We start from the raw sequence: 57,671 nt of genomic DNA, 5'->3' as shown, positions 1-57,671 counted from the left end.
CGCTCTCCAGCCATTGCCGGGTGGCGGCGGTGTCACCGCGATGATTGGCCAGCGCCGCCATCCCCAACAGCGCGGCCGCATTGCCCGCCTCCCGCGATAGAATCTCCTGGTATTCCGCCTCTGCCCCGGCTGCGTCGCCCGACTGCGCCTTCAGGGCCGCCAGGTTGGCACGGGCCTCGTTGAAGCCGGGCTCGATCGCAAGGCCCCTCTCGAAGGCCGTCCGCGCCTTGTCCAACGCGCCCATGGCCGCGTAGGCACCGCCCTCCAGGTTCGCGGCGATGGCGCTCTGCGGAAAACGGCGGCTGAGATCCTGCGCCACCGTCAGGGCGGCCGCGAAGTCTCCGGCCTGAAGATGGGAGAATGCAAGCGCATAGCCGATCGCGCTGGCATCGGCGCCCAGATCGAAGGTGGCGTTCAGTGTCGCCAGCGCTTCGTCGCGCTCCCCCGTCGCCAATTGGGTCACCGCCAGCTGGCTCAGCACGCGCGGATCCTGCGGCGCCAGTTCGGCGGCCCTGCCCAGCATCGCAGAGGCTTCTGCCATGCGGCCGCTGCCGAGATAGGCATTGCCAAGCAGCAGCAGCACCTGGGGGTCGTCCGGCGCCTGCTCAGCGGCCGGCTCCAGCACCGCGAGGGCCTCGTCGATAGCCTTCAGGCGCAGCAGGGTTGCGGCGAGCAGCTTGCGAGCCTGCAGGTTCTGCGGGACGGCCCGCAGGTGGCGCGCCAGCCAGGAGCGGGCCGTCTCCAGTTCCTCCGCCTGGTAATAGACGGCGCCGAAGAGAAACTGCGCCGGGGGAAATCCCTCGAGAGCGGGAGCCGCGGCCTCCAGAGCCTTGCGCGCGGCCGCGTAGTCCTGACCCCTCACCTGGATCAAAGCCTGCAGGTAGGCGGCCAGCGGCAGTTGCGGCGCGATGTCCAGCACGCCTGAGACCTCGCGCTGCGCCTCGGCGTCCCGATTGAGGGCGAGAAGCGCGCCGGCCAGACCGAGCCGCGCGCGGATCGCGATGCCGGGCGACACACCGGGCTTTGCCAGGATCGCCTCGAAGGGCGCCACGGCACCTTCCGGATCGCCGCCTACCCGGCGCGCCTCGGCCTGCAGCAGCAGGGCCTCCGACATGCCCGCGTCGAGGGCCAGGGCTGCGGTCGCTTCAGCTTCCGCTACCGCCAGATCGCCCTGAGCCAGCGCGATCCGTCCTCTGCCGTACGGTATCCGGGCATCCCCAGGCGCCTTGGCGGCCGCGGTATCATAACTGTCTCGCGCGGCCTCCCATCGTCCGAGGCCGGACTCCGCTTCGGCGCGCAGCAGCAGGACTTCCAGGTCGAGCGCCGGATCGTCGCTCTCCGCCGGCAGTTCCTCCAGCAGCTGCTCGAAGCGGCCTTGCAGCGCCAGCGCGCGCCCCAGCGGCACGATCAGCCGCGCCCGCTCGATGCCCAGGCGCTCGGCAGCGCGCAGCTCCTTTTCGGCAGCCGCGCCATTGCCCCCCCGCGCGTAGACATCGCCGAGCAGCAGGCGCGCCTCCGCGTTCTCGGGATCGCGCTGCAGGGCGTTCTTCAGCTCGATCACCGCGGCACGCAGTTCGCCCCGGGCGGCATATTCCGCCGCGGCCGCGTAGTGGGCGCGGGACGCCTCGGGCTCAACCTTTGCGGCGGCGGGCTGTCCCGCGAGCAGCCAGCAGGCCCCCACCGCCAGCAGCAGGGCGCGGATCAGACTGCGCCCGCTCGGCGGTTCTGGATGTATCGGGCGCCTGGCGCATGCGCCCAGCGTCGACCTGTTGCATCTGCCCATCGCTACCTCCGCACCAAGCCTGTCACCTGGGGCCCTGATTGTTCGAAGCAGGGGCGCTGCCGAGCAGCTCCATGAAAAACCGCTCGAGGCGGGCGTACTGTTCGTCACGCGAAAAGCCCGCGCGGCCGCTCTCCGGCACCGGCGGCAGCAGCCCCTTCTCCCCCTTGATCTCCAGCCAGCGGGTCAGCTGGCGGGCGATCTCCTCCGGATCGTTCGAGAAGAAGCCCGCTTCACGCTCCTTCACGATCGTCGCAGGGACGCCGTCATGCAGGCCCAGCACCAGGATCGGCCGGCGCGCGCCAAGGTACTCGAAGAACTTGCCCGGCACGTTTCCCTGCTCCTTGGGGTCGTTCCACTGCAGCAGGACCAGGATATCGGACTCGCGCTGGCGCCGCAGCGCCTCCTCGTGGGCCAGCACCTCGCGAATGTCCACCAGGTGGGTGACACCCTGGGCTTCCGCCAGCGGCGTGACGGTGGCCGGCCGCACGCCATGGAAGATCATCCGGCATTGCAGCCCGCGGTCTTCCAGCAGCTTCATGGCGGCGAACAGCGGCGAGGGATCGCGATAGCCGGGGTAGATACCGCCGGTATAGACGATCTCCAAGGCCGGCCGGCCGGCTGCGCCGTCGAAGGGCCCCTCGCCGCAGAACTCGGCATCGTAGCCGTTGTAGACCACCTCGACCGGCTTGCCGAAGCGCGCCCGGTAGGCCTTCGCCCAGGGTTGCGACACCGTCACCAGCGCCCGCGCCTGGGCGATCAGCTCGTTCTCCGCCAGGCGGTTGCGCCACCGACGCCAGAAGAAAGGAGGCGCATAGGGGTCTTCAGACCAGCGGTCGCGAAACTCCAGCACCAGAGGCAGATCGAACCGACGGCTGAGGTCACGGCCGACGAACAGGGTGGTAAACGGCGGGCCGCTGGCGAAGACCAGATCGGGCCGCCAGCCGTCCAGCAGCGCACCGCCGGCCTCGACCGCGAAAGGCTGCCAGCTCACCCGCCCGTCGGGGAAGTCGGAGAAGCTGGCGTGCAGACGCCATAGGGTGCGCTTCAGCCAGGAAGGATTGCTGACCCCGCCCTCGGGCACGCTGCCCACCGTGGCCGGCGGCGGGCGGCGCGGCCCCGCGGCATCGTCTGCCTGCGGGTCGCGCCATGCGGTGCGCGTGACACGCTCCTCGGGGAAATCGACCGAGAGGTCCTGCGGCAGGGGCGGTTCTTTCGGTGTCAGGACACGCACGTCGTGTCCCTGGCTCAGCAGGTAGCGCGCCAGCTTGCCGAGCCGTACCGCCGCGATGGTCCGGGTCGGCGGAAAATACCAGGTGACCAGGAGGATCTTCACGGCTGCCGCCCGTCTCGCAGGCTGCCGCCCAGAAAGCGGCGGCCGATCTCCGAGTGGCTGACCACGCGCTCGATCCTGGCGATCTGTTCGCCGCTCAACTGCTCGCGCCACTTGTCCAGCGAGGTGAGCGGCGGTCGCAGAACGTTGAAATAGCCGGCGTCGCGCCGGTCGCTGGTCTCAAGATCGTCGATGAACTTCTGAGTCTGCGGCGACCAGGCAAGGTCGACCCCCTCGAACAGGCGGCGCGTGGTCGCCTCCAGGTCGCGGCAGAGATCCTCGTAAACGACCATGCTGTATCTTCCCAGGTTCTCCAGCTCGTCGTGGATCCGCTGATTGCAGATCATCCAGAGGAATGCCGTCTTCTCCTCAAAGCTCGCGGCCTCCAGCTCTTCCAGCGTGAAGGGATAACCCTCCGCCATGCCGGCTTCGAACGGCGGGCGCAGGTAGGTGTCGGACCCCATCAGCTTGCTCTCGATGCCGCGCAGCCGCGAGTTCACCACGGCACAAGGATGGCGCACGATGTGGACCACGCGCAGGTTTTGCATCGCCTTGGCAAAGAGCGGCGTGCGCCAGGGCGAGTCGACGGATTTCATGACGCAGCGAACGCGCTCGTCCGCGCCGTTGATGAAATCCGCGACGGGCAGCGGCTTGCGCCGCAGCGGGCCGCACAGGCGCTCCGCCGCCTTAGCCAGGTAGAGATTGGCAAGAAGGCATTTCCTCCGCAGGCCCGAACGGTAGGACTTGTCGAAGAACGGCGCCTGGCCGGAGACTTTCGTCGCGCTGACGTGGCACAGGGCCTCGAGATAGCGCCGCGCCGGCTCGGCAAAGCGCTCGATCTCGTCGGCACGCGGCACGAAGGGAATCTGCGTGTTGACCAGAACAGAGTCGGGCTCGTGGCGGTACAGCACATCGGGGTGGCTGTCGAAAAGCTTCGCCAGGAAGGTGGTACCGGAACGGGCTCCGCCTACGATGAAAACCGGGTCTGTGGACCCCATGCTACCGTCTTCCCCCGGACTCCTCATGCCCACCCCGTTCGCCCGGCACAGGCTGGCTGAGCCCCGTTTGCCCGGCATGGCGCCGCGGTCGGCTTATGCACTTTCGCCGCCGGTCCGCTTGCCGGACCGTGGAGCGACTGCGCTGCTTCCCGCCTGATAATGCACGGCTTCGGGCGCCCCGGCGATTGGTGGGGTCTATGTTGCAAATGCGCTTCCCCCTGTCCAGCCGTTTCGGCCTGAACCTGGTTGGCCCCTCGGCGTCCAAGCGCAGATCGCACCGCGCCTACTCAGCGCCCGAGCCCCGCCAGGAAGGACTGCAGCCGTGCCCGGTCGGCGGCCAGGTCATCCCCGGCGGCGGTGAGCAGCGCGAAGGCAGTAGCCTCGCGTGGGCCGCCGCTCAGCGCGTGCCAGAGTTCCAACAGCTTCGCTCTGACCGAAGAGGCGGTCGTGCTGCCGCCCACCTCGTACCAGGACCAGATGAGATACGGCCCGTCGGTGAACAGAACCACCGTCTCTTGCACGGTCAGTTCACCGGCGTGCCCGCTGACCTCGACGTCTTCGAAACGGGTCACCTGCCGTTCCTGGCCATGACCAATGAAACTGTTGCCGACCGCGATGATCTCGTGGCCGTCCCGCTGATAGAGATAGTGCGCGGCAAAGAAGGCGACCGTGCCATCCGTCCCCTTGTAGCTCTCCAGCACCTGGCGATCTGCCCCCGGAAAGGCCGGTTTCCACTCGGGCAATCCGGCCTCGGCGGGCTGCCAGCCATCATCGGGCTGCAGCGCTTGCGGGTCGGTCGCACCAGCCATCTCGGGCGGCGCGGCAACCTGCAGGGCCCAGGCCTGGCCGCCTGCGAGCAGAACCGCTCCCAGGACGAAGGCCGCAAGGCTGGAGACGGCGCGCGTTGCGGGCTGCGCCGGCGCGTGCCTCGGCGCCTCGTCCTGGCCCCAGCGCTCGCGAAACAGCGAGCCGATGCCGGTCAGGATGAGCAGCACGATAGACAGGAAGATGAAGCCGTAGAGGATGTGGTCGACCGTAACCGCCAGAGCGTGGTCCGTGAGATGTGCCAGCAGAACGATGCCATAGGCGCGCAGGCCGTTGGCGAGGATCGGCACCACCAGGCATGCCAGCATGAACACGGCGCGGCGGCGCCAGGAGAGGAAGAAGAGGTTCGACGCCAGGGCGCCGAGCACCAGCGTCGTGATCAGGAAACGCGCGCCGGAGCAGACATCGGCGACGACGAAGTTGCCCGAAGGAATCTCGATGAGCACGCCGCTGTGAAAGGTGGGAATCCCCGAAGCGCGCAGCAGGAACACCGCGATCTCAGCCGTGATGGTCTGCAGAAAGGGGACCACCTCCTCCCCCATCGGCACCGCAAAGATCAGGAAGAACAGGGGAAAGAGCGCCCGCTTCACCGCCCCCCAGCCGAACAGCAGCGCGAAGAGCCCCTGCCACAAGCCGATGAAGGCCAACTGCTTCAACAGCGTGACGCTGCCGACCGTGCCGATCAGATTCACCAGCAACGCACCCGCGAGCCACGCCAGCGCCCAGAAGCACGGCTGCGGCGCGACTGCGGCAAGGTTGCGGCGCCGCTGGTACAGCAGGAACAGCACGATGGGGAGAATGAGAAATCCGTAGCCGAAGGTATCCGACGTCGTCCAGGTGCGCACCAGCGTGGCCACGGTCTGATGCATCAGGCCGAACAGCAACGCCGTCGCCGCGGCGAACAGCAGCAGGGCACGCAGCCAGGCGCGCCGCTGCGCCGGCCCGGTTGTCGCCATCTCGGCCTCCGCTCTCGACGTCGCGCTCATCGATTCTGCCCCCGCGGTCCCGGTACCACCTGCATGCCCAGGGTCAGCGCGGCGATCGCAGCGATCTGCAGCACGAACCAGCGTCCCATGAGCACCGAGTCCGGCAACAGCTCCTCACGATCCGGGCCGAGCAGAAAGTCGACGCCAGAGAACACATTGCCATATTTGGTTACCACGGGACTGAGGCCATTCTTGAACAGGAGCCACCCAAGCGGCAGGGAAACCGCGACAACGCCGACCGCTGCCAGCACGGGTCCGGCCTTGGGGTGTCGAATTGCATGCAGCACGACAAGCGCATTTGCGGGCAGCAAGATCAAGAGCCAATAAAGGATATGCCCATGGCCGTCGATCAGTTCGTTGAGATTGTCGGTGGAGGAGAATTTGAAGGCGATGAGGTTGAACGCCACCAGCAAGGGCAGCGCCGCCAGCCCGCAGAGCAACGCCGTCGAGAGCCCCAGCTTCACGCTTGACCGGCGATCGAGCCGCGGAGATCCCAGCAGGCGGAAGTAGACCGCGCTCAGGATCGCGATCCACAGGGTCGCCTGCCCGAACAGGGCCGTGAAGCGCACGAAGCGCTCGACCCCCTGGATCAGGGCCTTCGACCCGATGGCTTCGTAGAACCACACCCCGGCATCGCCCCACATGTGACGGTTCATGACGAACCAGTGGGTATTGGCGGAGCCGGTGATGTCCCATAGGCTCTCCGCGCTCACACTGGAAACCATCAGCAGGTATGTTGCCAGGCAGGCGAGCAGCGTGCCCAGCGGCAGCACCGTGAAAACGCGGCCACTGCGCGCGGCGACGCGGCCGACCAGGGCACCGCCCAGACCGACCGACACTCCAGCGAGGGAAAACAGGAACAGCCGCCACCAGGCATCCTCGCCGCCGAACAGCTCGCGCACGTTGTAGGGCACCTGCGGCAGCCCCAGCACGACGTTGAGGGTCAGCGTCGCCGAGAGGCAGGCGAGCAATGCAACGATGACCGCGCCGCGCGCCGGGTAGAGAGTATCCTGCCCGGGCGTTGCCGGGGGCGGTGCAGGCGCCGTGCGCGGCGGTGCCGCCGGCGGCCGTGGTGCCGGTTGCGGCCGGGCGAGCGCGGTGCCGCCGACGGCGGACATCAGTGCGCCGAGCGCCAGGGCGAGCAGCGGGTCGGTGATCACCGGCGTGTGGCTGCCGATCCACAGCTGGGCAACTTCCAGGACCGCCGCCAGCAGAAATACCAGGGTCGTCGCAATGCTCAGCCGCAGGCCGACCACGCCCATCAGATAGATCAGCGTGCCCATCAGGAAGGCCTTGAACGCCATGGCCTTCACGTTGATCAGCATCGAGCCGCTGAGGCCGCCGGAAAACGGTATCCAGGAGAACGATCGCGCCACGGGCTGGAAGTCGAAAGGGGCAAGCGACCTCACAATCATGAACAGCGCGACCCCGGCCAGGAGGTACGCGGCCGCGCGGGGTTGGCGCCGCAGGACCGGCCACAGCATCAGCGCCAGCACGATCCCCAGCACCTCGCTGGCGCTGATGCTGTTCTGCACGATGACAGTCCTCGCCAGGACCGTAGCCAGCGCGGCGCAGGCCAGCCACAGGCCTGCGGCCCACTGCGACCAATGGCGGTCCACCAGCCAGGCGAGCACCAGCCAGGTGACGCAGCCGCGCAGGAACGGCACCGAGAAGACGCTTGGCAGCGCGAAAAGCGGTTTCACGCTTTCCTTGTAGGCCTGCAGGTCGATCGAGGGGACGAAGGGCGCCAGGGTGCCCACCGCCCAGCAGGCCAGCAGCAGCAGCGGGAACAGCGGCAGGGCGGCGTCCACCTGCACCAGCAGGCGGGAGCGCACGGCGGCGGGCGCGACGGCCGCGACGCCCAGGGCGCAGCCGGCGAGGTTCCAGAGGATGTCTCCCAGGGCGGCATCCCGGCTGGGCAGGAACAGTTGCAGAACCTGCGCCGCCGCGGCGACGAAGAACCCTGCCAGGATCAGCAGGACGACGCGGGCTGCGGTGGACCGCGCCGGCCCCAGGGCCAGCATGCCGACGGCCCCGAAGGGCACGAACAGCCCGATATTGCCCAGTACGTCGCCGCGCCGGGTCACCACCCGGTCGCCGCCCAGCAGTTCCGAGGCGTCGAAATAGTAAAGGTTCGAAAAATCGAAATCGAATGGATAGAGGGAACCGTAGAAAATCAGTGCAATGATCAAGTAAAAGAGAATTTTATACAGCCGCCTGGACCGAATATCGCCATAGCGTCCGCGGCCACCGCCCGCAAAGGCAGTCCCCGGGAACGAAGGACGATTGTCGCTTCTGGCCACCTGGCTCATGGGCCTAGGTTGCCACTACCCGAAGCCCTTGAACAAGCCGTCCCGACCCCCGCGCGGTCATCTCGCCGCCGCCCGCCGCCAATGATCACAGCGGGTTGGACGGGATGATCGGTTATGATATTGCGGATTCATGAGGTGGGAACCTTCCGGCGCCTGAACAGATTTGGCCCCGGAGCGCCGGATGCCGTCCGCTGACGGCGGCGCCCAGATCGGCGCAGAGGGCGGTATTAAGACCACCTTCCCCGCCGGAGCGAGTGAAAGACCTGGTATGCGACAGCTTCTGACCACCGCCCTCTGCATTTTCCTGCTCTGCGGCACAGCCTCCGCGCAGGAAGGCGGGCGGGCCGGCGACGGCAAAGAGGATCGCCTGGACATCCCGGAGATCGCCGCCATGCCGGCCGGCTCCTGGCTGCCGTTCGGCCGGCCCTGGCGGGACGTCGACCCGGGGCGCGGCGACAACTGCGGGGTCGACTTCGGTTCCCTTCTGGGGGCCTGGAACGGCGTGCTGTGGGATGGCCGCTACGCCTGGGTGTGGGCCGCCGGCGGCCACGGCGACGGCTGCTTCAACGGGATCGTGCGCTACGACCTGCAGGCCGGCAAGCCGGAGATGGTGGTGCCGCACCTGGCCCTCAACGTGCCGCTGTGCCGCTCCTTCGTGAAGGCCGGCGGGACCAAGGACTGCTTCTGGGAGCCCTATGTCTCGGACAAGCCCTATCCCGGCGGCATGGACCAGCGGATCGACTCCTGGGACGGGGCCTTCCTGCGCCCGCGCTCGAGCCACACCTACAACAACATGGTCAAGCTCGGCGACTGGTTCTACCTGGTCACCGGGCACATCTACGGCTCCAGCAAACCGGACGCGCAGGTCTGGCGCTTCAACCTGCGCGCCGACGACATCGCCCAGACCATCGAGCGCCTGCCGGACCGCTTCGCTTCCGAGGCCGGGCCGGATCGCGACGACGACGGCGAACCGGATGGAAAAATGGTCGGCAACTACGCCGTCAACTGGATCACCCGTCCGGGCAAGCCGCCTCTGCTGTTTAGCGGCGCCATCGTGTGCCAGCCCGACTTTCAGGCCGGACGCTACGACTGCACCGCGCGGTCCGGGGCCGCCTTCTCCGGCGCGGCCACGCTTGCGTGGGACGAGAGGCTGCAAGGCATCTGGGCCGTGGACGCGAATCACAACCGCCTGACTTTCCTGCGCGAGATCGACGGCGCATGGCAGGAAGACAAGGCCCTCACGGTGACCGACCCGGCGCTCAACAAGGAGACGCTCGGATCCGCCGGGCTCTGCCTCGTGCCGAACGGCCAAGGCACCAGTCCGGTGATCTGGGGCCAGGACGGCGCCCTCATCCGCTGGGACGGCGAGACCCTGTCGACGATCGACGCCCCAGGCGGCCCCGGCCCGGCGCAGCGGCGGATTCTCAACAAGTGGACCTGGAACGAAGACCTCGGCGTCTGCCTCGGCACCTGGACGGTGGACGAAGGCTTCTGGGCCTACAAGCCGGACTTCAGCGGCGCTGTGCAGCGGGCGGCTGCCAATACACCCCCTGCCGACACTCCGACAGCCAAAGCGCCCGCCCCTGCGGCACCCTCCGGCCCGCCTGCCGCACCGGTCGCCAAGGCCGCTGCGCCGGTAGGCCTGCCGCCGGCACCGGCCCTCAACCCCGCGCTGAAGGACAATCCGCTGCAGCCCAAGGAGACCGGAAAGCGGCAGGCAAAAGCCGGCAACCGGCAGGAAAACGCCGCGCGGCAGCAGGGGCAAGCGGCTGCCGCCGAGGAAGCAGCGGACGAGCAAACCGCGGGCGAGCGCAAGAAGAAGGCCAAGCCCGCCGGGCCTCCCCTCAGCACCTATTGGCCCGATCCTGACCACTATCCGACCTTCGCAGGCCACCAGGTGCGCCCCGAGCCCTGGACGCCGGCGGCCTGGAACGAGCCCATCGAACGGCAGCCCGAGGCGCCCGACTACGAGGCGCTCTGCCCGGGCCCCTGGACGGTGCTCGACTATCGCACCGAAGCGGACCTGGCCGGCAGCGCGGCCCAGACCCGCAGCCTCTCCCCCGGGACGGCAAACGTCCGCATCTACCTGCATCCCCGGGAAGATGCGGAGGCTCCCTATGAATCGAACCTTGTGCTCGACCGGGTCCAATGCGGCGAGGTGATCGGCGTGCCCGCCGGCGGCCGGCGGCCGGCCCTGACGGAAGATATCGGTCTGCCGAAGACCGGCACAGGTTTCATCGTGCGCGGCATCGACTTCCTGGGCGGCAACGTCGGCTGGGCCTGTCATCAGCCGAGCGAGTCCTGCCCGGCTTTCGTTGTGCTGCAGGACAACCGCATAGGCGGCGCCGGGTTGATGGGCGATTCCGATCCCTCCCTGCCCAGCACCTACCTGGAACTGCGCGGCAACGTCATGGGGCCGAACCTGGATTGGCATGGCCTCTATCTGGAGCGTTCCATCGGCAAGCTGGTGGCCCTCAGCAACGTCTTCTTCGCTTCCGGCAACGCCGGGCACGCGCTGAAGAACCTGGCGAACTATTCCCGCATCGAAGGCAACGTGCTTTCCAACGTCGGGATCGACGGCCAGCCCCTCACCCGCAACGGCCGCGAAGTCATCGGCCTCTTCGCGCTGGATCACTATGCCTGCACCGATTCCATCGTTCGCAACAACAAGGTCGTCTTCCGCACATCGGGGAACGTCGCCACGCTGCTGACGCTGCGCGGACGCAACGCCTGGGGCAACTGCGACAAGGGTCGCCGCGTCCCGGGAAGCTTCGCCGAAGGCAGCCGCGAACTCTTCCCTCCGGAGAACCCGGAGTACCAGGATCCGGCACGCTGGGCCGAGATCGCGACGGCCGTGCAGGACTTCGAGGCCGGCTACGAGAAGGCCAAGGCCAATCCCCTGCTCTTCACGCACCTGATCGAAGACAACACGTTCTTCGTCTTCGAGGGCAAGACGGGCGTCACGCCGCGGTCGATCACGGTGCACAGCATGCGCCCCATTGCCGACAACCCGCGCGAGGCGGACCTGAAGGACCAGATGGCCGCGCTGATCGAACTGTGCGGCGACAAACCCGACGACGCGGCCTACGAAGCGTGCTGGTTCGCCAGCGCCAGCCCGGAGGTGCGCTATGTCCACGACCACATCGACCCGGCGCGCCGCTTTGTCATGGTCCACGGCAACGGCAACGGCCGGGTCGAGGTGCCCAACAGCCTGCCGATGCGCGCGCCCGACGCCTGGGCGGAGCGTACCGCCGTCTATTGGGACCCGGACCAGACCTACGTAGCCTGCAACGCCGACGGCTCGCAGTGCGCCGAGCGCGGCCCCTACCCGATCGATGCGGATCCGCAGCCTTGGGACGCGGTCGAGGTAGCGTCTCCACCCAGGTTGATCAACCTAAAGTAGAGTCTTCAGGGCATCGGGGGAGTTCCGACCGCCAGCCTTGACGGGCCCGGGCGTTCTGGTGCAAGCCTGTTCGCGGTGACATCATTCGCTGCTGTGCAGCATGTTGGACGGCACGGCGCGCGAGCCCCGTGCTGTCCCCTTATCGAGTGGGCGGGAATGTTCGAGGCTCTGCATGACCTGATCGCGTACCAGGCGATGCAGCGGCCCGACCATGTCGCGCTGGTCGACAAGACCGAGCAGCTTTCCTACGCCGACGCCTGGCAGCAGACCCGCCGCCTCGCCGCCGGCCTCAAGGCCCTCGGACTTCAGCGCAACGACCGCGTGGCCGTCTTCCTGGAAAAGCGCTTCGAGACGGTGCTGGCCTTCTTTGCCGCCAGCGCCGCCGGCGGCGTTTTCGTCCCCGTCAATCCCGTGCTGCGGCCCGCCCAGGTGGCCCACATCGCCAACGACTGCGCGGTGAAGGTCCTCGTCACCTCGCCGGAGCGCCTGGAGGCGCTGGCTACGGTGCTCGCCGACTGCCCCTTCTTGCACACGGTGGTCCTGGTGGGCGATCCGCCCCCCGCCGCAAGACCCGGTCCGCGGATCGTGGCGTGGCGGGAGATCGCAGAGGAGCCCGCCGAGGCCGCCAGTCTCGCCCGTCCGGTGGACTGCGATATGGCCGCCATCCTCTACACCTCCGGCAGCACCGGGCAGCCCAAGGGCGTCGTGGTCTCCCACCGCAACCTGCTGGTCGGCGCCGAGAGCGTCAGCCGCTACCTGGAGAACACCGACGCGGACCGCATTCTCTCCGTCCTGCCGCTCAGCTTCGATGCCGGCCTCAGCCAGGTGCTGACCGCCTTTCGCGCCGGAGCCCGCTGCATCCTGCTGAACTACCTGCTGCCGCGCGAGGTCCCGCGCGTCTGCTTGCGCGAGGGCGTCACCGGCATCACCGGCGTCCCACCGCTGTGGTTCCAGCTCGTCACGCTCGATTGGCCGCGCGAGGCCTCGGAGCGCCTGCGCTACTTCGCCAACACCGGCGGCCACCTGCCGCGACCGGCGCTCATGCAGTTGCGCGGGATCTTCCCGCAGGCCTCGCCCTATCTCATGTACGGCCTGACCGAGGCGTTCCGCTCCACCTACCTCGACCCGCGCGAGGTCGACCGCCGGCCGGACTCGATGGGCAAGGCGATCCCCAACGTGGAAATCCTGGTGGTGCGCGAGGACGGCAGCACGACGGCGCCCGATGAGGCGGGCGAACTGGTCCACCGCGGCCCGCTCGTCTCGCTCGGCTATTGGAACGACCCCGAGCGCACGGCCGAACGCTTCCGCCCCGCGCCGGGCCAGCCCGAAGGCTTGACCATGCCGGAAATCGCCGTGTGGTCCGGCGATCTCGTGCGCCGCGACAAGGACGGCTTCCTCTACTTCGTCGGTCGGCGCGACGATATGATCAAGACCTCGGGCTACCGCGTGAGCCCGACGGAGATCGAGGAGGTCATCTTCGCCTCCGGACTGGTCGACGAAGCTGCGGCCGTGGGCCTGCCGCACCCGACACTCGGCCAGTCGATCACTCTCTTGGTGAAGCCGAAGAACGGCGCTGAGCTCGACACCGAGGCGTTGCTCGCGGTCTGCCGCCAGCAGCTGCCGACCTTCATGGTGCCGCAACGCATCGAGGCGCGGAGCGAGCTCTACCGCAATCCCAACGGCAAGATCGACCGCAAGCGCCACGCCCAGGAACTCATCGCAGGCCAGCAGGAAGACGCGCATGACTGAAGCAGCCATCCATCCGGCGGTGCAAGCCTGGCAGACGGCAGAAGGAGATCTGCTGATCGGCGGCGTGCCGCTGGCGCGCCTGGCCCAGCGCGTCGGACAGACCCCCTTCTTCGCCTATGACCGCGCGCGCATATCCGCGCGCGTCGGTGAACTGCGCCGTCGGCTGCCCGATACGCTGGACCTGCATTTCGCCGTCAAGGCCAATCCCATGGCAGCACTGGTCTGTTTCCTGGCGCCGCTGGTCGACGGCTTCGACGTCGCCTCGGCCGGCGAACTCGCCAAGGCCCTCGACGCCGGCATGCCGGCCCGACATATCGGCTTTGCCGGCCCGGGCAAGACCGACCGGGAGCTCCGCCAGGCCATTGCGGCCGGCATCCTGGTCGAAGCGGAATCCGCCGGCGAGGTGACCCGCATCAAGTCGATCGCCGAGGATCTCGGGACCGCGCCGCGCATTGCCCTGCGCATCAATCCGGACTTCCATTTGAAGGGCTCCGGCATGCGCATGGGCGGTGGGCCGCAGCAGTTCGGCATCGACGCTGAGGACGTCCCCGATCTCATCGCCGCGGCCCGCGCCGCCGGCGTCGTGATCGAAGGCTTTCACATTTTCGCCGGCTCGCAGAACCTCAGCGCGGAGACCATAGCCGAGGTGCAGGCCAAGACCCTGGACCTCGCGCTGCGCCTCGCCGACCGGCTGGCAGCGCCGCTGCGCTATCTCAACCTGGGCGGCGGCTTCGGCATCCCCTACTTCCCGAACGACAAACCACTCGACCTCGCGCCGATCGGAGACAATCTCGCCGAGGTCGTCGCCAAGCTCGCCACGGCGCAGCCGGAGGCCCGTGCGGTCCTGGAACTCGGCCGCTATATCGTCGGCGAAGCCGGTCTCTACGTGACGCGGGTGATCGACCGCAAGATGTCGCGCGGCGAAGTCTTCCTGGTAACCGACGGCGGCCTGCACCACCATCTGGCCGCCTCGGGAAATTTCGGGCAGGTGATCCGGCGCAACTTTCCCGTCGCGATCGACGGCCGCATGAACGAAGCAGCGCAGGAGAAGGCCTCCGTCGTCGGCTGCCTCTGCACGCCGCTGGACCTGCTGGCGGACAAGGCGTCCCTGCCTCGTGCGGAGATCGGCGACCTCGTGGTGATCTTTCAATCAGGCGCCTACGGGCTCACCGCCAGCCCGACGGCCTTTCTCGGCCATCCGCCGCCGGCGGAAGTCCTGGTCTGATCGCCGCGGTCACCAGCGGTTCATCACCGTCAGGTAGATCTTTTTCAGCTTGGTAAAGACCGAGCGCTTGAGCGGCGGACGCTCGTATCCGAAGTAATCCAGCGTGGGGCCCGCGATCTCTTCGAAGATGATCCGTTCGCTCTCGGGCATGGCATTCTTCCAGGCGAAGACCTTGGACGCATCGGGTGCCCGCACCGAGTTTCGGTGCCATTTCAGGCTGTCGCCCGGCACGACATTCTTGGCCGTTTCGTGATAGTGCAGCATCTGCGCATCGAAAGGCTCGCCCAGGAAATCGCAAACCTGGCGCAACACCGGCTCGGGGTCGCGCACCAGCTCTTCGTAGCGCAGTTCCAGGTATTGGTCCGGGCCCAGCACGCGCCCGACCTTGTGGCAGAGGGTGGTCTTGTGCGCCCAGTCCTCGGCCAGCCGGAAGCTGTTGGATGAGCACCACGAGATCTGGCGCTGCGACATCGCCACGTCGCGGCCGTCACGCACGATCTGGATGAATTTGGCATGCGGAAAGATGCTGTGCAGCACATCGATGTCGAGGGTGTAGTACGGGGTCTTGTCACCCCAGCGCGCTTTTCCCTGCGCCTGCGCGTAGCAGGTCATGATGGCATCGATCAGCTCAGCATAAGTCGCCGGATCGTGCGCAAGAACCGCCTCTTTGTCGTCGATCAGCCCGCCCTTGACGACCTGCGGATGCGCGGCAATGTCGTCCAGCAGTCTCCGCATGTTCGCGTGCTGCGCCAAATCGCCGTAGCGCTGCAGGTTTCGATAGAACTGGGTGACGTAGACCGTCTCGTGCGGCACCGCCAGCCGGGGATGATTGTTGAGCATCAGACGCAGCATCGTCGTTCCCGAGCGCTGGGCACCCAAGACAAAGAACGGCTCCACACTCCGGGCAGCCCCGCTGACGAGGCCTTCAATCCCTGCGCCGCTGTGCCGTTCGGCCCCGATGATTTCCATAGCGCGCACCCGACACCCCTACATCTCAGACCGCCCCACCGGCGCGGACACACTCCGGCCGAGAGGAAGTCGCTTCCCACGCCATTATCGAACATGGGCGTGAAGAAAACGCGACGGAATGGTGTACGTTCCGTGACGGTGTGGGTCAGGCGCAGCGAACCGCTACCGCGGGACGTCTTCGGCGAGCAGCAGGCGCACGACTTGGTGGATGTAATACGCCTGACCGCGCGGATCGTAGTTCAGCCAGTACGGCAACAGATGATCGATCTGGCGAAGCCAGCGCAGGTAGGTCAGTGCCCTATGGTGGCCGCGCTCAATTCCCAGACGCTCGTACTGGGCGAATAGGAATCGCTCCTCGGCCATGGAGGGGAGCTCCAGGCGGGCGAGTGCGTAAAAGCTCTCGGCGAGCGAACGCCGTGCACCCAGAGGCCGCAACACGGATTCGAGGAATCCGATCGCATCGAGGATGGGCAGATCGTCGAAATCAGCGGCTTCCCAGTCAACAATGCCGGCGTTGTCACCGTCGAGATAGATGTTGCTGCGGCTGAAATCACCGTGGACCAAGCCGAATGCCAGGCTCACGCCTGAGAGCCGGTCGCGGAAGAACGCGCGCAGCCGGACCTGCTGGTCTCGCTCCCGCACGAGCCGGAACAGCCGCTCCAGGCGAGCCTCGACGAGCCGCTCATAGGCGGCGCCTGCCAAGGGAGCCAGAACCAGCGAAGCGGCGGGGTTCATCACGTCGAGCAGATTGGCCGCGCGGTGCAGCACCGCTTCCGAGCCGACCCTGCGTCTGACCGTACTCAGAGCGGCGCCCGGCAAGGCGGTTTCGACGCGGTAGTCGAATCCATCGATCTGCCCGGCCGCCAGGGGTCTGGGGGCCAGCCCCGGATGGCTGTCGGCCAGTCGCACGAGCGCGGCGGCGTGACGCGCTTCGGCCGCCGACGCGGCACGGCTGAACGGAATTCGAACGATGACCGGTTCGGCGTTCCGCATCGCCTGCACGATCATCTTGTCCTTGCGCGTCAAAATGTGGCGCAGGGCCAGCAGCGGCGGGGCGTCCTGGCCGCCTCCAATCTGACGGGCCGCCGCGGCGTAGATGCGCTCGTAGGAAGTCGGCTGGCGCTCTCCGCCTGCCCAGGCGGTCACGCAATGGGCCGGCAGGAACAGGCCGTGCTGCTTCAGCCGCTGCCGCCAGGACGGCGGCTTGCCCGGCAGGGCCGCCGGGCGCTGACCGTAAAGCGGAATGACATCGTCGAACTGGCGGCGCGACGGCCACAGGCCGTAGGTACGGACACCGGTAAAGCCCAGCTCGGAGAGGCGCCGGCAGAGCGTCGGCAACGCCTCTGGGCCGTTCTGCCGCCGCGCCCAGGCGAGCAGCAGTCCGAAGGCCTGGGCCAGCAGGGGCAGCGGCTGGGGAGCCGCTTTCCACCGGTCCCACCAGCCCGACGGCAGGGCGAGGCTGAAGCGATTGTCGGCGATCACCAGCACCTGCCCGCCATCGCGCAACACGCGCCGCGCCTCGCCCAGCAATCGCGCCGGTCCGCGCGGCCCGACGGAGTCTGCCATGACGACGGCATCGAAGCTGCCGGATGCGAAGGGCAGCGGCGACCCGGCGGCGGCCCGCACCAGCACAACGTCATCTTCCGCGTTGAAGATGGCGACCCGCTGGCCGACGAAACGCAGCCGGGCCGGGTCCGGCTCCAGGACGACGACCTGCCGACAGTGGGGAGCCAGGCTCTCCACGACGGCGCCATAGCCGGCGCCGAGGCACAGCACGCGGCCGCCCGGCGGCAACGCGAGATAGCCGCGCCAGGACCCGTGTCGGCCGGCGAGCAAGGCATCGAGCTTCGCCAAGTCGTCGTCACGGCCCGTGAGGAAGCGTCGTACCGCCTCAAGCCACCCTTCAGGCGTAAGCGCATCGAGCGTCGGCAGGTCGTCCCCGGCCGCGCGGCCGGCATCAGCCCCCATCGCCGAAACCTTCCACCCTCAACGCCGCGCAGGCGCCCCGCGGCCATTGCGGGCCGTCGCGGCCGAGCCGCAGTTCGAAGTCGACGGGTGTCTCAGCCGAGAACGCCGGCGCAAGCGACGGGGCGCGCAGACGAAGCAGACCCAGAGCGCGCACGGTCAGGCCACCGCCGCGCCGCCACAGGCAGACCAGCCGCCCCTCGAAATCGACGTCCTGCCATCGCACGCTGCCGCCTTGCTCACCGGTACTCAGCAGGATCAGCAGCTCCTCGTCCGCCGCCGTCATACGGAAGACCAGGCCGTCCTCCGCGTCCGACAGCTGTTCCAGCCGCGCATCCCGGCGCGAGTCGAGAGAGAGGAAGGTGGCGGCGCCGCGGCTGCGTTGCGGCAAGGCGAACCTCAGGTTCGCGGCCGCTTCCAGCCGCCCGTAAGACGGCGAGACCCAGCCCCTGAAGGGCTGGAATCCGCCGCTTACGACATCCGCCTCGCCGACGCCGTCGGCCAGCATCTGCAGTTCCGTGGCTGGCGCCGCTCCGTGCAGCGCGGCACGCCGCGCAGTCTCCAGCCGGCAGTCGATGCCGGGGGCCAACTGCCAGCCGATAAAGGCGCGGCCTTCCGGCGTCGGCGGCGGCCTGTCATAGACCAGCCAGCCGCCTTCCCAGAGGTGGACGACCCCGCGGCGCTGTCCGACGTAAGGTCCCTCTCCGACAACCGCTCCCTCGATCCAGGACAGGCCCGCAGCTGACGCGCTGGCGCGCCATGCCTCGACCTGGCAGGGCAGCGTCCAATTCCTGAAGTCGCCCCTCAGGGCGCCGTAGGGCTCGCGCCCCTCGATGTAGAAGCCGCTGCGGCTCGCGGCGCTGGCGAAGTGGGCGCGCAGGTTCGGCTCGCCCGGCAGGTCTTCCTGCGCCCTGAAGCGGTAGCGCCCGGTCCCCGGCGCCGCCAGCACGGGCGCGCCGCCGGCGCTGAGGCAAAGGCTCAGCAGGTCGCCGTGGCTGTGGCCGCCGATACCCGGTGCCGTTGGCGTCGGGCCCAGGCGAAACACCAGGCGCGCCTGCCGCTCCGGCTCGGCAAGGACGCTAAAGCCGCTGTCCGGAAAGTCCTGGAAGGGTGCCTCCTCCGGTATCGCCACTCCTACCGGCGCCAGTGCTCCCTCCAGCAGCCAGTAGGCCGCCTCACGCGTGGGATCGTCATCCGGCACGGCGGGTCCGCCCGGCACGAAGCAGGCACGCTGCACCTCACGCAACAAGCCACATTGCCAGCCCTCGCCGACCCCGAGCGGCAGCAGCGGATCCTCCGTCGTGTTGCCGATCGCCAGCGGCAGCAGGTCGGGCCCGGCCATGGCCAGCTGGAAGCGCAGCATCTTCTCGATGCGTTCGCGCGATGCCGGCGGCACCGGCCAGCCGTTGCGCCGCGACAGCAGCAGGTAGATGACGGCCAGTTCGCAGCCATGCTCGTGGTAGTGCACCGAGTGCTCGAAGGAACCGCCGTCGTCGTAGGTCTGGCGGTGCAGCTCCGCCAGCCAGAGGCTCTCCGCCGCCTGGCGGTCCGGCGCATGATCGAACTCCGGCAGCAGCGCCGCGGTCAGCCAGTCGGCCAGCCGTTCCGCCAGCCGGTGATTGTTGCCGACGCCGCTGGCATCCACCCGCCGCATGTAGAGGCTGCATTCGTAGAGGCTCTGCAGCACCCGCCGCTTCAGGGAAGGCAGCGCGCCGTCGCCTGCCTCGTCGTCCAGGCCGGCCAGGAACGGCCAGGCCAGCAGGCAGGCGATGAGCTGGTAGACCACCACGTGGCTCGAGCGAAATCCGGGATGACCGCCGGGCAGGTCCGCTGCGGCCATCCAGCCTGTGAGCACCTGGTCCAACTCGGCTACGACGCTGCGGTCGTAGTGGCACGCCATGGCCCAGCGCGGCAGGAAGCCCAGGCGATGCGGGCGGGCCTCGTAGAGGCGGTCCTCCAGGCCAGGGCCGCAGGGCGCGCGCCAGTCGAAACTCTGCGACAGCGGCGCGGCGCGGCGCTCGTAGACGGCCAGCCCCTCCTCACGGTCCTCGCGCACTTTCTCCAGCAGCCGCCCGCGCCAGGCCGAGAACCGCCGCTGCGCTTCGTCGAACAGCACGGGTACCGTCTCGGGCGCGACAAAACCCAGCGGGGGGACGCGCCGTTCGAAGTGTTCGGTCAGCGCCGCCCAGGCGGCCTCGCGTCGTCCCGCCTGCCAGGCCGCGGCGGCCGCGGCCGGTTCCCTCAGGTGGGCGAAAAGCGCCGCCTCGTCGAAGGCCGGCGGCGGCGGTGCGGCGCGGCGCTGACCGCGGCGGTCGCCGAACAGGCGGCCGATCAGCTTTTTCATGTCATGAAGCATCGCGGGCGGCGTATGGATGGGACTCACGCCAGCGCGCGCCGAACCTTCTGCCGCAAGCGGTTCAGCAGATAGTGGCGGTCCAGCGTCGGGATGCCGTCACGGCACACACGGTCGTGGTCGGCCAGGATCTTGTCGTCGAAATGGTTCTGCCAGTCTCCCGACTCGCCCTTGCGGAAGAAGTCGCCCTCGGCAGAGCGGTGCGACGGCGCATCCTGGTACTTGTCGCGCAGCGCGCCGATGCTGTTCGCCTGGCGGATGCGGTCGATGTCATCGGCACCCGCCGGAACTTCCAGCACCGCGGCGATGCGCGCCACCTCGCCGGCGAAGTCGCTCTTCAGGGCCTCAAAGCTGGTCGAGGCCACCTGCGGATGGGGCTCCGCCCAGGTCGCGCGATAGCGCATCAGCCGCGGCAGCAGTTCGCGCCCCTCTTCCCAATAGTACTTCGCAAAGGAGCCCTCGAAGCGCTTCTTGCGCAGGTCGTGGTAGTACGCGGAGACCATCACGTCGCGGGTGTCGCGGGTCATGCAGAAGACGCGCACGTTCTCCTTGGCGAGCAGCAGCGCCCGGTGCTCCGGCTTGGCGAGATGGTTCTTGGTGATGACGTCGCGGCTATTGAACTCGCCACCGGCAAGGTAGGCCTCGAGACGCGGCACGGCGACCGACGGATGCTTGGCGTTGCCCTTGGTGAGGAACGCCTCGTCCGGCGTCTCCAGCTTGCGCAGGCTGGTGAGGATATTGAACAGCCAGGTCGAACCGGACTTGAAGGCACCGTTGGAGACTACCAGCATGGATCCACTCTCGGGTCTGGATGGTGCAAAGACGGCGGCATGGCGTTACGCCTCGCCGGGCGAGGATGACCAAGCCGCTTCGTGCCCGGCTCGCTCGACGATCAGCGCGCGCTTGACCTGGTCCTGCCGCACCCGGATCGTCGCCTGCCACCCGTCGGCGGCCAGCCGCTGCCTGAATCGCTCCAGCGGCGGATAGGCCGCATTGCAGTAATAGCGGGGCACCAGCTTCAGACCGAGATAGCGCGTCAGGAACTTGCGGCGCGCCATGCGCCGACCGAACTTCGAGCGGCTATCGTTATCGAAGATCAGGCCGGCGCCGCCCGGCGCCAGGCCGCTCACCATCAGCGCGCAGGTGTCGAACTGCTGCCGGCGCGGCAGCTGCTGGATGGCGTCATAGGTGAAGATCACGTCGAAACCGGAGCCGATCCCGTCAAAGGCATAGCTCGATGCTTCCAGCAGGTTGCCGCAGCGCAGGTCTTCCGGCGCCGCCAGGCCGGCCAGCCGCCGGCGCGCCACCTCGACCATGTTGCCGGAGAGGTCGAAGCCGCACAGCCGGCCCGCCGGGATACCCGCCTCGTCGAGCGTGGCGGCGATAAAAGCCAGCCAGGCACCGGTCCCGCAGCCGCAGTCCAGCACGCTGACGGGGCGGCCCACCGGCAGCCGCGCGGCCACCTGCGACAGCACCTCGGCGACGAAGGCCTTGGCCGCCGGCGGATGGTCGAAGTCGTCGGAATAGACCCCTTCCTCAACCAGCCGATCGAAGCTTCGGCGCTGCTTTTCGACAACCGACGCGGTCATGTGTGATCCCTATGCTACCGGCGCCCGGCCCGGTTCTACCGGGTCTTGCCCTGCGCGGCCCTGCGCTCCAGCAGGGAGCGGCGCGTCAGCCCCAGACGGCGCCCCAGACGGCGCAGGCGCCCCCCCTGGGTCACAAAGTACCACAGCGACAGCAGGTAGGCGCATAGCGACTTCGGGCGCCGCTCGAAAGTCTCGTAGTCCCAATCCCGCAGCATTCTACCGGCGATGTCCTCAAAGACGATCCGCCGGCTGCGGCTCATGGCGTGGCGCCACAGGCCGACCTTGGAGGTCTGCGGCGGCTGGTTGAGCGACGGCCACAGCCAGCGCCGGTCCTCCGGGATCTTCTCGTCCACCATCTCGGCGTAACGCAGCATGGCGGCGTCGAAGGGCACCCCCAGGAAGGCGCAGAGCCGCCGCAGGGTATTCTCGCTGTCGCCGACCAGATCCTCGAAGCGCAGCGCGCAGTAGCGCTGCGGCCCCAGGATGCGGCCCATCTTGGCGTTGACGCCGATCCGCGCCACCCAGGCGTGGGCGCAGTCGGCGATGTTGCCGGACCCGTAGGGCATGGTCTGGTGCGACAGCGCCACGTCGCGCCCGTCACGCACGATGTGCACGAAACGCGCGCCCGGCAGCCAGTCGTTCACCAGGTCCATGTTGTCCAGCGTGGCGATGTCGATGTTCGCCCAGTAGGGCTTGCCCTTGGCCCGCGCGTACTCGCTGTGGAAGCGGGCGATGACGGCGCCGTAGTCGGCGAGCGGCAGGTCGGCGAGCAGGCGGTCGCGCTCCAGCGCGCAGTCCCACAGCCGAACGCGCTCGTGGGCCAGCAGGTCGTCCACCAGCCGCGCGATATCCTCGCGCCGGGCGAGGCCGCCGTAGGACGCCAGGCGCTTGCCGAAGTCGATCCACATGCCGGTGGTGGCCAGCGGCACGGCGATCTGCGGATGCGCGCCGACCATCATCGACAGCAGCGTCGTGCCGCTGCGCTCCATGCCGAATAGGAAGATCGGCTTCACGTCGCCCGCCGTCGCCGTTTCCGTTTCCGTCATGACGTCACCGGCTCCGGCCGCGCCGCCGCGGCGAGGTCGATCCCCTTGCGCTCGGCCTCCAGCATAAGAGCGTCGAGCAGGTACTTGGTCGCCCAATTCGGATAGCCGGCGGTCATGTAGCCGCCGAAGATCGGGTAGGAGCCGGCGAGCGCGCCGTCGATCGCGGCATTGCCGCTATCGCGCCGCTGCACCGCTTTCAGGAAACCCAGCAGGCGGTCGGCCGCCGCAGCATGCTGCTCTCCCCTGCCGAGCGCGGCCAGGCGGTAGCCGACGATGGCAAGTTGGGCGGAACCGGTGAGGCATGACCAGGATGCCGCCGGGCGCCAGCCGGCATCGAAGCGGCCGGCGAGATAGCCGTTGGGCTCGATCACCGCCGCCAGCGGCGCAAAGCCCCGCTCGACCGCGTCCAGGATGTCTTCCCGCCCGGCCAGCGCCGCCACCTCCAGCAGGCCTTGCAGGGTGTAGCCGATGGTGTGGGTCAGCGGTCGCTCCGGCAGCGTCAGGCAGTTCTCGGCGAACCAGCCGTTGGCGGCCTGGAAGCGCAGCGCGCCCTCGGCCGCGCGCAGCGCCGCCGCGCGGTAGGCCTCCGTCCCGGTCAGCGCGCCGAAGCGGTACAGCGCCCAGGCGCAGAGCACGTTGTAGAGCTTGATGTCGTCCTGCGAGACGAAGGCGCCGTTGGTGGTGAACAGGCCGGCGCCGTTCAGGTCACCGGTCAGGAAGTCGGCCGCGGCCGTGGCGGCGGCGGAGATTCGGGCGTCGAGCCGGGTCTCCAGCAGCGAGACGAAGCCGTCCAGCACCATGCCGGTGTTGAAGGCCGCCGGCGCCTGGCGCTCGGCGCTGGCCAGCATGCCGCCCTGAACGGCGCCGGAGGGCATCTGCACGTCGGCTTCCCAATGGGCCATGCGCGCAACGCGCTCGACCAGCTCGGGCCGCCCGGCGCGCCGGCCGTAGGCGAGCAGGCTGGTCATGATGTAGCCGGTGGTCTCCGGGTAGGACAGCTGCCAGCCGCCGGCCGGTCCGGTCGGGAAATAGCCGTAGGAGACCCCGCCGTCGTCCGTGGCGTCCTGCGCCCGCAGCAGCCAGGCAACGGCCAGGTCGGCACGCGCGGCCGTCTCCCCGGCGACCGGCACGATGGCGGCGCGGCGGCCGAGATGGTCCCCCAGGACCACCTTGCGGAAGGCCGGTTCGCCGCCGACCAGGGCGTCTTTCAGACTCTGGAACTGCCGGGCCCGCGACCAGTAGGCTCTGCGAAGCGTTCTCAGCATCTTTGGTATTATTATTCTCGCTCTATCTGGCTTGTGCAGTGCCGCCAGGGGCGACAACCGGACGTCCGCGGGATGAAATCATAAAAAACCTTGCCGCGTCTAACTGTTAGAGCCCAGCGGCATTAAGGGTTTACCTGCGGTTTCTAAGCTGCGCAACCGAGCGCGATCCTTTATAGAGGCGAAGATACGAGCACCGCGGACCGGCAGGGGCCGCGCCACCGCATTCAACGGGCCGCCGTCTTGATGGATTCACCGGAAGCAGATACCCCGAAGCCGACCAGAAACGTCGGCAGGCGCATGGCCAAGGGCGCCGCCTGGATGGTGGTGTTGCAGTCGGCCGACCGCGTCCTGGGCTTCATCAGCATGCTGGTCCTGGCCAGGCTGCTGGTGCCGGCGGACTTCGGCCTGGTCGCCCTCGGCATGGCCGTGGTGGGCAGCCTGACGGCCTTCAGCGAGTTCGGCTTCGACCTCGCCCTCATCCAGAACCAGTCCGCCGGGCGGCGCCATTATGATACGGCGTGGACCCTCACCCTCCTGCGCGGCTGGCTGCTGACCGGCCTGCTCTTCGGCGTTTCCGAGTGGAACGCGGACCTCATGGGCGACGAGCGCCTGGTCAACCTCGTCTACGTCCTGGCTCTCATCCCCTTCATCGAGAGCTTCATCAACATCGGCATCGTCGATTTCCGCAAAGACCTGAATTTTAAGAAGGAATTCCTGTACCGCCTGTCCAGCCGCTTAGGCGGCGTGGTGACGACGGTGACCTTGGCCTTCATGTGGGGCGACTACTGGGCGCTGGCGGTGGGCCAGATCACGGCCTCCACCCTGCGGCTTATACTCAGCTTCACCCTGCACCCCTACCGCCCGCGGTTCTCCTTCGCCGCCTGGCGGGATCTCTTCCATTTCTCGAAGTGGCTGTTCCTCAACGGCCTTGCCCAGTTCGCGTCGCGGCGCGCCTCGACCTTCGTGGTCGGCCTGTTTCTCACGCCGACGGCCGTGGGTCTCTTCGCGATCAGCGGCGAGATCATGAACACCGTGTCCCAGGCCCTGGTCGCGCCGGTAAAGCGCACCTTCTTTCCCGGCTTCGCCAAGCTCACGCAGGACATGGAGGCCATGCGCCGCGTGCTGCTCAGTGGTTACGCCCTCACCGTCCTGGTGTCGGCGCCCCTGTGCATCGGCATCGGCATGACCGCCGAGTTCCTGGTGCCGGTCGCTTTCGGCAGCAAATGGCTGGAGACCGTGCCGATCATCCAGATCCTCGTCCTCTCAGCCCTGGCAAACTCGCTGCAGGGCCCGGTGCGCCCGCTGTTGCTGGCGCTCAACCGGCCCGAGATGGTGACCGCTCTCTCCGTGGTCAATGCGATCGTCATCATCCCGGCCCTGGTCATCGGCACATGGCTGGCGGGCCTCGAAGGCGCGGCCTGGGCGCTTGTCATCGAGAACACCGCCATGATGATCGTCCAGCACGCCCTCTTGCGGCGGTTCCTGCAGCTGTCGCTGACCGACGTGCTCGGCAAGATCTGGCCGTCGCTGCTGTCCTGCGCGCTGATGGCCGTGGCGGTCTGGGCCCTTAAGCGGGCGATGCACCCGACCCCCGAAGACACCATTCTCCAGGACCTTTTGGGCCTGGCGGTGGTGGCAGCCGGCGGTGCCCTCGTCTACGTGGCCGGCCTGCTCGCCTTCTGGGCCGCCTCCGGCCGGCCGGCAGGCTCTCCGGAAGGCCTGATCCTGGACCTCTTGAGAAAGCGCCTTCTTAAGGCGCCGGCAAAAGCCGCCGGCGCCGTCACAGGTGGCGGCAAGACAGGGACTTGATGTAGTCGGTGACGAAGTCCCAATCGTCCCGGTACGCCGCGTCGATGCGCTGACGGACCTCGCCGGACACCAGCGGCCCGCCGGGCAGCCTGCCCAGCACCTTGTGGCAAATCGTCGTCGGATCCAGCCGCCAGCGCGCCAGACGGGGAAACGGACGGTTGCGCCCGTCAGGCGTATGGCTGACGCCGGCGCGGCGGTTGATGGTCCTCAGCAGGTGGCCCTGCCAGGCGCCGAGGCTGATGTTCTGGGCCTTGTCGTCGACCTCCGGCGGCGGTCCTCCGGGCGTCCCGAGAAACGCCGAAAGATCGGCCATCAGGCCGTCGCGGTTGGTCTTCAACTCGCTCATCTGGAAGACGAACGGTGCCTCCCCGAAGGCCGTCTCAAGCTGCTCGATCAGCGCCCTGAAACTCAGGTCCTCGCGACGCCAGACCACGTTTTCCTGTGGTCCATCCAGCGAAAAGAAGGCTTCAAAAGGGGCGCTGCCGCCGTAGCGCAGATACTGGCTGTAAAGCGACGCCACGAAGCCGCCGTGCGGGCGCAGGCCGATGATGGCATGCGATCCCGGGAACATCGCCGCCAGGCGTCTCAGGCCCCTCAAGCGGTCGTCCAGCCGCGCGAACGTACCCCCCGACAGGCCTTCGCAGGAGATCAAGTATTTCTCCGAATCGGACAGCCTCAGGAAGTACTCTATATTTCTGTATCTTAAATACTTAATGCCGGCCCATCGCGGAAACACCAGGCGCTGCAAGTACGTCGTCGCCGTCTTGTGGAGGCCTACGTGGAAGTACAGGTTGCCATAGTGCATCGATTGGCGCTCTCCCCCGGAAGGTGCCCCATCCGGCGTGATCGCGCCGGCTCTGGATCCGGCAGCCGCCGGGGTCTCGGCAAGGGTCTCGCCGCCCTGGATTATCATAGTTGCCCCCTCATTCCCTGGCGCAGGCCCGCCAAGGAAGCAAATTCACCAAAATTTTGCCAGACGATATCAGTATTCCTTGATAATGATGTTGAATTGTTAGGCCGCGTGCGGTCCGCTCGAAGTGCGCCGAACTGCTTCGGCCGCTTGGCCCAGGTGTTTGAATGGAAGCCATTTTCTTCGCCGTCGATATCGTCGCGATCATTTTGCTGCTGTATTGGAGCATCATCAACGACGAGCGCAAACCCGGGCAGCCGACCACCGGGCTGTTCGCCTATCGCGAATCTCTCGCCAAGGACGGCTCCAAGCCAAAGCAGGATCCATCCGCGCCGCCGCCCGGCCTGAACCGCCGCCGGAAGCGCTAGACCGATGGCCCTTCGCGACCTCCTGATGCTGTCGGGGCTGGCGATCATGGTTCCCATGATCTTTTACCGGCCCCATGTCGGCATCATCCTCTGGGCCTGGACGGCCATGCTGGTCCCGAACACCTTCCTGTTCGGCATCGGCCAGTCCGTCCGCTACAACCTGATTTTCGCTCTAGCCACACTGATCGCCTGGCTCATCTCCAAGGAGCCGAAGAAAATCCCCCTCAACAGCACCAACCTGCTGCTGTTCTTCTTCCTGTTCTGGGTCTGCCTGGCGACGGTCTTCGGCATCGCCCCCGCGAAGGCGCGCTTCGACGAGCTCCTGAAGTTCGTCAAGATCGTGATCTTCTGCGTGGCGATCAGCGGACTGGTCACCACGCGCCTGCGCGTTCACGCATTGCTCTTCGGCCTGGCGCTCGGCATGGGATTCCACGGGGCCTCGGAAGGTGCGAAGTTCATCGTCTCCGGTGGCGGCCACAGGGTCTTCGGCCCCCCCAGTTCCATCATCGGCGACAACAACCACTTCGCCCTTGCCATGATCTTCCTGCTGCCGATCATGGTCTATCTCTACACCTATGCGCTGAACCCGCTGATGCGCCTGGGCCTGCTGGCCGGCGGCGGCCTGATCTTCGCCTCGATCATCGGCACCTTCTCGCGCGGCGGACTCATCGGCCTCAGCGCCGTCGGACTCTACAGCCTCGTAAGATCGCGGCACCGCTTCCTGATCATGCTGGCCCTCGCTGTCGGCGCCGGCTTCGTCGTGTACTTCGCGCCGGAGCGCTGGTTCGACCGAATGAACACGATTCAAGAGGCCGACCAAGACGGCTCCTTCATGACCCGGGTGATCGCCTGGAAAGCCAGCTTCCTGCTGGCGCTTGATCATCCCATCCTGGGCGGCGGCATCACCGCCATCACCCATGATTCATCATGGAGCTACTACACGGCCGTCCAGCGCTTCGCCCAGCTCGACTTCATCCCAACGCCGGAGCCGGGCATCAAGCCGCGCGCGGCGCACAGCGTCTACTTCCAGCTCGTGGCGGATGTCGGTTTCGTCGGCCTCGGGATCTTCCTGCTCATCATGCTGCGGGCCTGGCTCTCCTGCAGCAGGCTGATCAGGCAGACCAAGGGCATCCAGGAGCTGGAATGGATCAACAACCTGGCCCGCGCGTTCCAGGTAAGCCTGTTGGCCTACGCGGTCTCGGGCGCCGCCCTCAACATGGCCTACTTCGAGATGTACTACGTGCTGATCATCCTGATCTCCGTTCAGGAGACGCTGGTCGCGCAGTACAAGCAGGCGCAGGCGGCAGGCGTCACTCCCGCCCCGGGGGCGCCGGGCACCGCTGCCTCTGGTCCCGGTTCGCAGCCCGCACCGCGGCCCAGCTATGGGGGTCCACAACGTCCAGCTCAACGCCCGGTCCAGCGTCCGGCAACCGCACGCTTTACCGGTCGGCGCCCTTAGCGCCAGCGAGCGGAACCCTGGCTGGACGTCACTCGCCGCCGGTCGGGAATTCCACCAGCATGCGGCCGAAGCCTTTGCCGGTGCGCACGGCCTGCCACAAGGCCGCGTTACTGCTGATCGGCTGGTAGTAGACGGCCAGGAAAGCCCCGGGTCCCGTCGCATTCGGCGGACAGAACTGGTTCGCCCGAGACCACTGCGGATGCCACGCCTGGAAGCGGTCTTCGTCGCCGGGCGAGAAGGGCCGCAGCCCGACCCACTCCAACAGGCGGAACTCGCACCAGTAGCGCAACCCGATCCACATCTCTCTCGAGACGTCGAAGTTGCGCATGACGAACTCGTGGACCTCCGGCGTGTTGATCACCGCCAGGCGGCCGCGCACGCCCTTGTAGGTCAGAGCCTGTGCCTGCTCCAGCGACTCAGGCCAGTTGCCGTGCCGGCCGGTGGTGGCCAACATCTGGAAATAGCTTTTCGTGGCGGGGTTGTAGACCGGCGCGTCACCGGGCCCAGCGGCGGCCATCGCCGCGCCGCTGGCAAGCCAAAATCCGCTCAGCAGGGCTGCCACGGCAACCGCCCGCAGCGTCCTTGCCAACCGGGTGCCAGCCCTCCGGGGGGCTCCTGCCGGCGCGCCGTTCCCTTGCGGTTTCTCTCTCATCACTCTTCCGTACTTCCGGCTGTGGTTATCGGCCTTCCAGGGACTGCACCGGCGCTTCCTTGTTGTCGCCAGGACGCGGAACGCCACCCTGAGGGAGGCCGCCCCGGGGAAGACCGACAAGTCCCTTACCTCTGACAGTATAGGCAAGCCCCGCCGGGCGCCAAAATCAAAATCCCCGGCGCCGCGCGGCGGCTCGCCCGGGCCTTGGTGGGGCATTGGGGGGAGCCGGCCGCCTCGCGGCGGGCCCTGCCCTTGACAACCCTCCGGCCGGGTGGCTATCAGGGAGTCGCATTCGAGGTCGCGAACCCAGACGGTTCATTGCGTTGAACCATGAATCTTCGGACTTCGCGGAAGACGCCGAACCGTTCACCCGTGACCCAAGAAGAGCCATGAAATCCCTCGCGCGGTTCTATCCGCTGCTCCTCATCGTCATCACCATCGCCAGCCTGTGGTTCGCCTGGGTCGGCTGGCTCGACAGCGACGACAAGCGCCATGTCGTCGAGGGCATCGGATGGTACGAGCAGTTCCCCTACGTCGGGCCGCTGCATCCCAGCCTGCGCCACCCCATCGTCTTTCCGCTGGGGATGAGCTTCCGCCTCTTCGGCATCAACGAATTCAGCGTCATCCTGCCCAACCTGCTCTACTATGCGGGGCTGCTGGCGGTGACCTATGTGTTCCTGGCGCGCTTCACCAACCGTCACATCGCCTTCATCGCCACCGCGCTGATCACCACCACGCCGATCTTCGTGATCCAGGCCACGGTCGTCTTCAGCGACATCACCGAAGCCTTTTTCGTCGCGCTGTCGTTCTGGCTGTTCATGGAAGCGACCCGCATCGAGCGACCGACGCTCTGGCTGCTTCTGGGCGCCGGCGCCGCCGCGGCGATGGGCTGGTTCACCCGCGAGACCGTGGGCGCCCTCATTCTGCTGTTCGGCGTCCTCTTCCTCGCCGGATACAAGCTGCCGCGCGCGCGCTACTGGATCATGGCCGGCGGCTTCCTGCCCCTGGTCGCTCTGGAGGCGCTCTTCATGTGGAGCATGACGGGCAGCCCGATCTACCGCTACACGACGATGCTGTTCTCGCGCGAGAACTTCAACAAGAAGGGTGAACTTGCCGGCGACGTGTTCAATCGCATCGGCAATGTCAGCGTCAATCCGGTCGTCGATCCGGTGGTGGTGCTGTTCGCCAACCACGAGTTCGGCCTGCTGTTCTTCTTCGCCCTGCCCGTCGCGCTCTGGGCCTGCTTCTCCAAGGCGCTGCCGGCGAACGAACGTGCGCTCGCGCGCATTCTCAGCATCCTCGCGGTGCTGTGGTTCCTTCTGGTGGCGCTGGGGATGATCAACCTGCATCCGCGCTACTTCACCGTTACCGCCTACGCCGCAGCGATCATCCTGGCCATCTGGCTCTACCGGCTGCTGGTCGGGCCCCGCCGCCTGCTCGCCGTCGCCGTCATCGTGGTGCTGTTCGGCGCCAACCTCACGGCGATCTATCTCGACAACCGCAACCCGCTGTTCGGGGAGCGCAGCCTCAGGGCTTACCTTGAGGAAAACCCGGTGGCGCTGCGCACCGACCCCGTCACCCAGCGCCGCACCGAGTTCTTCCTCACCATCGACGGCCGCGAAGACCTGGTGGCCGGGGGGCTGCCCGAGCCCGGCGACCTCTATTTCTACAATCCGAACCGGGCCATCGAGATCCGGCGCAGCGATCTCGATCCACGCGACTACGCGCCCAAGCCCGGCTGGGAACTCGTCTGGCAGGCGGAGGAGGACCGCCGTCTGACCGGCATCGTGCTGGAGGCGCTTGGCCTCAACCGCCACCTGCCCCAGGGCCTCTGGCGCCGCCTCGATGCACCGAACCTGCCGGTGGCGGTCTATCGCATCCCCGCTTCCTGAAGCGCGGTCCGCTGCTCAGCGGGGCGCGAAGTACCAGTCGCAGCCCGGCAGCGCCATTTCCGCGACGACCTGGTCGACATAGGCGATGTCTTCGGCGGAGAGGTAGTCCGGGTAGCCGCCGATCTTGCCGCGGCGCACCTTGAAGGACTCGCCGCTGCCCTGGGTTCCCGGCTGCATCATCGGGTCGCGGAACACCCCGGTGGTCTCCATTTTCTTCATGTTCTCGAAGGAGGCATAGGCCACCGCTTCGCGCACCGCCTCCGGCTGCGGGTCGCGCACGCCCAGCAGCGTCAGCACCTCGGCCAGCACCGCCGCAGGGTCGGCATGCATCGCCTCGTAGCGCACCGCCAGGAAGGAGCGCGGCACGGCGCGGTTCTGGTACCAAAGATTGTAGAAGGTCACGATGCGGCGCACGCCGAACACGTCGTCGCGCAGGAAGTCGGAGATCGTGCCGGAATAGGTGCGCATCCGCTCGCTCTCCTGGAAATAGCTGGAGACCAGCGTGTCGCGGACATCGCGCACGATGAAGACGACATCCCGTCCGCGATAGGTCGTGTCGTGGAACGTCAGCTCGTTGTAGGGCGCGCCGCTGAACAGCAGCATGGGGCCGTCGTGGGTGAACAGCGTCTTCTTGATCCCGGCCAGTTCACTGATGGCATAGGTGTCGAGCAGGATATCCTCGCCCTTGCCGATGCGCCGGGCGAGGAACTGTCCCAGCATGACGCGCAGCCAGGTCCGCCCCGTCTTCGGATAGGAGACCACGTAGGCATCGGCATTGCGCGCGCGCCACAGGTTGCGCAGGGTCTTGCCCACCTTGCTGGGGTGCGCGACGCCATAGAGCCCCAGCTTCATCCAGTACAGCATTGACGTTTCCTTCCCCCCGCTCAGCGCCTGGCGCCGAGCTGCGCCGCCAGGAATACCACGGCGACAAACGAAAGATCGATAAGGACCAGCCAGACCCGTGACAGGACGGTGATCAGCGAAGCGAGCGCCAGCGTCAGCTTGAACTGCAGCAGCGCCGTCAGCGCGCCCTCCCTGAAGCCGATGCCGGCCGGGGCGATGAAGGCGATGCGCCCGACGAAATTTGCCACGACGAAGCTGGCGAGCACGAACAGCGCGGTGTCCCCGTCCAGCGGCCCCAGGGCGCGGGCGAAAGCCAGCAGGCAGAAACCCATGATGAGGATCTGCAGGCTGTAGAGGGCGAAGAACACCAGGATGGCCGGGTAGGACAGCACGTCCTCGCGCCGCACAGGTTGGCGACCCAGCGCGGTCATCGCCCGGTTGACGATGGGCCGGAAGATGGCCGGATGGATTGCCACCATGATCGCCAGGACCACCAGCCCGGCAACCACGATCTCCGACCGCGAACCGAAGATGAAGCCGTCGAAGAACAGGATGATCAGCACCAGCGCGACTGCCGCCTGCGCCGTTATCGACAAGGTGAGTTCGAAGAACACGCTGATACTGAGGTGCTTCAGGTCGGCGCCGCGCTCGCGCCCCAGGTAGACCTTGCCGGCCGCGGTCCACAACCGGCCCGGCAGGTAGCGGCCGAGCCAGGCAGAGGCGAAGACGCGCGTCGCCGCGCCCAGCGACAGCCCGCCGCCCTGCGCCACCCATTTCAGCAGACCCCACCACAGCAGCAGCAGGGTCACGACGTTCAACTGGCCGAGCAGGAAGGACAGTGCGAGATAGCGGTAGTCGATGTTGCGGTAGGTGGCGACCACCTCGTCCCAGCCATCGATGATGGTCTTGGCCAGGATGAACGCGATCGCGGCAAGCACGAAAGCCAGCAGCGCGTACAACAGGCCGCGCGTCCAAACCGATGATCTTGATAAGGAGGCTTGCCGCATAGGTCGGAGAGTTCAGCCCGGTGTGTCCATGGTCCCGTGTCCCCCGTGCCATGGCTGGGGTTGCGGCGCGCCTTGCGGCGGAACCGCCCGGCGAGAGCCTACCCCCGGCAGATCAGGACGGGCGGCAGCGCCGCCGAAACCGGCCGCCCGCCGGGGGCATCATGACTGAGGGGGACGGCGGTTTCCAGCCCCTTCTGCCGTTGCGCGGCTTGTCGCCCCGGCGAAAAAGGCAAGGCCGACCAAGGCGTTTACCGCCAGCGTTCTCTTGCCGTTCCTGCCGCTCTGACTTATGACAGTGCGGCAGGGGTTCACCAGCCGGAAACAAGTGCCAAAGGCTGTCGCGCCACGGCGGGACAGGCCGCAGCGGCATGGAAATTCACTTAAGTCCCCGGGGTAATCCTGGAAATTCCGTAAGACCCCGCTAACATGGCCGCCGTCGACAGCGATAGCGTCCCCTGAAAGAGATCGAGAAGACCGCAATGGCCGTAGCCTCCCAGGAAACCGCCCCCGCCGTGACGGCGGAGAGCGACTATCGCCAGCTCAGCATTATCATTCCGGCCTACAACGAGGAGGACGGGATCCTCGCGACCCTGGAGAACCTGCGCCTCAACTTCCCGGCGGCGGAGATCATCGTGGTCGATGACGGCAGCAAGGACCGCACCGCAGAGCGCGCGGCCGGCTTCGAAGGGGTGACGCTGCTGATCCACCGCTTCAACCGCGGCTACGGCGGCGCCCTCAAAACCGGCATGCGCCAAGCGACCCGGGACCTCATCGCCTGGTATGACGCCGACAACGAGCACCAGCCCGAGTTCCTGAAGCAGATGGTCTCCCGCATCGAGCAGGAAAAGCTCGCCGCCGTGCTCGGCCAGCGGCCGAAGTCGGTGTCGGTTGTGCGCGGCGTCGGCAAGTACATGATCCGCTTCCTCGCCCGCCTCCTGAAGGTGAAGTCCGGCAGCGATCTCAACTGCGGGCTCAGGGTTTTTCGCCGCGAGGTGATCCTGCCCTATCTTCCCATGCTGCCGGACAGCTACAGCGCCAGCCTGACCTCGACCATCATCCTGATCGAGCAGCGCTATCCCTTCGCCTTCCAGCCGATCCAGACCAAGCAGCGGATCGGCCAATCCAAGGTCGCCCTCGCCGACGGCTTCAACACCCTGCTGCTGGTGCTGCGCGTCATCACCCTCTTCGCGCCGATGCGCATCTTCCTCCGCGTCAGCATGAACCTGCTTCTGATCGGCGCGCTCTACAGTCTCTACGTCGCGCTCACCGTGGGCGAAGGCATCCCGGTGCTCGGCGCCTTCATCATGCTGGTCGGCCTGCTGATCGGCATCCTCGGGCTGATCGCCGATCAGATCAGCCAGTTGCGCCTGGTCGGCCTGACCTCGGCACCGCTGCGCGACCGCGACTGAGCGGCGCGCGGCGACAGGAGGAGGCTGCGCCATGAAGACCCCCATGAAGACCAGGGTGGTCCTGACCGTCGACACCGAGCCTTCGATCGCCGGCGCTTTCAGCAATCCGCAAAGCGATACGCCGCTGATCGACGAACCCGTCGCCGGCGAGGTGGCGGGCCGCAGCGAGGGCCTGGGATTCCTCGTCTCCACCCTGGTGCGCCATGGCCTGCAGGCGACCTTCTTCGTCGAGACCGCCCATACCGCATACTTTCCGGCCGACCGCATGGGGCGCTACGTCGACCAGCTGCAGGCCGCCGGCCAGGACGTGCAACTGCACCTGCACCCGAGCTGGCTGTCGTTCCAGAACGGGCGCCTCGCCCCGGGCGACAAGGTGACCGACCACTGCAGCGAGCTGGGGCGCGCGCGCCTCGCCGAGCTCATCACCGCCGGCAGCGAGCAGATCAGGGCCTGGACGGGGCAGCGGCCGACCGGCATGCGCACGGGCAACTTCTCCACCGCGCTCAGCGTCTTCGAGGCGATGAACGATGCCGGCCTCGATTATGCCTCGAACATCTGCCTCGCCATGCACCGCCCGCCGGAAGCGGAACTCCAGGTGACCGGGGGCTGCCACCGCTTCGCCGGCATCCGCGAGCTGCCCGTCACCTGCTTCGCCGATAACGGGCCGGTCGGCCGCGGTCGCCTACGCCCCATGCAGATCACCGCGCTCAGCGCCGCCGAGCAGATCGCCCTGCTGCAACAGGCGCACGCGGACGGCCGCGGCGTCGTCGTCATCGTCACGCATCCCTTCGAGTACCTGAAGAAGCGCGACTACCGCTATCGCGGCCTGAAGCCCAACCGCCTCGTGCAGTCCCGCCTTGAGACGCTCTGCGCTTTCCTAGCCGCGAACGGCGACCGCTTTTCCGTCGTTCCACTGGCCGATGCTGCGCGCGATGCGGAACCTGAGCACGGCCCGCCCCTGCGCGGCCATGCCCTGCGCGCCGCGGTGCGGGCAGCGGCTAACGTCGTCAACGACCGCCTGTTGTGAGCGAAGCCGCGGCAGCGACGCGCCCGCAGGAGACGGTGATTCTCCTCGGCACCGACACGCCGATCGGCCTCGCGGTGGTGCGCGATCTCGGCCGCCACGGCTATCGCACCATCGGCATCGGCCGCCGCGCCAATGCGCTAGCCGGTGCCTCGCGCCACTGTTTTCGCCATCACGCGCGCGCCGACGGCGAAGCCGGGCTCATTGCGCAGATCCTCGCCCTGGCCGGGCAACACCAGGCGCGCTGGCTGCTCACCGTCGGCGAAAGCGACATCCTGCTGCTGAACCGCCATCGCGCCGAACTGGAGGCGCGGCTGCAGGTCCTGGCGCCGCGCAGCGAGCTTCTCATGCAGGTGCTCGACAAAGCGACCTGCCAGCGGCACGCCGAGGCTGTCGGCATCGCCGTGCCGCAGACGTGGCGCTTTGCGTCTCTGGCGGAGGCGCGCGCCGCCGCCCCCGGCCTGCGCTACCCCGTGGTGCTGAAGTGGTCGGACCCGCATGTCGTCGCCGCAGCCCTGGACGCCGCCGGCCTGGCGCTGGTGAAAACCGGCTACGCCCGCGACGCGGCGGATCTCTTGGGTCAGCTTGCGCCCTACGAGGCGGTGGGCGCCTTTCCCCTGGTGCAGGAGTACTGCCCGGGACATGGCCTCGGTCAGATGTTCCTGGTCCGCGACGGCGAGGTGCTGCTGGAGTTTCAGCACGAGCGCATCCACGAGTGGCCGCCCGAAGGCGGCGCCTCCACGCTGTGCCGCAGCGTGCCGCTGGCCCACCACGGCGAAGCCCGCGCGCAAGCGCGCGCCCTGCTGCGGCGCCTGGGCTGGACCGGCGTGGCCATGGTCGAGTACCGCTACGATCGACGCAGCCGCCGCTACGTCTTCATGGAAATCAACGGGCGCTTCTGGGGCAGCCTGCCGCTGGCCATGGCCGCCGGCCTGCCCTTCGCCGCCGCGCTGGTGGCCCATTGCGCCATCCCGCACGGCAGTGCCGCGGAAAGCGCCCCGGCAGGAAACGCTGAGGCGCGGGTGCCGCTGCCGCGCGACTATCCCGTGCTGACCGCCTGTTACTGGATTCCCGAAACCAAGCGCCTGCTGCGCGTGCTGTTCCAGCGCCGGCGCATCCAGGATCCCTTTTTTCGCCCCGACCCGCTGCGCTCGCTGCTCTCCTACCTGGTCTTTCCGCTGCGGCCCTCCGCACGCTGGTTCATCTTCCAGCTGTCCGACCCCAAGCCCTTCTTCTCCGACCTCGCGGGCGTCTTCAGGAAGCTTCTGGGGCGGACCTGACCGGCTTTTCCGCGGGGCGCTGCTTCAACGCCTGCTGCAGCGCTTCCACCGCCTCGGCGATGCGGGTAAAGCAGGTCCTGAAATACGCCGGGCTCAAGCGGTGCGGGTCGTAAATCAGCGCCAGCGGCGGCCGGCACCACAAACCCAGCAGCGCGACCTGGACGTCGCGGCCTTCCAGCAGCGGGGCAAGGATCCGCAGGTGGCGGTCCTCCATCACCAGGAAGAGGTCGCCCGGGCGGATCGGAAAGTCGGTCACCGAGGTCGTGCGATGGACGGAAAGGTCGACGCCGAAGTCGTTCGCCACCTCGGTCGCCAGGCTATCGGCGGGCAGTCCGCTTTTGGTGCCGAGGCCGAGCGAGCAGACCGGCAGTTCGGTAATGAGCTTGCTTGCCAGATGGTGGCCGAAGGGACTGCGGCAGACGTTGCCCTGGCAGACGAAGACGAGACGATTCACTTTGTCAAAGTCGACCCGCCCGTAGCGGCGGTACGGGCCAAGCAGCCACAGCGCATTGGCGATGGTGAGGCGGACCAGGCCGCGGTGAGTCCCGAAACGATCCGCCATCGGCGCACCGGCCCCCGGCACCAGCGTCGTAATCCAGCGCTTCAGCACGTGTTTCTTCTGCTCCGTAAACAGCGATATGACGTAGGTCGTCGCCACGATCAGACAGAGGAAGAAGACGTAAAGGCCGGGCCCTACGCTGTCCACCTGGAAGATCGCGAAATAGAAGAGAATGAGCGGCCGATGCAGCAGGTAGAGGGTGAAGGTCGAGCCCGCCAGCGCCCGGATCGGCCGGGCGATCCCGGCACGAATCTCGGCATGGCGCTCGCAGAGCGCGCGCATCGCCGCGAAGTGCGCGACGATGCAGACCCCCAGGTAGTAGTCGGAGAGGAAACGCTTGCTCGACACCAGCTCGTAGGCAACCCCCGGCCCGAACAGAGAGGCCGTGACGCCTTCCGACCAGGCAGCGATATCCCACTGCAGGTAGGCGATCACGCCGGCTGCCGACAGCAGCAACAGGAACCAGGCAAGCGGCAGCGGCAGGCGCTGCAGCGGCTTGCCGCGATAGAGATAGACCCCGCCCCACCACAGCGGCATCAGCAGGATGACCTTGGGCCCGATGACGGCCGCGAGCAGGAAGAACAGCCAGCGGCCCTGCCGCCCGCCGATATAGGTCACCAGCGCGAAGCCGACATAGTACCAGATCTCGTAGCCCAGGCTCCAATAGGGCACGTTCGAGCCCGGCTGCATCGAGACGAACCAGGCCTGGTTGAGGAACAGCAGGCTGCCGATGATGCGCAGCGGCAAGTGGTCCCAGGCCAGCGCGCCCGGCGGATAAGCGTCCGGGTTCGCCGCCACCCCGACATGATCCAGCACGACGGTCAGCAGCAGCGCCGGCACCACCACCGAGTAGATGCGGGCGAGCCGCGCGATGGTGTAGGCCTCCAGCGTGCGCTCTTTGGTGTCGGCCACATAGGCGATGACGAAGCCCGACAGCACGAAGAAGATGATGACGGCTTCGTGCCCCAGGGAGAACAGCGACGATCCGGGATCGTAGAGAAAGCGCGCGTGATGCAGCAGCACCAGGAACGCGGCGAAGAACCTGACGAAGTCGAGATAGACCGAAAAGCTTCTGGTCATGCGGGCATCACTAGCGGGCGGCTCCCCGGCGCAGGGTCTGCCGGGCCCAGCTGCGGCCTTGCTTCATGGCGGCGAGCAGCGCCCCTTTGGCCGAGCGTCGGTTGTAGGCCATGATGCCCCAGCGCTCCCGCCGGGCCGACATCCATTTCGACTTGTACTCTTCGTCGCCGATGCCGAAGTCGACGCAGTGCACACGGTCGACGTCGATCAGATGCCGCATGACCTTGAAGGTCAGCACGCCGCCGACGGACAGGCTGCTCGGCAGTTCGGCATCGTAGGCGGTCTTCAGCAGCATCGCCGTGCCCTGCGCGGAGATCACCAGCCAGGTCGCCACCGGCCGGTCGCCGAGATAGAGGTTCGCCAGACGCAGCACTCCCGCCTCGGCGCAGTCCTGAATCAGGCGCTCGACAAAGGCTGGATCGCTCTCCTCCGATTTCCAGCTGGCGCCGTAGACCTCCTTGAACGCGGCGACCGCGGCATCCAGATCGCCCTCGCCTGCGAACATCTCGTAGCGCCCGTCGCTGCGGTCGTCGAAATGGCGCACGGCGCGCGCCACGGTCTTGCGGATGCTCTTGCCGCGCGAAGCCACGTAGTCGTCGAAGGAGCGCCCGCCAATCTCCTCGTACCAGTTGCCGAACTGGAAATAGGGTTCGGGCGACATGCCGTGGCGTTCGAAGGCGTCGAGCAGCAGGTCGAAGACATCGGAGCCCCTGTCCAGCAGGCGCAGCGAGACGGCATCCCAGCGCGGCCGCTCGGCCGCCAGGGCGCCGACCAGCGCGTCGAGCGCCGCCCTCCGGTCGGAGACTGCCGGCGACAGCAAGGGAGCAAAGGCGGTGGAATAGACCGAGTGGCAACCGCTGAGCAGACGCCCGCCGAGCGGCGCCCGGGCCTGTGGGGAACACGCTGCCGGCAACAGCGCCAGCGCGGCACCGCCCGCGTCTTCCACGCCATAGAAGTACGGCTCGTCCTGCGCCCTGCCGGCGCCGGCAAGCAGCGCCCGGTACCAGAGCAATCCGTTGAAGAAGCTCGCCTGCTCCGCCGCCGCGAACAGCGCCCGATAGCTTTCGGGCAGCGCCTCGAGGCCGCCATAGCGTCTTACTTCCATTGACCCACCCTGCTCCACCCCCGGTCTTCGCAGGCCGTCCAACCCGGGGCCGCGCCGCCGGATGGCAAACCGACAGCCCCGCAGTGTCAACCGATTATCGTCCGGCGCCCCCTCAGGCGCCGCCTAATACTCCGCTTTCGCTGCATTTTTTGCTAGTCTGCGGGCAGACTTATCATTACCGCCCGCCGTCCTCACCCCGGAGCCCCCTTGACCGCCAGACGTCCGCCCCTTGGCCCCGCGCCGCGCCGAAGGCCGTTGCAGACGCGCTCCATCACCGTCGAGCGCGAGGGGCCGAACCGTCCGGCGGAGGGCCGGTTGATACCCTGGCCGGAAGTTCCCGCCTATCCGGTGCTGGGCGACCTTGGTCCAATGGGAATCGGTGGGTCGGGCGCCGGCTCCGGCGCCGCCGGGCTGCTCGCGCTCGGCGCGCCCTTCTTCACCACGGCGGGCCGAACCGCCCTGGCCTGGGCCTTCAAGGCCGCCGGCCTCGTCCCCGGCGACCGCGTGCTGCTGCCGGCCTACCACTGCCTGGCCATGGTCGAACCGCTGGAGTGGCTCGGGCTCGAGGCCGTCTACTACCGCCTGCACGACGATCTCAGCATCGACCTGGAAGATCTCGAGGCGGGGAGCGACCCGGCCTGCAAGGCGCTGGTCGCGGTCCACTACTTCGGCTTTCCGCAGGACGCCGTGCGGCTGCGGGCGTTCTGCGACAGCGCCGGCCTCGCCCTCATCGAAGATTGCGCCCACAGCTTCTACGGCAGCTGCGCGGGCGCGCCGATGGGCAGCTTCGGCGACTACGCCATCGGCAGCCTGCCCAAGTTCTTTCCGCTGCGCGGCGGCGGCTGCCTGGTTTCCAGCCGCCACGAGGTGCCCCGCCAGGTCCTCGCCGGCCACGGCCCGGTCGGCAACCTGCAGGCCCTGGTCCGCGAGCTTCAGATGGCCCACTACTATGGCCGCCTGCGTGCGCTGCGGCCCGCCACCTTCGGCGCGGCGGCCGCAGCCAAGCTGCTGGCCCTCGCCGGCCTGGGCGGCGATCCGGCGCGCCTCGGCTGCGGCGCCGCCGGCCTGGAGACCGCCGCCGGCTGGGTCGCCCGGCGCAGCCTCGCCACCAGCGCCCCCGAAGAGATCGCCGACCGCCGCCGGCGACACTACGCGACGATCTGCCGGCTGCTCTCCGGGGTTCCCGGCATCACCCTCCTGAAACCGCGCCTCGAGACCGGAGTGGTGCCCTACATGGTGCCTCTGCGCATTCCCGCCCTCGGGCGGATCTTCGCCACCCTGGAGGACCGCGCCGTCCCCATGCAGCGCTTCGGCCAGTTCCTCGCCCCGGCCCTGGCACCGGGCCTCTGCCCGGTCAGCGACGATCTCTCGCATCACGGCCTGCAGCTGCCCTGCCACCAGAGCCTGTGGGACGACGAGATCGAATGGATGGTGACCCAGCTGGCCGACGTCTGCACCAAAGCGGGGAAACAGCCCGGCCGCATGCCGGCCGAGCACTGACGGCGGCAAGCGGCGTGTTGAACCCCTCGGGCAACGGGGGTAGCGTTTGCGGCACCGGAGCGGGGCCACGCAGAGCCATCTGGGCTGGCAGCCCCAATGGGCACCGGCGCGGGGCCCGACTCTGCGGTATGATTTATCATTGGCTGCCGCGTTATGATCCGGGCGGCGAGCGCCGACGCGTTTTGAGAGGGACTTGGGCTGACCATGAGTGGGTTCTGCGGGTGGCTGGCACGAGACGGAAGCCCAGGCCCAGCGTCTCTTCGGCTGCAGGATATGGCGGCACTCCTGCCCGCGAGACCGGCCGCCGAGGCCGCCGAGACCGTGCAGCCGGCCGCCGCCCTCGCCCTGCGCGGCGATCCGCAGGAGAGTGACTGGCACGAAGAAGGCGGCTTCGCGGCCGCCGTCATCGGCTATCCGCGCTGGACCGACGACGCCCTCTCGGCACTCGCGCGGACCCGCGGTGACGCCGCCGCGCTGGTCGAAGCCTTCCGCCGGCACGGCACCGACCTGCTGACGCGACTCTCGGGCCACTTCGCCTTCGCCATCGTCGAGCCGGCACGCGGCCGCGCCTTCTGCGCCATCGACCGTTTCGGCGTCTATCGCCTTTGCCTGGCCACGCCCCGTCCCGGCCACCTGGCCTTCTCGACCTCGGCGGACTCCCTGCGCCTCTACCCGGGTGTCGGCGCCACCATCTCGCCGCAGACGCTCTACCAGTACCTCTTCTTCATCGATCGCGTCGCCGCCCCGGGCAACATCTACGAGGAGCAGAGCAAGCTCTGCCCCGGCGAAGCCCTGCTCTTCGACAACGGTCAGCTGCGCCGCTGGCGCTATTGGCAACTCGACTACCGACGCACCGCACAGGCATCGAAGGACCGGCTGCACGCGGAACTGCGCGAACGCCTGGAAGAAGCGGTCGCGCGCTGCCTGGAAGGCGAAGCGGCTGAGGCGACAGGCAGCTTCCTCAGCGGCGGGCTGGACAGCAGCGCGGTGGCCGGTTTCCTCGGCAAGGTGACCGACGGCAAGGGCCACTGCGTCACCATCGGCTTCCAGCACGCCGGGTTCGACGAGACGCGCTACGCCGAAGAGGCCGCGCGCCGCTTCGGCATGAAGCACGAGGTCTTCACCGTTGGGCCGCGTGAAGTGCTGGAAGTGTTGCCGAAACTCGCCGCCGCCTTCGACGAGCCCTACTCAAACTCTTCGGTCGTGCCCTGCTATTACTGCGCGCTGGTGAGCAAGCAGGCCGGCGACAGCATGATCCTTGCCGGCGACGGCGGCGACGAGCTGTTCGGCGGCAACACCCGCTACCTGAAGGACGGCATCTTCGACCACTATCAGCGCCTGCCGGCGGCGCTGCGCCGCAAGCTACTGGAGCCGCTGCTCGCGCGTGCGCCCGGCCGCGGCCGCATCCCCCTGCTGCGCCAGGCGGCGAACTACGTCGAGCTGGCGGCGCGCTCCGTCGCCTATCGCATGACCAGCCACAACGCCTTCGCCTTCACGCCGGTCGAACAGATCTTCAGCGCGGACGCCTTTGCCGCCATCGACCCGGAGGGTCCGCGCCGCTTCGCGGAGAAGCTCTACGACGACGCCGCCGGCGACGCCAAGATCCAGCGCATGATGCACCTCGACCTGCAACTCACCCTCGCGGACAGCGATCTGCGCAAGGTGATGACGAGCTGCACCGCCGCCGGTATCCGCGTGCGCTTCCCGATGCTCGACGATGACCTGGCCGACTTCTCCGCAACGCTGCCGGCCGACTTGCTGACCGAGGGCGGCGAGATCCGCCGCTTCTACAAGGACGCCCTCGCCGGCTTCCTGCCCCAGACGATCATCGACAAGCCCAAGCAGGGCTTCGGCCTGCCGATGTTCCAGTACATCGGCGAACTGCCGGCGCTGGCCGACTTCTTCTGCGACGCCCTCAGCGACCTGAAGCGGCGCATGTTCTTCGACGCCCGCTTTCTCGACCGCCTCATCGCCGAGGTGCGCGGGGGGCGCTCGGGCACGCACGCAGGCATCGTCTGGGACCTCGCGGTGCTGGAAACCTGGATGGCCTCGCGCGGCATCGCCCCCGACGGCAGTGGCCGGCTGCCGCTGCCCATTCAGGACACCCGCCTCGAGCGGGTGCGTCAGGGATGAGCGCGCCGCTGCCGGACGCGACGCTGGAAACCGCAGCGGCCGATCGCGAGATCCTCTTCGTGCTGGGCTCGGCACGCAGCGGCACCACCTTCCTCAACAATTTTCTCGACCGCTGGTTCGACTACGGGATGGGCCCCGAGGGCACCTTCGTCGAGCCGTTCCACCAGCGCCTCGAGCGCTACGGCGATCTCACTCAACCGGCCAATCTGAAGCGCCTCGTCGACGATGTGTCGCGCTGCCAGATGCTGGAGATCATGCGCAAGAAGTACCGCGACAACAAAAAGCTCGACGTCACCCCCGAAGCGATCCTGGCGCGCGTCCCCGACCCGTCCTACGCCGGTGTCGTCTACGGCGTCTTCCGCGCGATTGCCGACCTGCAGGGCAAGAGCCGCGTCGGCAACAAGAACCCCGGCTATTGGACCCATCTCGGGCTTCTGGGTTCGCTGTTCCCGCGCAAGGCCAGATACATCGCCATCCTGCGCGACGGTCGCGACGTGTTTCTCTCCCTGCAGGGCACGCCCTGGGGCGGACACTCGCCCTATGCCGCGGCCACGCGCTGGCGCCAGGCTCTCGAGTCCATCGAAAGGTTCCGCGCAAGCTGCGGCCCCGATCGTTTCCTGCTGCTGCGCTATGAAGACCTGTTGCAGGATCCCGCCGCCGCCATCGGGCAGATCGAAGCATTGCTCGGCGTTCCCCTCGCGCCGGAGCGCCGCGCGGCGGCGCTGGCCGAAGCACAGAACAATCCGAAGAAGGGCAACTTCTACAAATGGCCCGACCGCATGCCGGCAAAGGACCGCCGCGTCTTCGAGGCCGTGGCGGGCGATCTGCTCGCCGCGCACGGCTACGAGGTGCTCCCGCAGCGGCCGAAGCTCTCGATGGCCGAGCGCGCCTGGTTCCGTTTGCTGGAACTGAAGCGGCTGTTGATGGTCAATCTCTACCACCTGCGCCACAAGTTGCCCGGCGACACCAAGCGCAAGACCCGCGAGGCGGCACCGCGCGCCTGAGCGCTACTGAGCCCCGGTTTCTGCCGCTCCGGTTTCTGCCGCCGCACTTTGCCGCCGTCCCCAGGCGATTGCCGCCCGCCGCGGCCAGACACGCATGTAAGTGGCAGGCACGTACTTGCCCTCGGCGAACAGCCGGCGGCGCTCCGCCGATCTGGAAAGCGCGCCCGAGGCACCATCCGGATGGCGGCAGACGAACAGCAGCTCTGCACCGCCCGACAACGGCACCTCACGCAGGTAGCCGAGGTGCGGGCTGATCTTCTCCAGTGCCGGATCGAGGAACCAGCTCGCGCTGAGCCAGCCCTTCACGCCGGGGTTCAGAGCCAGCAGCTCGGCCAGGCGCTGGTGGGTCGCTTGCCAGCCCTCGGGATTGAAATCCTCCAACGCAAGCGTATGGGCGTGCAGCGCGAAGAACGGTCGCCACCCGCGGCAGCGGACCGCGACCAGCCACAGTGCCTTGAAGAACTGCACCGCACCGCCGGCGAACAGAATGCGGCGCGGGATGCCGGCGCCGCCTTCTGCGTATTCCGCGCCGACCGGGATCAGCCGGTGCGTCAAGATGGCGAGATCCTTCAGGTAGCGGTCTTCGGACAAATCGAAGAACCCGTCCTCGAAGGATTGGGCCTGCCGGAAGATGCGGGCCAGCTCGCGCGCGTAGAGCGCCGCGATCGAGGGTGGCAGGCGGTAGCGCCCCGCATCGGCCGAGAAGCCGGCGATGAGCGCCAGCAGGGCATAGCGGTTGAAGGTTTGAACCAGATCGTCCCCTTGCACCTTCAGCGCGGCGTTCGCGCCGGCGATGGCCTCGGGAATCCACGTGTACTTCTCGGGGGCGGCTCTTGCGCTCTCCGCCAGATCCAGGCCGCCTGCCGGCAGATGCGGTGCCAGCCGCACCTTCAGCGCCGCCGCCGCAGCCGCCGCCTCCGCACGCAGGTCCGGCCGCGCCATCAGAGCCCGGCTCCGGCGTTCATGCGGCGCCCAGCCGTTATCATTGTGGCGCCCGGCAAGGTCTGTCTCTCGTTATGATAACGCCGCTACGGTTGCGCCGCCGCCGCGCGCGCCATCGCGTGGCGCCGCAGGCTCTCCGCCGCCCGCTCGGCGGCATGGCCGTCCCACAGGTCCGGGCGCCGCCCCGCCTTGCCCTTGCCGGCAAGGATTGCCTGCACCTCGGCCGACAGCTGGTTGGCTTTCACCAGGCGGTTGGTGCCCTCGGTCACGGTGACCGGACGCTCGGTGTTCTCCCGCAGGGTCAGGCAGGGAATGCCGAGATAGGAGGTCTCCTCCTGCAAGCCGCCTGAATCGGTGACGATGAGGCGCGCGTTCATCACCAGGCTCATGAAGGCGTTGTAGGGCTGCGGCTCGGCAAGCGTCACCGCCGGATGCCCCAAGAGCTTCTCCAGCAGGCCGAACTCGGCCAGGCGCGCCTTCGTGCGGGGATGGATCGGGAAGACGACCGGCAAGCGGCCGGCAAGGTCCAGCAGGGCATCGACGATGGTGCCGAGCGTGTCGCGGCGGTCGACGTTGGATGGACGGTGCAGCGTCACGACGCTGTAATTGCCGGCTTCCAGTCCCAGTCCCTCGGCCACCGCGAGCGCCTCGATCTGGCCGCGCTGCAGTTCGAAGGAGTCGATCATGATGTTGCCGATGCGGTCGATCTTCTCCGCCGGCACGCCTTCGTTCAGCAGGTTCTCGTCGCCGTCCGGTGAGGGAGTCCACAAGAGATCGGCCAGCCGGTCGGTGACGATCCGGTTGATCTCCTCCGGCATCGTGCGGTCGTTGCTGCGCAGGCCGGCCTCGAGGTGGACGATGGGGATCAGCAGCTTCGCCGCCACCAGGCTGCAGGCCAGCGTGGAGTTCACGTCGCCGACCACGATCGTCCAGTCCGGCCGCTCGGCAAGGCAGATCTTTTCGTAGGCCACCATGACACCGGCGGTCTGCTCCGCGTGGCTGCCGCTGCCGACGCCCAGATGGTAATCCGGTGCCGGCAGGCCCAGCTCCGCCAGGAAGGCACCGGACATGTTATGGTCGTAGTGCTGGCCGGTATGGACCAGCAGCGGCGCACACCATTCCGCCCGCCGCAGCACATGGTAAAGGGGGGCCACCTTCATGAAATTCGGCCGCGCGGCGGCGATCAGGTGAACCTTGAGCGGCTGGGTCATGGAGGCACTGCCGTTATTACTGGAGTCGGGGTTACTGGAGTCGGGGTTACTGGAGTCGGGGTTACTGGAACGGTGGGGGGTAAGATCGCTAGCGAACGAGCGGACGGGCCTCTCTGCCGGCAGGCAGGCCCGGCGCGGATGCGAAAAGGACTATGTTCATAGCGCCAAACATGCGATTTCTTGCCCGCAGTGTCCACCCCGGTATCCTGGCTGCCCGAAACGCTGGCCGGGCTCCCTCCTGCTAGCACAGCGCCGCCAAGCCTTTCCATGATCTTTTCCGCCAGACTGCACCGGGCCGATGGCTGACTTCCTCCTCTGCCGCGGAGAGGCCGCGCAAGCCACGGCCCGCACGCTGCAGGCGCGCCTGGAGCGGGCCGGGCTCAGCGTCTCGCCTCTCTTTGAGGACCCCTGCTGCTGCCTGCTGGCGCGCGCCGGCGCCGACGAGACGCGCGAAGACGCCTTCTGGCAGCCGGACGCCGACACCTGGATCCTGCGCAGCGGCCTTTTCAGCCACCGGGCACTTTCGGGCGCTGAGGCGCTGCGGGGCTTTCTCGCCGCCTTCGATCCCGACGCCCCGGACCTGGCCGAAACCCGCGGCCAGTTCACGCTGGTGATCCGCAAGGCCGGCCGGCTGCACCTGCTGGGCGATGCCCTCGGCACCAACAAGATCCACCATGACGCCGGCCACCGTCTGTTCTCGAACCTCTTCATCGCAGTGGCCGAAGGCCTGGAAGCGCCCGGCATCGACGCGCAAGGCTGCTACGAATACGTCTGGAACGGCGTACCCGGCGCCGAGCGCAGCTTCTTCAGGGAGCTGCGCACGCTGCCGCCCGGCCGCATGGCGGTGCTCTCCAATACCGGTACGCCGCGGCTTGTACCGCTGCCGCCCCTCGACATCGATGAAGACAGCGCGACGGCGGGCGAGACCATGGCCGATGCCGCCGCGCGCCAGTGCGCCCGCCTCCAGGCCGTCACCGAACAGAACCGGCGCGCCTTCGGGGACCGCGTGAACCTGCTGTTCTCGGGCGGCTACGATTCCCGACTGCTGCTGGCGCTGCTGCTAGACGCCGGCATTCGTCCGCGGCTCAGCGTCTATGGCCGGCCGGGCGATCTCGACCGGGAAATCGCCGCAACGGTCGCCAAGGGCGAAGGCCTCGACTTCAATCCCGTCGACAAGGCCATGGTGGCGACACCGCCGCCGGAAGCCTTCGGCGACACCGTGCTGGCCGACTATGCCGCCTTCGACGGCTGGCGCGTCACGGGCCTGTTCGACAGCGGTGCCGACCGCGTCGACCGCCAGGGCCAGGCCGGCGGCGGCTGGGCCAAGATGAACGGCTCGCTGGGGGAGATTCACCGCAACTTCTTCTATCTGCCCGACCGGCCCTATTCCGCGCGCCAGCTCGTTCAGAGCTTCTACGCGCGCTACGACCCGCGCGCCATGACCGCGCGCTTCGATGCCGACGCCTACGAAGAGACGTTGGCCCGTGCCGTCATGGCCGCGGTCGGCGCCGACAAAACGCGGCTTACGCGGCGCCAGGTGGAGCTCGTCTATCCGCTGTTCCGCGGGCGCTACTGGACCGCGCGCGAGGTGCCGCTGAATCAGGGCTTCGGTCTCTATCTCACCCCCTTCATGGAGCCTGCTGCGATCAAGGGCACGCCGGACTGGCCCCTCGGGTGGAAAAGTCACGGGCTCATCGAGGCCGCGATGATCGCCCGGCTGTCGCCGCGCCTTGCCGGTTATCCCTCCGTCTACGGCCGGCCCTTCGACCAGCCGCCTTCCTGGCGCGCGCGCCTGCGCGCCCAGGCGAGCTACCGCCGGCCGGTGTGGCTCAGGCGCCTCAGCTACCGCCTGCAGCAGGGCAAGCCAGGCATCCTGCCCGACTACCTGTCGCCGGAGCGCCTCGCGGCGGTCATGCAGCCGGGGTTTCCCTACATGCGCGCGCTGTTCCGCATGGAGCGGGTCGCCGACCCCGACGCCTTCAACCGCATCGCCACCTTGGAGTTCCTCGCTCAGCGCTACAACGCCCGCGAGGCCTGACCTCAGCCCGCCGCGTGTTCGGCCGCCGTGGTGCCGCCCACTGAACGGCGGAACGGCCGGCGCAGGCGCCTAGTCAGCTCTATGAAGCCGCAGAGTTCAGCCTCGAACTCGATCAACTCCACGTCCTGGCCGTCGAGCAGGCGCTTGAGGCCCAGCACCGGCGCATCGGCGAAGTTGATGCCCTGCTCGATGGTAGTCGCACTTTCGATCTCAAGGGCTTCCAGCTGCGGCCAGATCTTCCGCTCATAAACTCCGCTGGGGTAGCAGAAATGATGCAGCCGCCGCTTGGCGATCGGCTCCAGCCGCGCCCGATTGTCGGCGATCTCGCGCGCCAGAGCCTCGGGATCGTCCAGCGGCGTGCGGTGGCGGTGCGTATGAAGCTGGATGTCGAAGCCGCGCTCAACGGCATCGGCAAGCTCAGCCGGCGACATCAGGTGGAAGATCCTGCGCGCCACCAGCGCATCGTAGTCGAACCCAAGCGCTGCCGCGAGCCTGGCACCGAAAGCGTGACACCCGGCACCGTCCAGCGCTTCGCGGCCGTGCGCCATGATCGCTTCGCCGGCCGCCCCGCGCGCTTCGGGCGTGTCGAGCCGCACGCGTCCCGCGCCGGCAATACCCAGCGCCGCCAGGTCCAATTCCTGGCCGGCGCCTCTGTCCAGGAGATAGCGCACCACCAGGTCGAACACCGGGTACTGCTTCTCCGCGCAGTAGGTCGTCACATAGACGGTGGCCGGCAGACGGTGCGCCTCCAACGCCGGCAGCATGTGGCGATAGGTCCCATGCCAGCCGTCATCGATCGTGATGGCCGTCGCGCCAGCCGGCAGGCTGCCCGCCCTCAGCCTCTCGACCGCCTCGCCGAGGGGCAGCAGCGGATAGCCGGCGCGCGCCAGGAAGGCCATGCGCGCGGCGAACTTCTCCGGACTCATGAACAGGAAATTGCCGTAGTGCCCCTCGCCCAGCCAGATGCCGTGATAGCAGAGGATACGCAGCCCGCCCTGCGTCAGCCTGCGGCTGAGGGCGAAGAGGCCCAGAGCCTTGGCGATCTTGAAGAGACGGGTCTTCATCGGGCCGATAGGGTTCCCGTGATGCTGCGCGGTCGCGCCATACCGGGCCGGGCCGGAGCGCTGTCATGCAGCTATCACGAAATCCCCGCCCGGTCACCCCTTCTGCGCGCCGATGAAGGCCTGGAACTCCCCTTGCAGGAGCCCGGCGTCGTTGGCGATCTGTGGCAGGAACGGACTGCCGAAGACGTTGACTTCCAGCGGCAATGCGCCCCTGGATGTGAGCGCGATGTCCCACGCCTGGACCGGCAGTCCCGGAAAGGCGCAGGCCGCCCGCAGGGTCAGGTCCACGGCCTCGCTCCAGTCGGGCAACGCGAAGCCCGCCAGCGGCAGTCCGCTTGCCGGATGCCGCTCGACCACCCGCAGTTCCGGCCCCAGGCCCGTGGTGCAGCGCAGAACCGTGCCGTGCTCCCGGTCCAGCAGTGCGAGTAGGTTGCCTTTGCGCCAGTAGTTGTCCGCCGTGTTTCCCGGCACGGCAATCTTCCACAGGGCAGTGAAGAGGCGCGGCCCCTGGTGATCGAGCAGCACGATCATCCGCAGCGTGCACAGCCTGTCGCCACAGATCTCCACCATCGCCGGATGCGGCTGCAGGAGTTCCTGGAACAGGAAGCCGCGCGGATTCTTGGCGCAGTGGTGCAGGAAGGCAGGCAGCGGCATCTCGGACCCGTCGCCCAGCAGGATCTTCCCTCCGGCACGGTCCAGCGAGCGGACCAGCATTCCGTCCTTGCTGTAGATGCCCTGAATGGGCTTTGCGTAGAAGGGATACCGCGCTTCGGTGGTCAGGTAGGTGCTCAGCGCTTCCTGCGACCGCAGCGCAGCGGCGCCGACGAAATTTCGCACGGGATGCAGGATCGCACGCACTTCTGGCACCGGAAGACCTTGCCCCCGGAGAACAGCGTAAGTCAGCAGCTTGTCGTCGGCGATGACGCCCCATCGCCTGTCACGGTGAATAGCGCCGAAGGCCTGCGGCGATAGATAGCCCCTCTTGTCCGCGAAGCTGCGATCGCAGCGGTAGACACGCATCCGGTAATAGTCTTCTGGCGCCAGCTTGCCGGGCCCGGCGCGCAAGCGAATGAGTTCCAACAACTGGCGCAGCGGCGAGACGCCGCCGTCGCGCGATGCCGCTGCGGCGTTCCGCATCGCTTGCCTCAGTTCAAAGATGAAATGGACGACTTCCTGCAGCTTACCCATCAAGCTGCCGGGCCGATGCCCGCATCGACATTACGAAGCATAAGCCCTTCCTCCGGCTCCACTTTTTGTGGAGCGTTATCCGCAGCGCAGCGCCACTTTTGAGCCGCCAAGATATCGCACCCAAGGGGCCGTCAACCACCACCTCCTGATAGCCGTTACCCGCGAGGACTTCCCGTTAAAGACGCGGACAGGTGTGTCGATACAGCACCGGGCAGTGCCGGGCCAGTGGCATTGTTGGGGGGCGAGGCGCGCTTACTCGATCTCGGCCAATTTCAGCAGCCGTTCCACGGCTGTGTTGCAGCCTTCCCGCACCTTGCTCGAGACCATCGCCGGCATGGGAGAGACGAGATAGTCTGCGGTCGGCACCTGGTTCGCGGCGGCGGCGACCCCGATCTTGATGCGCGGAATATCGCTGGTCTGAAAGGCGACCAACGTCGAACGGACACCGAGATGGCCGCCGTCCCCGCCCTGCATCCGCACGCGCACGGTGCCCGCCGGCAGATGGATGTCGTCCTGCACCAGGACGCAGTCGCCCGCGGCGAACCCCATCGACTGCGACAAGGCGAGCAGGGACTTCCCGGTGTTGTTCACCTGGTCCTGGGGCTTCACCAGAAGCACCTTGCCGTCCTTGTGCTTCAACTGCGCCACCTTCGCGCGCCCGCAGCCCTCCCAAGACAGACCGTTGCGTTCGGCAATAAGGTCCAGCACTGAGAAGCCGACGTTGTGCGGCGTGTTGTGATACTTTTCGCCGGGATTGCCGATGCCGACGAACACCTTGAGAGGAGCCGCAGCATTGCGCGCCTCCGACGCGGCAGCAACCGATTCCATCGAGGGCTTCTTCGCCGCAAGCGGCCGGTTGGCTGCCGCGGAATCATCGCGCAGGTGGGAACAGGCATCGCAGAGCATGTCCTTGCCGCAACGCATCTGCCAGCAGGCGACCGGCCCAGTCCGGACATGATAGAGGCGGCCAAGATGATCGGCGATGCCGGATCCTTTCAGCATGACGAGGTCGCCTGGACGCAGCAGGTTGTCCATCGCCTGAGCCGCCTGCCGCACATCCGGAAAGGCCAGCACGCGCTGATGCGCTTTGGCAAACTTCCGCGCACGAAGTCCGGCGGTGGCCATCTCGCCGACGAAGACCACGGCATCGGCCACCTGCAGAGCTTCCCGGCCCGCCGCTACGTACTTGGTACGCGCTGACCCGTGGTAGTCGGCCAGCGTGCCGATCACGACGATCTTGCGCGCCGCCGTTGCGTCGCGCAGGAACGCAAAGACCGTCGGCAACCCCCAGAAAGCGCCCTTCCAGTCGTCCCGAATGAAGGTGATGCCGTCAGGCGTCGTCACCGGTTCCATGCGGGCCCGCACCGGCGGAACGGCGGCGACCGCTTCACAGGCTTTTGCCAGGGGAATGCCGGCGGCGACCGCAGTGGCAAGAGCCGCCAGCACGGAAGTCGTCCAGTGCTTCCCGCAGAATTGAGTCTGCAGCGGGTAGTCCTGCCCGTCGAAGCTGACGGTACAGGAGAGACGCTCGGGCCATTGCGAGCGCACGTCCCGCACCTGCAGCGTCGCTCCCTCGGCCGCACCGTAGGTGACGATGCGCCCCTTGAACCCTTCCCCCATGCGTCGGACCAGGGGGTCGTCGGCGTTGAGCACGGCGGTACCGTCGGCAGGCAGGCAGGTGATGAGCTTGCCTTTCTCCGCCGCGATCGCTTCGCGCGAGCCGAAAGCCTTGTACTGGTCTTCGCCCACCGTGGTGACCACGCCGATGGTCGGCCGCGCCAGGGGCAGCAGGCGGTCGAAGTAGCCGGGTCTCTCGGCACTCAGTTCCAATACGCAAAAGTCGTCAGACGGTCTCGTCGCAGCAATGATCTCGGCGACATGAAACAGCCGGTTGCCCGTTCCCGAAGTCTGCCTGACCTTGCCAGCCTGCCGCAGAATGGCGGTGATCATCGACTTGGTCGACGTCTTGCCCGCGCTGCCGGTAATGCCGATGACGGCAACGCCGTTCAGCTGCGCCCGCCACATCGCCGCGTACCTGAGGTGCAGCGGCCGGTAGACGCGCCATTCGAGCGCTGAGCGGACTCGCGCCCCGATATGACCGGCACCCTCCCCGATGCGCGTCAGAGACCTTATCATAATCATACAATCATACGTTGATCTTGGTTGCGCGGTGCAGCGAAGCACCACAACGCCTGCCCAGAGATTCTCCCCGCCACCACCAAGTGGTTGCAACCTGAGAAACCCCATCGGCAGCACGGCGCATGCTCACGCATCGCGCAGGCGGCTGCCTGAGGCAAAAATAGGGCACGATGGTGTTCTGCTGCAAGTTGCTGGCTAATCCCCAGGCGCGACGCCGGTCCCGGCAGGGCGGCATTAAAGGCTCCTGGCCGCGGCTGGGCCTGCGTGCAGGGTTCCAAAAGTCGCGGGGCCTACAGGGTTAACCCCAATGATTATACTGCTCGGCCGCATTTTCGCTGTTGTCTCTCCCCGCGCATCGGCAATTATGCCGGCCGCCGGACCGGAAGATCGCACGCCGCCCGGCACCGGAACGTTTTGGTTTTCTTGCCGATTCGTGACACTTCTGAGTGCCCGTAGGGCCGGTTAAGCCATGCAAAGCCAAGAAGAATTGACCTCGGCAGCGCTATCCCTGTTAACTGGCGCTCCGGGCGTCCGAGGCCCGCACGGCCGGTCAGGCCGTGCCGGGCGGGGTTCCCGGGGGAGGAACCAAAACAATCAATACGACGGGCGGACGAAATCCTATGAATGACGCTCTTGTGCGCGCTGGCGGAACGACGCCGCGAGACCTCATCTGCATGGAAAATACCGCCCCCCGGGCGTTTCCGCGTGAGGCCACCCTGCACGGCCTTGTCAGCGAACAGGCGCGGCGGAGCCCCGAAGCGACCGCCCTGGTGTTCGGCGAGGAGCAGCTTTCCTACGCCGATCTTGAGCGGCGCGCGAACCAGTTGGCACACCACCTGCGCAAGCTGGGCGTGGTGGCGAACCAGCCGGTCGCCCTGGTCGTCGAACGCTCGCTGGAGATGGTCGTCGGCCTGCTCGGCATCCTGAAAGCGGGCGGCACCTATATTCCGATCGATCCGGCCTACCCCGAAGACCGCGTCGCCTACATGCTGCAGGACTCCGACTGCGCCCTGATCCTCACTCAGCAGGCGCTGAGGGACGGCCTGCCCGAAAGCGCGGCGCGGGTGCTCGCGCTGGACAGTGACTGGCCGCAGATCGCCGCTGAATCGGCCGAGTCACCGGACGCCGTCGCCGGGCCCGAGGACCTCGCCTACATCATCTACACCTCAGGCTCGACAGGCCGGCCCAAGGGCGTCGAAATCCCGCATCGCGCCCTCGTCAATTTCATGTGCAGCCTGCGCGAGGAGCCGGGCCTGAAGCCGGACGATCGCCTCATGGCCGTGACAACGCTGTCGTTCGATATCGCCGGCCTGGAGCTCTACCTGCCGCTCGTCGTCGGCGCCACGGTCGTGCTGGCCAGCCGCGCTCTTGCCGGCGACGGGCGCCTGCTCACAGAGGCGCTGGAAAAACAATCAATCACGGTCATGCAGGCCACGCCCGCGACCTGGCGCCTGCTGCTCGAGGCCGGCTGGCGCGGCAAGCCCGACCTGCGAATCTTCTGCGGCGGCGAGACGCTGCCGCGCGATTTGGCCGAGCGGCTGCTGCCGCTCTGCGCCGAACTGTGGAACCTCTACGGCCCGACCGAAGCGACGATCTGGTCGACCCTGCAGCGCGTGGAAAGCGGCAGCGGCGCCGTGCCCATCGGCCGCCCCATCGCCAACACGCGGATCGCGATCCTCGACGAGGGCCTGCAGCCTGTCGTCCCCGGCGATGCCGGCGAGCTGTTCATCGGCGGCGACGGTCTCGCCCGCGGCTATTTCCGGCGCCCGGAGTTGACGGCGGAGCGCTTCATCGATCACGCCGTTGACGGTTCCGCGCCGCAGCGGCTTTACCGTACCGGCGACCTTGCCAAGCAGCGCGCCGACGGCACCCTGGAACACCTTGGCCGCGTCGACTTCCAGGTCAAGGTGCGCGGCTTCCGTATCGAGCTCGGCGAGATCGAGGCGACCCTGGAGCAACAGGCCGAGGTCAAGCAGGCCGTGGTCCTGGCACGCGAAGACAGGCCGGGTGACAAGCAGCTGGTCGCCTACGTCACCGCGGCCAAGGATGCCGAGCCGACCGGCCGTGCCCTGCGCAAGGCGCTGGGCGAGACCCTGCCCGACTACATGGTGCCGGGTCTCTTCGTGTTCCTCGACAGCTTCCCCCTCACCCCGAACGGCAAGGTCGACCGCAAGGCTCTGCCGGCGCCCAGCAGCGAGCGCGCGGGCCTTGCCGAGCCTTATGCCGCGCCGCGCAGCGATGCGGAAGCGCGCCTGGCCGGGCTGTGGGGCGACGTCCTGCGCGTCGAGAAGGTCGGCGTGGAAGACAACTTCTTCGAGCTTGGCGGCGACTCCCTGAAGGTGGCCCAGGTGGCGACGCGCATCCGCGAGACCTTCAAGGTCGACATGCCGCTGCGCCTGCTGTTCGAGCATCCCACCGTGGCGGCGCTCTTGCCGGCGATCGAGGCGCTGCCGCCGGCGGCCGAGGGCCTGGAGGAACTGCCGCTCACCGCGGTGCGGCGCGGCGCCGAGATTCCGCTGTCCTTCGCGCAGGAGCGCGTGTGGTTCATTCACCAGCTGAACCCGGACAATCTCGCCTACAACTTCCATTCGTCGATCCGCTTCCGCGGCAAGCTCGACTTCGCCGCCCTGCAGGACGCTCTGGGCGAGATCCTGCGGCGGCACGAGGCCTACCGTTCGACCTATCCCAACGTCGACGGCCGTCCGCAACAGGTGGTGCATCCCCACGAGCCCTACTCGCTGACACTGGTCGACTTTTCGGTGCAGCCGCAGGACAGGCGCGAGGCGGCCATGAAGGCGTGGTGCGACAAGCACTTCCAACACCGCTTCGACCTGGAAAAGCTGCCGCTGGTGATCTGGACTCTGCTGCGCCTCGACGAGAATGACCATGTGCTGATCCACACGGAGCATCACCTCGTCCACGACGGCTGGTCGTTCAACGTCTTCCTCTGCGAGCTGGTCGATCTCTATCGCGCCTACAGCGAGGGCAAGCCGTCGCCGCTGCCGGAGTTGCCGGTGCAGTTCGCCGAGTTCGCCACCTGGCAGCACCAGTGGATGCAGGGTGCCGTTTCCGACCACCAGCTCGCCTACTGGAAGAAGCGCTTTGCGACCGTTCCGCCGGTGGTCGACATGCCCCACAAGGGACCGCGTCCCGCCAGCCAGACCTTCCGCGGCACCTCGCTGCGCCCGGAAATCCCGCTGCCGCTGTGCAACGACCTGCGGGCGCTCAGCCGCCGTGAAGGCAGCACGCTGTTCATGACCATGCTGGCCGGCTTCATGGCGCTGATCCACCGCTACAGCGGCGAGGAAGACGTGGCCATCGGCACCTTCTTCGCCAACCGCCGCCAGCAGGCCTCCGAGAGCCTCATCGGCATGATCCTCAACAACGTGGTCATCCGCGCCGCGCTGGACGGCAACCCCACGATGCGCGAGTTCATCGGCCAGGTGCGCGACCTCGTGCTGGAAGGCGCCAACTACCAGGACGTCCCCTTCGACCGCGTGGTCGATGCCGTGCAGCCGAAGCGCGACATGAGCTACAATCCGCTGTTCCAGCTCATGTTCAGCTTCCACGACGAGCCGATGCCGGAAGAGGCGCTGCCTGGCCTCGACGTGAAGCTGACGCCGGTGCTCAGCAACGGCTCGTCGAAGTTCGATCTCGGCGTCATCGGCATTCCGCATTCGGCCCAGTACGTCGGCCTGCCCCAGGGCAGCGACCGCGACGGACTGACGATGATCTGGGAGCACAACACCGATCTCTTCGAGACCGCGACCATTGCCCGCATGATCGAGCACTACAAGGTGCTGCTGGCGGCCATGGTCGCCGACCCCGAACTGCGCATCGCCGACCTGCCGCTGGCGACACCTGAGGAAAACCGGCAGCTGCTGGTCGACTGGAACGCCACCGAGCAGCCGGTGCCCGACGCTGTCTGTCTGCCCGACATGATCGCCGCGCAGGCCGCGCGCAGTCCCGATGCCGTCGCAGTGGAGTTCGAAGGCCAGACCCTGACCTATGCCGAACTGGAGAGCCGCGCCAACCGGCTCGCCCACTATCTGCATGGCCTCGGCGTCGGGCCGGGCCGACTCGTCGGCCTCTGCGTCGAGCGTTCGCCGGCCATGCTGGTCGGCCTGCTCGCCATCATGAAGGCGGGCGGCGCCTACGTGCCGATCGACCCCACCTTCCCGCGCGATCGCCAGGCCTTCATGCTGGAAGACGCGAAGATCACGCTGCTGGTCAGCGAGGGCGACCTCTGCCGAGACCTCGCCGGTGACGCTGTGACGCTGGTGCGTCTCGACCGCGACAGCATCCATTGGGCAGGACTGCCCGCAACGCCGCCGCGAAACGTCACCATCGGGCCGGAAGATCTCGCCTACGTCATCTACACCTCCGGCTCGACCGGGCTGCCCAAAGGCGTGCGCCTGCCGCACCGCGCGCTGGTCAACTTCATGATGACCATGGCGGAGAAGCCCGGCCTCTCCGCCGACGACCGCCTGCTCGCGGTGACGACCCTGTCGTTCGACATCGCCGGGCTGGAACTCTACCTGCCGCTCACCGTCGGCGCGCGGGTGGTGATCGCCAGCCGCGCCGTCGCCACCAACGGCGAGCTGCTGGCCCAGCGGCTGCGCGACAGCGGCGTGACCGTCATGCAGGCGACGCCGACCACCTGGCAGATGCTGATCGACAGCGGCTGGCAGGGCGACCCGGCCTTCACCGCGCTCTGCGGCGGCGAAGCGCTGCCGCGCGCGCTCGCCGAGCAGCTGCTGCCGCGGGTCAAGGCGCTGTGGAACATGTACGGGCCCACCGAGACCACCATCTGGTCCTGCATCCAGCGGGTGGAAAGCGGCTACGGGCCGGTGCCGATCGGCAAGCCCATCGCCAACACCCGGGTCTACCTGCTCGATGCCTACGACAACGTGGTGCCCGCTGGCGTGATCGGCGAACTCTGCATCGGCGGCCAGGGCGTGGCGCTCGGTTACCTCGACCGTCCGGAACTGACCGCCGAGCGCTTCATCGAGAATCCCGTCCCCGAGGCGCCCGCCGGCATCATCTACCGCACAGGCGACCTCGCCCGCTATCAGGCAGACGGCACGCTCGTCTGCCTGGGGCGCACCGATCACCAGGTGAAGATGCGCGGCTTCCGCATTGAGCTCGGCGAGATCGAGACCCTGCTGGAAAGCCAGGACGACGTGCGCCAGGCGGTGGTGCTGCTGCGCGAAGACGTGCCGGGCGACCAGCGCCTGGTCGCCTATCTCGTACTCGC

Annotated in this window: 38 protein-coding genes (2 of these 38 cut by a window edge); 15 read left to right on the top strand and 23 right to left on the bottom strand. The window is 67.7% G+C overall.

All coding sequences use genetic code 11. The features are described from left to right. The 5 genes from prsT to WDC82_RS18250 form a co-directional block, all read right to left on the bottom strand. On the bottom strand, positions 1-1,783 hold the 5' portion of the coding sequence (prsT, locus tag WDC82_RS18270) for an XrtA/PEP-CTERM system TPR-repeat protein PrsT (protein WP_340118816.1). The gene continues 680 nt to the left of window position 1, outside the view; 1,783 of the gene's 2,463 nt are visible here — the first part of the coding sequence; its start codon is at positions 1,781-1,783; the stop codon falls past the left edge of the window. Positions 1,784-1,805: 22 nt separating this feature from the next. After that, the gene (locus tag WDC82_RS18265; protein WP_340118815.1) at positions 1,806-3,116 is read right to left on the bottom strand and encodes a glycosyltransferase; all 1,311 of its coding nucleotides are present in this window, start codon (positions 3,114-3,116) and stop codon (positions 1,806-1,808) included. Then, positions 3,113-4,111, bottom strand: a complete 999-nt coding sequence (locus tag WDC82_RS18260) for a sulfotransferase (protein WP_340118814.1) — start codon at positions 4,109-4,111, stop codon at positions 3,113-3,115. The genes WDC82_RS18265 and WDC82_RS18260 overlap by 4 nt, the downstream gene beginning before the upstream one ends. A 287-nt stretch (positions 4,112-4,398) precedes the next feature. Beyond that, positions 4,399-5,922, bottom strand: a complete 1,524-nt coding sequence (gene xrtA / locus WDC82_RS18255) for an exosortase A (protein ID WP_340118813.1) — start codon at positions 5,920-5,922, stop codon at positions 4,399-4,401. After that, positions 5,919-8,114: a VanZ family protein gene (locus WDC82_RS18250; protein WP_340118812.1), complete on the bottom strand. Its 2,196-nt coding sequence runs from the start codon at positions 8,112-8,114 to the stop codon at positions 5,919-5,921. Before WDC82_RS18250 ends, xrtA begins: the two co-directional genes overlap by 4 nt. 388 nt (positions 8,115-8,502) lie before the next feature. On the opposite strand from WDC82_RS18250, the gene WDC82_RS18245 reads away from it, so the two are divergent. The 3 genes from WDC82_RS18245 to WDC82_RS18235 all read left to right on the top strand — a co-directional run bounded on the left by WDC82_RS18245 (position 8,503) and on the right by WDC82_RS18235 (position 14,611). Continuing rightward, positions 8,503-11,637, top strand: coding sequence for a hypothetical protein (locus tag WDC82_RS18245; protein WP_340118811.1), 3,135 nt, complete (start codon positions 8,503-8,505; stop codon positions 11,635-11,637). 156 nt (positions 11,638-11,793) lie between these two features. Beyond that, the gene (locus tag WDC82_RS18240) at positions 11,794-13,386 is read left to right on the top strand and encodes an acyl-CoA ligase (AMP-forming), exosortase A system-associated (RefSeq protein WP_340118810.1); all 1,593 of its coding nucleotides are present in this window, start codon (positions 11,794-11,796) and stop codon (positions 13,384-13,386) included. Beyond that, the gene (locus WDC82_RS18235; protein ID WP_340118809.1) at positions 13,379-14,611 is read left to right on the top strand and encodes a pyridoxal-dependent decarboxylase, exosortase A system-associated; all 1,233 of its coding nucleotides are present in this window, start codon (positions 13,379-13,381) and stop codon (positions 14,609-14,611) included. Before WDC82_RS18240 ends, WDC82_RS18235 begins: the two co-directional genes overlap by 8 nt. A 9-nt stretch (positions 14,612-14,620) precedes the next feature. On the opposite strand, the gene WDC82_RS18230 is transcribed toward WDC82_RS18235, so the two are convergent. From WDC82_RS18230 to WDC82_RS18200, 7 genes are all read right to left on the bottom strand, one after another. Next, entirely contained in the window at positions 14,621-15,580 is a 960-nt protein-coding gene (locus WDC82_RS18230) for a sulfotransferase (protein WP_340118808.1), read from the bottom strand. Positions 15,581-15,742: 162 nt separating this feature from the next. Then, entirely contained in the window at positions 15,743-17,548 is a 1,806-nt protein-coding gene (locus WDC82_RS18225; protein ID WP_340118807.1) for a phosphotransferase, read from the bottom strand. After that, positions 17,538-19,889 (bottom strand): heparinase II/III family protein, encoded by a 2,352-nt coding sequence (locus WDC82_RS18220; RefSeq protein ID WP_340118806.1) that lies wholly within the window; start codon positions 19,887-19,889, stop codon positions 17,538-17,540. The genes WDC82_RS18225 and WDC82_RS18220 overlap by 11 nt, the downstream gene beginning before the upstream one ends. 35 nt (positions 19,890-19,924) lie before the next feature. Further along, positions 19,925-20,689 (bottom strand): sulfotransferase domain-containing protein, encoded by a 765-nt coding sequence (locus tag WDC82_RS18215; RefSeq protein ID WP_340118805.1) that lies wholly within the window; start codon positions 20,687-20,689, stop codon positions 19,925-19,927. A 45-nt stretch (positions 20,690-20,734) separates the two neighbouring features. Further along, positions 20,735-21,487, bottom strand: a complete 753-nt coding sequence (locus WDC82_RS18210) for a methyltransferase domain-containing protein (RefSeq protein WP_340118804.1) — start codon at positions 21,485-21,487, stop codon at positions 20,735-20,737. A gap of 35 nt (positions 21,488-21,522) precedes the next feature. Continuing rightward, on the bottom strand, positions 21,523-22,533 hold the full coding sequence (locus WDC82_RS18205; protein ID WP_340118803.1) for a sulfotransferase: 1,011 nt from the start codon (positions 22,531-22,533) through the stop codon (positions 21,523-21,525). Continuing rightward, positions 22,530-23,798: a hypothetical protein gene (locus WDC82_RS18200; protein ID WP_340118802.1), complete on the bottom strand. Its 1,269-nt coding sequence runs from the start codon at positions 23,796-23,798 to the stop codon at positions 22,530-22,532. Before WDC82_RS18200 ends, WDC82_RS18205 begins: the two co-directional genes overlap by 4 nt. 297 nt (positions 23,799-24,095) lie before the next feature. Between WDC82_RS18200 and WDC82_RS18195 the strand changes: the two genes are divergently transcribed. Then, positions 24,096-25,607, top strand: a complete 1,512-nt coding sequence (locus WDC82_RS18195; protein ID WP_340118801.1) for a lipopolysaccharide biosynthesis protein — start codon at positions 24,096-24,098, stop codon at positions 25,605-25,607. Here WDC82_RS18195 and WDC82_RS18190 read toward each other — a convergent pair. Beyond that, the gene (locus WDC82_RS18190) at positions 25,579-26,412 is read right to left on the bottom strand and encodes a hypothetical protein (protein ID WP_340118800.1); all 834 of its coding nucleotides are present in this window, start codon (positions 26,410-26,412) and stop codon (positions 25,579-25,581) included. The genes WDC82_RS18195 and WDC82_RS18190 overlap by 29 nt on opposite strands. A 272-nt stretch (positions 26,413-26,684) precedes the next feature. Between WDC82_RS18190 and WDC82_RS18185 the strand changes: the two genes are divergently transcribed. Together WDC82_RS18185 and WDC82_RS18180 are read left to right on the top strand one after the other, a co-directional pair. Continuing rightward, positions 26,685-26,885, top strand: coding sequence for a hypothetical protein (locus WDC82_RS18185; RefSeq protein ID WP_340118799.1), 201 nt, complete (start codon positions 26,685-26,687; stop codon positions 26,883-26,885). Between the two features lie 4 nt (positions 26,886-26,889). Further along, on the top strand, positions 26,890-28,344 hold the full coding sequence (locus tag WDC82_RS18180; protein WP_340118798.1) for a putative O-glycosylation ligase, exosortase A system-associated: 1,455 nt from the start codon (positions 26,890-26,892) through the stop codon (positions 28,342-28,344). A 28-nt stretch (positions 28,345-28,372) separates the two neighbouring features. On the opposite strand, the gene WDC82_RS18175 is transcribed toward WDC82_RS18180, so the two are convergent. After that, positions 28,373-28,906, bottom strand: coding sequence for a C-type lectin domain-containing protein (locus WDC82_RS18175; RefSeq protein ID WP_340118797.1), 534 nt, complete (start codon positions 28,904-28,906; stop codon positions 28,373-28,375). Between the two features lie 479 nt (positions 28,907-29,385). Here WDC82_RS18175 and WDC82_RS18170 point away from each other — a divergent pair, with 479 nt between their 5' ends. Beyond that, positions 29,386-30,888: a glycosyltransferase family 39 protein gene (locus tag WDC82_RS18170; protein WP_340118796.1), complete on the top strand. Its 1,503-nt coding sequence runs from the start codon at positions 29,386-29,388 to the stop codon at positions 30,886-30,888. 15 nt (positions 30,889-30,903) lie between these two features. Here the strand turns inward: WDC82_RS18170 and WDC82_RS18165 are convergent, their stop codons facing one another. After that, positions 30,904-31,752: a sulfotransferase domain-containing protein gene (locus WDC82_RS18165; protein WP_340118795.1), complete on the bottom strand. Its 849-nt coding sequence runs from the start codon at positions 31,750-31,752 to the stop codon at positions 30,904-30,906. 20 nt (positions 31,753-31,772) lie between these two features. Then, positions 31,773-32,690, bottom strand: a complete 918-nt coding sequence (locus WDC82_RS18160; protein ID WP_340118794.1) for a lysylphosphatidylglycerol synthase domain-containing protein — start codon at positions 32,688-32,690, stop codon at positions 31,773-31,775. 527 nt (positions 32,691-33,217) lie between these two features. Between WDC82_RS18160 and WDC82_RS18155 the strand changes: the two genes are divergently transcribed. Genes WDC82_RS18155 through WDC82_RS18145 form a run of 3 tightly spaced genes read left to right on the top strand, consistent with a single transcriptional unit; the run spans position 33,218 to position 36,451 of the window. Further along, positions 33,218-34,147, top strand: coding sequence for a glycosyltransferase family 2 protein (locus WDC82_RS18155; protein WP_340118793.1), 930 nt, complete (start codon positions 33,218-33,220; stop codon positions 34,145-34,147). Positions 34,148-34,178: 31 nt separating this feature from the next. Further along, positions 34,179-35,174 (top strand): polysaccharide deacetylase family protein, encoded by a 996-nt coding sequence (locus WDC82_RS18150; protein WP_340118792.1) that lies wholly within the window; start codon positions 34,179-34,181, stop codon positions 35,172-35,174. Next, complete coding sequence (locus WDC82_RS18145; RefSeq protein ID WP_340118791.1) at positions 35,171-36,451, top strand: hypothetical protein; 1,281 nt, start codon at positions 35,171-35,173, stop codon at positions 36,449-36,451. Before WDC82_RS18150 ends, WDC82_RS18145 begins: the two co-directional genes overlap by 4 nt. Here WDC82_RS18145 and WDC82_RS18140 read toward each other — a convergent pair. Beyond that, positions 36,426-38,090, bottom strand: coding sequence for an acyltransferase family protein (locus WDC82_RS18140; protein WP_340118790.1), 1,665 nt, complete (start codon positions 38,088-38,090; stop codon positions 36,426-36,428). The two genes, WDC82_RS18145 and WDC82_RS18140, sit on opposite strands and share 26 nt — an antisense overlap. Positions 38,091-38,100: 10 nt before the next feature. Next, positions 38,101-39,195: a GNAT family N-acetyltransferase gene (locus WDC82_RS18135; RefSeq protein WP_340118789.1), complete on the bottom strand. Its 1,095-nt coding sequence runs from the start codon at positions 39,193-39,195 to the stop codon at positions 38,101-38,103. Between the two features lie 255 nt (positions 39,196-39,450). Between WDC82_RS18135 and WDC82_RS18130 the strand changes: the two genes are divergently transcribed. The 3 genes from WDC82_RS18130 (at position 39,451) to WDC82_RS18120 (ending at position 43,832) form a co-directional block, all read left to right on the top strand. After that, a complete protein-coding gene (locus WDC82_RS18130) occupies positions 39,451-40,695 on the top strand; it encodes a DegT/DnrJ/EryC1/StrS family aminotransferase (RefSeq protein ID WP_340118788.1) in 1,245 nt (414 codons plus the stop codon). Positions 40,696-40,968: 273 nt separating this feature from the next. After that, positions 40,969-42,828 carry an asparagine synthase-related protein gene (locus WDC82_RS18125; protein ID WP_340118786.1) on the top strand — a complete coding sequence of 620 codons (1,860 nt, stop codon included), beginning with the start codon at positions 40,969-40,971 and terminating at the stop codon, positions 42,826-42,828. Beyond that, positions 42,825-43,832, top strand: coding sequence for a sulfotransferase (locus WDC82_RS18120; RefSeq protein WP_340118785.1), 1,008 nt, complete (start codon positions 42,825-42,827; stop codon positions 43,830-43,832). The genes WDC82_RS18125 and WDC82_RS18120 overlap by 4 nt, the downstream gene beginning before the upstream one ends. A 3-nt stretch (positions 43,833-43,835) precedes the next feature. Here WDC82_RS18120 and WDC82_RS18115 read toward each other — a convergent pair whose 3' ends face one another. Both WDC82_RS18115 and wecB read right to left on the bottom strand, forming a co-directional pair. Continuing rightward, on the bottom strand, positions 43,836-44,774 hold the full coding sequence (locus tag WDC82_RS18115) for a hypothetical protein (protein WP_340118784.1): 939 nt from the start codon (positions 44,772-44,774) through the stop codon (positions 43,836-43,838). An 86-nt stretch (positions 44,775-44,860) separates the two neighbouring features. Next, the gene (wecB, locus tag WDC82_RS18110; protein ID WP_340118783.1) at positions 44,861-45,985 is read right to left on the bottom strand and encodes a non-hydrolyzing UDP-N-acetylglucosamine 2-epimerase; all 1,125 of its coding nucleotides are present in this window, start codon (positions 45,983-45,985) and stop codon (positions 44,861-44,863) included. Positions 45,986-46,283: 298 nt separating this feature from the next. Here wecB and WDC82_RS18105 point away from each other — a divergent pair, with 298 nt between their 5' ends. Next, positions 46,284-48,023, top strand: a complete 1,740-nt coding sequence (locus WDC82_RS18105; protein WP_340118782.1) for a hypothetical protein — start codon at positions 46,284-46,286, stop codon at positions 48,021-48,023. A gap of 2 nt (positions 48,024-48,025) precedes the next feature. Here the strand turns inward: WDC82_RS18105 and WDC82_RS18100 are convergent, their stop codons facing one another. The 3 genes from WDC82_RS18100 to pth all read right to left on the bottom strand — a co-directional run bounded on the left by WDC82_RS18100 (position 48,026) and on the right by pth (position 52,522). Continuing rightward, the gene (locus WDC82_RS18100; RefSeq protein ID WP_340118781.1) at positions 48,026-49,087 is read right to left on the bottom strand and encodes a polysaccharide deacetylase family protein; all 1,062 of its coding nucleotides are present in this window, start codon (positions 49,085-49,087) and stop codon (positions 48,026-48,028) included. A 93-nt stretch (positions 49,088-49,180) separates the two neighbouring features. Beyond that, positions 49,181-50,275 carry a sugar-transfer associated ATP-grasp domain-containing protein gene (locus tag WDC82_RS18095; RefSeq protein ID WP_340118780.1) on the bottom strand — a complete coding sequence of 365 codons (1,095 nt, stop codon included), beginning with the start codon at positions 50,273-50,275 and terminating at the stop codon, positions 49,181-49,183. A 252-nt stretch (positions 50,276-50,527) separates the two neighbouring features. Further along, on the bottom strand, positions 50,528-52,522 hold the full coding sequence (gene pth / locus WDC82_RS18090; protein WP_340118844.1) for an aminoacyl-tRNA hydrolase: 1,995 nt from the start codon (positions 52,520-52,522) through the stop codon (positions 50,528-50,530). Positions 52,523-53,034: 512 nt separating this feature from the next. Here pth and WDC82_RS18085 point away from each other — a divergent pair. Continuing rightward, positions 53,035-57,671, top strand: the 5' portion of a protein-coding gene (locus tag WDC82_RS18085) for an amino acid adenylation domain-containing protein (RefSeq protein WP_340118779.1). The gene runs 1,177 nt beyond the window's last position; only the first 4,637 of its 5,814 coding nucleotides appear in the window; it begins with the start codon at positions 53,035-53,037; its stop codon lies off the right edge, out of view.

It is taken from the genome of Pelagibius sp. 7325 (assembly GCF_037652055.1).
Classification (GTDB): Bacteria; Pseudomonadota; Alphaproteobacteria; order Kiloniellales; family Kiloniellaceae; genus Pelagibius.
Note: the sequence above shows the minus strand (reverse complement) of the source record. Positions and strands in the feature narration are given on the sequence as shown.

Excerpts from the sequence above, each read along its gene's own strand:
- WDC82_RS18195 (WP_340118801.1), top strand. The coding sequence starts at position 24,096 with ATGGCCAAGGGCGCCGCCTGGATGGTGGTGTTGCAGTCGGCCGACCGC.
- WDC82_RS18095 (WP_340118780.1), bottom strand. The coding sequence starts at position 50,275 with ATGGGTAAGCTGCAGGAAGTCGTCCATTTCATCTTTGAACTGAGGCAA.
- WDC82_RS18185 (WP_340118799.1), top strand. The coding sequence starts at position 26,685 with ATGGAAGCCATTTTCTTCGCCGTCGATATCGTCGCGATCATTTTGCTG.
- WDC82_RS18120 (WP_340118785.1), top strand. The coding sequence starts at position 42,825 with ATGAGCGCGCCGCTGCCGGACGCGACGCTGGAAACCGCAGCGGCCGAT.
- WDC82_RS18260 (WP_340118814.1), bottom strand. The coding sequence starts at position 4,111 with ATGGGGTCCACAGACCCGGTTTTCATCGTAGGCGGAGCCCGTTCCGGT.
- WDC82_RS18235 (WP_340118809.1), top strand. The coding sequence starts at position 13,379 with ATGACTGAAGCAGCCATCCATCCGGCGGTGCAAGCCTGGCAGACGGCA.
- WDC82_RS18225 (WP_340118807.1), bottom strand. The coding sequence starts at position 17,548 with ATGGGGGCTGATGCCGGCCGCGCGGCCGGGGACGACCTGCCGACGCTC.
- pth (WP_340118844.1), bottom strand. The coding sequence starts at position 52,522 with ATGGGGTTTCTCAGGTTGCAACCACTTGGTGGTGGCGGGGAGAATCTC.
- WDC82_RS18190 (WP_340118800.1), bottom strand. The coding sequence starts at position 26,412 with ATGCACTATGGCAACCTGTACTTCCACGTAGGCCTCCACAAGACGGCG.
- WDC82_RS18220 (WP_340118806.1), bottom strand. The coding sequence starts at position 19,889 with ATGAAAAAGCTGATCGGCCGCCTGTTCGGCGACCGCCGCGGTCAGCGC.
- WDC82_RS18135 (WP_340118789.1), bottom strand. The coding sequence starts at position 39,195 with ATGGAAGTAAGACGCTATGGCGGCCTCGAGGCGCTGCCCGAAAGCTAT.
- WDC82_RS18140 (WP_340118790.1), bottom strand. The coding sequence starts at position 38,090 with ATGACCAGAAGCTTTTCGGTCTATCTCGACTTCGTCAGGTTCTTCGCC.
- WDC82_RS18165 (WP_340118795.1), bottom strand. The coding sequence starts at position 31,752 with ATGCTGTACTGGATGAAGCTGGGGCTCTATGGCGTCGCGCACCCCAGC.
- WDC82_RS18180 (WP_340118798.1), top strand. The coding sequence starts at position 26,890 with ATGGCCCTTCGCGACCTCCTGATGCTGTCGGGGCTGGCGATCATGGTT.
- WDC82_RS18100 (WP_340118781.1), bottom strand. The coding sequence starts at position 49,087 with ATGAAGACCCGTCTCTTCAAGATCGCCAAGGCTCTGGGCCTCTTCGCC.
- WDC82_RS18125 (WP_340118786.1), top strand. The coding sequence starts at position 40,969 with ATGGCGGCACTCCTGCCCGCGAGACCGGCCGCCGAGGCCGCCGAGACC.
- WDC82_RS18170 (WP_340118796.1), top strand. The coding sequence starts at position 29,386 with ATGAAATCCCTCGCGCGGTTCTATCCGCTGCTCCTCATCGTCATCACC.
- WDC82_RS18230 (WP_340118808.1), bottom strand. The coding sequence starts at position 15,580 with ATGGAAATCATCGGGGCCGAACGGCACAGCGGCGCAGGGATTGAAGGC.
- WDC82_RS18245 (WP_340118811.1), top strand. The coding sequence starts at position 8,503 with ATGCGACAGCTTCTGACCACCGCCCTCTGCATTTTCCTGCTCTGCGGC.
- WDC82_RS18115 (WP_340118784.1), bottom strand. The coding sequence starts at position 44,774 with ATGGCGCGGCCGGACCTGCGTGCGGAGGCGGCGGCTGCGGCGGCGGCG.
- xrtA (WP_340118813.1), bottom strand. The coding sequence starts at position 5,922 with ATGAGCGCGACGTCGAGAGCGGAGGCCGAGATGGCGACAACCGGGCCG.
- WDC82_RS18215 (WP_340118805.1), bottom strand. The coding sequence starts at position 20,689 with ATGCTGGTAGTCTCCAACGGTGCCTTCAAGTCCGGTTCGACCTGGCTG.
- WDC82_RS18200 (WP_340118802.1), bottom strand. The coding sequence starts at position 23,798 with ATGCTGAGAACGCTTCGCAGAGCCTACTGGTCGCGGGCCCGGCAGTTC.
- WDC82_RS18155 (WP_340118793.1), top strand. The coding sequence starts at position 33,218 with ATGGCCGTAGCCTCCCAGGAAACCGCCCCCGCCGTGACGGCGGAGAGC.
- WDC82_RS18150 (WP_340118792.1), top strand. The coding sequence starts at position 34,179 with ATGAAGACCCCCATGAAGACCAGGGTGGTCCTGACCGTCGACACCGAG.
- WDC82_RS18205 (WP_340118803.1), bottom strand. The coding sequence starts at position 22,533 with ATGACGGAAACGGAAACGGCGACGGCGGGCGACGTGAAGCCGATCTTC.
- WDC82_RS18210 (WP_340118804.1), bottom strand. The coding sequence starts at position 21,487 with ATGACCGCGTCGGTTGTCGAAAAGCAGCGCCGAAGCTTCGATCGGCTG.
- WDC82_RS18105 (WP_340118782.1), top strand. The coding sequence starts at position 46,284 with ATGGCTGACTTCCTCCTCTGCCGCGGAGAGGCCGCGCAAGCCACGGCC.
- wecB (WP_340118783.1), bottom strand. The coding sequence starts at position 45,985 with ATGACCCAGCCGCTCAAGGTTCACCTGATCGCCGCCGCGCGGCCGAAT.
- WDC82_RS18240 (WP_340118810.1), top strand. The coding sequence starts at position 11,794 with ATGTTCGAGGCTCTGCATGACCTGATCGCGTACCAGGCGATGCAGCGG.